This is a genomic window from Pseudomonas sp. MF09150 (assembly GCF_059862355.1).
In genome coordinates this window covers 56,637-113,512 of sequence record NZ_JCBCUS010000012.1, presented here as the reverse complement: position 1 = coordinate 113,512, position 56,876 = coordinate 56,637, and the positions used below count along the sequence as shown (strand labels likewise).

Sequence of the window (56,876 nt, the reverse complement as noted above, 5' to 3'; positions counted from 1 at the left end):
TCTTGCTGATTGCGCTTGAATGAACTGTGACCCATGCCCCAAAGCCCTATAAAAAGGCACTTGGCCAGTATTTCCGGCAGTGCCATCGCCCGCATAAACTCCCCGCTCTCAAGGACTCTCGGATGACAAGGAATGTGGAATAAACAAGCCGCTATCAATCACTTGAACTCGCATGCTCACGCCGGCAGTACGGGGCGCTGTGCGGCCTATACCCGCCAGGCGATCGAAGCCGGCGGCGGTGGCGTGATTTTGCACAGGAAGCACTCGGCCAAGGACTTTGGCTCATCCCTGACCTCCGCCGGTTTTGTCGAGCAGCCGGCCGGCCAGGCTCCTGAAGCAGGCGACGTGGTGATCATCCAGCCCATTCCCGGCCATCCCCATGGGCATATGGCGATGTTCAACGGCAAACTCTGGGTGTCAGACTTCAAGCAGTTGCATGGTTTCTACCCGGGGCATTCCTATCGGGTGCAGAAACCCGACTACAAAATCTATCGCCATCCATAAGGGGTCATCCATGAGAATGCTTTTCTGCTCGCTGCTGGCTGCCGTCGCCTTGCATCAGCCACTGGCCCTGGCGGACTGCGCCAGTTCGCCCAAGCCGGTCACCGAGGCGTTTTACAACTGGTATCTGCAAACCTACAGCCAGGACAAGGATCCGCTGACCGACAGCGTCCCGGAGATGAAGAAGTATGTCTCGGACGCGCTGATCACTAAGATCAAGAAGCAGATGGCCAGCCCCGATGGCCTGGAAGAGGACTACTTCCTCAAGGCCCAGGACTACATGGATGAATGGCTGACCCAGATCAAGGTCAGCGAGCCGCAAATCCAGGGCTCCAGCGCCAAGGAGCAGGTCACCCTGGGCAGCACCCCGGACACCACCCAGATCCTTGATGTGCAGATGATCAAGGATAAGGGCTGCTGGAAGATCGACGACGTGCTGTCCACCGCCGACCAGAGCGACTGACCGGCCGCCGCCGTCAAAAGAAGCACCGATTGCGGCTGAGCGCAGGTCGTCGAAGCGACCGACCTGCGCTGCCGATGTGCGCTGGCAGCAGCCGCGCAGCCTCCACTCAACCTACGGTTTGACCGGTGCTATCGGCCCCGGGGCTTTTACCTGGGTCATCAGGTCATCGTCCCACTGCCCCTCGACCTTGACCTGGGCCAGGGCACCCAGCTCCATGGCTTCGATCAGGTTGTGGTTGAGGTACACGTAAGTGCCCGGTTGCTTGAAGGTGTAGAGCGCGGCCAGGGCCGAACCGCCGGGAAGGAACCAGGTCTCCAGGTTGCGCTGCGGGGCATTGGCGAATTTGCCGGTGGTCCAGACCCAGTCACCATGGCCGCCGATCAGGTGTGGACGGCTGTCGCGATTGGCCTGGGAATGGATAAACAGCACGCTTTCGCCGACTTTGGCGGTCAGCGCGTTGGCGCCGGTCAGCGCACCGACCCGACCGTTGAACACGATATGGCTCGGGGTCAGGGTGCGCATCACTTCGCGGGTGTCCTGGTAGCTTGAGGCCAGGTCCGGGTAGTCCTTGTAGTGCCCGTCCTTATCCTTGGGGATATACAGGTCGAACTCACCGATGGTGTAGGCACGGTCATAGTGCAGGGGCTTGCCGCCTGGGTCTTTCAACCCGTCACGGGGCAGCACCATCAGGGTCCCGCTCATGCCCGAGACCACATGCCAGGGGACCATCCCCGCCGGTGCGCAGTGGTAGACAAAGGTGCCGCTGCGGTCGGCCTTGAAGCGCAGGACCACTTCCTGGCCCGGCAGCACCTGGGTCAGCGCCGCGCCGCCCAGGGCCCCGGTGGCGGCATGAAAATCGATGTTGTGCGGCATGGTGTTGGTGGCCGGGTTGCTCAGGGTCAGCTCGACGTAGTCGCCCTCATGCACCACCAGGGTCGGACCGGGCATGGACCCGTTGAAGGTCATGGCTTGCAGCGTGGTGCCCTGGTCGTCGATGACCATCTTTTTCTCTTCGACACGCATGTGAAACTGCATGACTTTCGGCGGCCCGCTGACCACCTGGTCATGGGGATGCACCTGGGGCGGTGTCACCAACTCCACCTTGACCCGTTGCAACCCGTCGGCGCCGCCGGCCAGTACCGAGGTGGCGGCACAACCGCAGGCCACCACACACACCTTCAACCACGACTGAAAAGCCCCCATGTGCATCTCCTTGCCAATGAACGGTGATTCATTGCAAAGCAAGCCCGGGCGAGTCGTATTGTCTTGCGGCAATAAATCACGCTGGCGCCCTGCCAGCGCACGCACTGATTCAGGGAAAGGTGATCGAGGACACGATAGCGGTGATCTCGGCCAAGGTCCGCGGGCTCAGTTCCAGGGGCTGTGGATCGTTTTCCGCGGCGCCCAGCAGCACGTTATCGCCGTGCACCAGGCAAAAGCTGACACGGCCGAAGCTGTCCCGGCCCGGGTTGCGAAAACCGAAGATAAAGCCACTCCAGTTGGCCCCTTGCAGGGGCTTGAACACATAGCTGTTGGCCGGGCCGGCCTGGGGGCTCGGGACCCAGCCGTGCCCGGTGAGGGTGGCCGGGCATTTGTGTTCACTGTCCTGGCGCAGGGACTCGATGGCCGGGTTGTATTCTTGCGCCGGGTCCGGCGTGTACGGCCCCTGGAAGCTGAAATACTCCGGACTGTCGCACATCAGGCCGAACCATTTGTCCTGGCGTGCACCGGGTTTCCTGAAGCTCCAGGCATAGCCGGAATTGGTTTGTGCCTGCCACAGATAGGGTCGGTTGCGCGCCCGATCGCCGCGCTTTGCCTCAATAAACAAGGCATGGGGAGTGACGAAGGTCAGGGACTGCTGCTCAGCCAGTGGCAGGCTGAATTGGCAGCCGTCCAGGTGCATCACGGCCACCGCAGGCCCCGAAGCCGAGGCGGACCACCCGTTCTGATTGCCCACTTCCACCGTCGCCGCCATGGCCGGCACACAGATCAGGGCCAGGACCGCGCACCAGCCGCGTGCCTTGCACGGCGCCGTCACGGGTAGCTGAAGCGCTTGACCAGCGTCAGCTCACCCGGAGCGCGCATGGGCACGATAAACGACTCGGTCTTTTCATTCGGCGTGCCTTCCTCGGTGATCAGCGTGACCTGGGCGGTGGTCAGCGGCTGCACCGCGTCAGACTGGCTTTCGTCGTCATCGTCGGTGCTGCGATAACCGCCGCCGTAGTAGTTCACGTACACCAGGTACTGGCCTTTGAGCGGCGCCGGCATGGCGAAGATTTCCGGACCGTAGCCGGTGGTCACGTCCACATCCAGGGCCGCACCGTTGGGCGCCACGCGGTCGCCGTACCAGACGTGAGCGCCGTCTGGGGTGATCAGGTGCAGGTCGAGGTCGGTGTTGTCGCTGTCCCAGGACAGCAGCACCCGCAACTTCGGTGGCGTGGCGCCGCCGCCACTGTTGAGAAACTGCACGCGTTTGCGTTGCTGGCCATCGGCGCTGCGCACTTCCACGCTGTTGCTGCCGTTGGTAAAGGAAAACGGCCGATCGAAGCGCCCTTCGCCATCCAGTTTGAGGGGCATGGCTACGCCGTTGACGATCAGTTTGCCCGGCTCGCCGCTGGCCTTGGGCGCGCCTTTGATCTGGCCGCTGATGCGCGCGGTGTCGGACTGGCCGGCCGGGGTGTTGACCGATGAGGCCGGGTAATTGACGGTCTGCTCGAACAGTTCGCCATCGGCCGCGCCGGTGCGCCAGCCGCCGCGTGGGGTGTCGAGGTGAATGCTGCTGTCGGCCAGGGCCGGCGCCAGGGTGAACAGCCCACAGAGCAGCAGAATGACCGGGGGATAAGGAAGTTTCATGGCCTATTCCAGTAAAAGGTGGCGGGCAAGCCCTTCGATGTAGGTTTCATCCTGGCCATTGGGATGAGCTTCAAAGGCCAGGTGCAGGTATTCATGGGTCAGGTCCAGGCGGTCCTGGAGCGACAGCACGCCGCGCACGTAAATGCGCTGGCGCTCGCGATCGACATACGGCCGGCCAAAGGCCAGGCGGCACACCGCAAAATGGTTGACTTCGTTGTAGCCAATCTCCCGATCCAGGGGCTGGCGCCAACGGCGGCGCTGGTTTTGCAGCCAGTCCTGGGCCGCCGGCAAGGGTTCGCAGGAGGCCACCGGGTTGTCCCAGCGGCTCAAGCTGGCCCTGGGGTAGGCATGCAGCAGGATGGCGTCGTAGCGCTGGCCGGACCGGGCCTGCTGCACCGCCTGTTGCCAGGACAGTTTGTCTTCGCCGGTCTGATCCGAATGGTAGGTAACCTGGGTCCCGGCCAGGATCAGGTCGCTGGTCCAGGCCGCAACGGCCCGCGCCTCGCGAGTGGCCGGACGCGGCGCCACGCGTTGGCGGTCGCTGCTGTCGTCGATGCTCAGGCACTCGCCGCTACGTCCGGCGTTTTGCAGCAGGTAGGTGCGGATCGCCACCGCCAGGGCCTTGGCCGCCTCGACCGGTTGCGCGCTGGCTTCGCGCTGCAACACCCGCGCGACGTATTCCTCACGGTCCAGGCGGGCCACCAGGCGCGGTTGGCCGGCGTCCTGCTGCAAGAACAATTCGCCGCCGCTGTGGATGTCCAATTGATTGCCGTTGACGAACTCGACCCGGTAATCGCCCTGCAAGGCTCCGGTCTTGATTGCCTGGCCGTTCTGGCTGAGCCGTTGTATCGGGTAGCGGGAAAACAGATTGACCGCCACGCAGCGACCTTTATCCAGCGGCTCGTTGACCGGCAGCACGGTGGCCAGGGCCTCGGCATAGTCCTTCAGCACCCGCTGGCTGGTGCCACGGCCCCCGACCCAAAGCGGCGTGCCATCCGCCAGCCAACCGGCAAAACCACCCTGGCGCGATTGCACGTCCTGCTCGCCGAGCCAACTCCAGGTCTTGACCCGCAAGCGCCCGCCGAGGGCACCGACCACCAGGCCGTCACCCGCGTGCAGCACCACATCGAGCAGTACCCGACGCGCCTGGTCCTGGGCCGGCAGCACGGCCAGCATCTGCAACAGTTCGGCCACCGGCACCCGGGTCTGCGGCTGCAACTGGTTCAGGTCCAGCAACCACGGCGGCGCCTGGCGCGCCTGCCAGTAGCTGCGCCAGGTATCGGCCTGCACCTGCAAACGCTGGGGCTCGAAATACAAACCGCAGGAACGCACCAGCGCCTGGTCGCGACCAATGCTGCCGCCGGCGGTGCAGCAATAGACTTCCTCCTTGGACTGGCCCTGGCAGGCATAAGCCGGCTCCTGGGCACCGGTGTCCGCCAGCCAGGCATAGACGAACAGCTTCCACAGGCTGCCCAACGGGGCCTGCAGGCTGGCCGGCAAAGGCTCGCGCGCCAGCACCTGAGCCTGACTCAGGTGCAGCAGCTCATCGCCCTGGGCGGTTTTCCAGGCCAGGCGCAGCGGCTCGTCCTGGGCTGTTGCCAGCACCGGGATCAAGCACAACCACAGCCAGGCCAAACGCCGTGTCATGTTATTTGACCGTGACCTGACCCAGCGCCGGCTTCTGCTCCGCCGCCTGATGCTCGGGCGCATAAACCTGGAAGTAACGCGCCGCCGGCAGATTGAACTGGCCCTTTTGCGAGAAGCGGATCAGGTGCCGCAGGCGCACTTCGCTTTTTTCGCCCAGCACTTCCAGCGGCACGGCATAGGCCATCTGCCCCGGTTCGAAACGAGCCTTCTCCAGGGACGACGCCTCGGCACCGGCCAGCCCCGCCAGCTTGATGCCCCAGGTGGTGCGCTCGACATCGGCGCCCGGTGGCAGCGGCACTTCGAGCATGCCGTAAGGCAGCGGCTTGCCACCCTGGTTGGCGATGATCACCTCGTCCAGGTACAGGCCATCACTGGCAATCGGCTTGTTGCCCACCGCTTCCAGCTTGAAGGTGAAGCTCTCCTCACCCGGCACCAGACGCAGCAGGCGGCGGCTAATGGTCACCGGCAGCGCGGCGGCAGCCGGCTGCTTGCTCAGGTAGCTCAGGGAGGCCCGCAGCGGACGCTCCTCGGCCCCGGTCAGCGACAGCACGCCAGGCACTTGCGGGCCTTGCCACTGCCAGAAGGTTTCACCGCTGGCGCCCTGCTGCTGTTGCCAGCCCGGTCCAGGTTTCAGCGCCACTGCCGGGGTGGCCTGCTCGACGCTGCGTTGCAGCCAGGTCAGGGCCAGAGCGCGCTCCAGGGTCGATTGCGGCAAGCGCAGGCGTTGCAGCAAGGCCTGGGCGCGAGCGGCATCGAAGGGTTGCAGCGACAGGTTCAAGGCTTCGGTGAACGGCGCCGAGCTGACTTCCAGGCGTTGCCGCGCATCTTCAAGCTGCGCGGCGAAAGCCGGCGGCGGGGTGACCTTGAGATCACGGGCCAGACCGGCGGCCAGCACCCGGGCGCTGGCCAGGCCAAGGGCCGAGTCCGGATCGTTCATCACCAGGCTGTCGTCGCCGTCGCGCTCTTCGTCGGCATAACCGGCACCGGCCTTGGCCAGGTCATCCATCAGGCCGCTGACCAGGGTGTTGACCGGCAACTGCATCTGCCGGGCGAACGACAGGATCAGCGCCCGTTGCAGCAGCGGGGTGTTGCCGGCCTCTTTGGAGTAGACCTCCAGCACCCGCTGCCAATGCTCCGGCGGCAGGTTCAGTTGCAGCACCTTGCTTGCGTGCCAGTCGGCGTAATAGGCGTAGGCGGTGAGGAAGGCGTCGGCATCGGCGTCGCCACCCCACCAGGTGAAGGTGGCTTCGGGACCGGCCATCTGCACCAGGCGCAAGCGGCTGTTTTGCAGCATCAGGCGCAAGCGATCGCGGACCTGCGGGTTGGCGGACAACGCCGGGTACGCCACGCTCAGGGGCAGCAGTTGGCTGGCGGTCTGCTCGACACCGCCGTAGGGGTAACCCAGCAGGTCGTCCAGCACCGAGCGGAACAAGGCTTGCGGGCTGTCGTCCAGGTGCAGGCGCAGGTTGCTGGCGTCAGCCGGCAGGTTCAGCGGCGTATCGCCGTTGGTCACGTCCAGGCTCTGGGTCTGCGCCACTTGCCAGCCGGCAGCGTCGCTGCTCAGGCGCACCGCCAGTGTGTCCACGGCTTTGCCGCCCTGCACCAGCTCAGCGGTCCAATCGCCATTACCCACGGCGATGGCCGGCAGGGCCACGTAGTTGATGCCCTTGTTCAGGGTCAGGGGCAGGCGCTGGGTTTCCCCGGCGTAATGGATCACCAGTTCGGCCTTGACCGGTTGCTCGGCCTGGCTGAAGGCAAAGACCCCAAGCTCCGGATGATCACCGCTGCGGAAACGGGTCGGCCCGCTCCACTTCAGGTACAGCGCCTTGTCGGAACGCACGAACTGCTTCTTCTGCCCGACCTGGCCGTCATCGGCAATGGCGCGCGCGGTGATGCGCCAGCGGGTCAGGGAATCCGGCATGCGGAAGGTGAAACGGACCTTGCCGCTGGCATCGGTCAGCAGCTCCGGCTGCCAGGCGGCGGTGTCGACATCTTCGCGCCGCGGCCGCTCCAGGACCTTGACCCCACGCTCGCTGCGGTTGGCCTTGCCCGGTGCCGCCGGGGTGCCCGGCAACGCCACGTCATAACTGATAAACGACAGGCTGGCGCTGGTGCGCACGTTGTTGCGGCGCGGGTGGTAGAAGAACTGGTCGATGGTCGGGGCCACTTCCGGTTGCAGCGCGTAGACCATTTCGTCGACCACGCTCACCGTCAGGTGCGCCGGGATCGGCTTGCCGGCGAACTGGGTGCTGAGGTCCACGGTTACGGTTTCGCCGGGCTGGTAGCTGTCTTTGTCCGTCGCCACCGCCACGTCGATCTGCGGCGTGATGACCTTGATCCCGGCGTTCTGGAAGCTGTATTCGCCACCCTTGGTGTAGAGCACGGAAAAGGTCAGGTTCGGCGCAAAGTTGCCTTTGACCGGGACCCGCGCGCGGTACTGGGTTGGGCTGAGTTTTTCCACCTTGAGCCAGTCGCCGCCCTTGGACAGCAGCGCGGTGGACTCGACCTTGTCCCGCTCCAGCGACAGCAGTGCGTCGTTGACCGGCTCGGGGAAAGTGATCAGCGCCAGCGCTTCATCGCCGGCCTTGTACTCCGGCTTGTCGAGGACGATTTCCACAGTGCCCGGCACCGATTTGACGCCGTCGCCGGTAACCGCATGGCCGGTACCGCCCAGGATGCGATCGTGCTCGTCTTTCAGGGTCAGGTTGTAGGTGCCCGGACGCTCGAAGCTCAGGGCAAAGCCCTTGTCCGCCGCGGCCAGCTTGCCTTCGCCGGTGCTCTGGTCTTCCAGGCGCACCCAGCTATAGCGGTTGGGCTTGAGGTTCTTGCCTTGTTCGGTGCTGCTTTCGCTGGCGTAGCTGAACTGCACCTTCTCGCCCACCGCGCTGAAACGCTGGGGCGCACTCAGGCTGAAGCTGGCCGCGCCACGCTCGATGAGGATTTCCTTGGTGGTCTTGACCCGGTACGCCGCACCATCGCTGGCAAACACCGTGAGCATGTAGCGGCTCGGCTTGGTGGCGGCCGGCAGGTCGAGGGTCGCGGTGCCTTTGGCGTCAGTGGTCAGTTCGGTGCTGGTCAGCTCGATCGGGAACTGGCCCATGTACTGCAATTCGTTGTCCACCATCGACAGCTGCTGGGAGCGCAGGCCCAGTTCCACCTTGGCATTGGCCACTGGCTTGCCGTCCGGGTACAGCAGCACCAGGCTGCCCTTGATCGGCTCGTTGGTCTTGAAGTCCTGCTTGGCCAGGGCCAGGGAGATTTCAAAGTGCGGCTTGATGTATTCGGCCACGCGGAAGGCGCTGCTGTAGACCTGATCCTTGTAGCTGAAACGCAGTTCATAACCGCCGGCCACGGCATTGTCCGGCAGCTGGAAGCGGCCTTGGGTGCCGGCCTTGGAGTCCAGGTTCAAACTCAGGGACTGCAGGGCGGTGCCCATGGCATCGAGCACCGTGACATTGACCGGCGAGGCACCGGGCTGCACCGAATCACGGGCGTTCTTGAATTCACGGCCGACGATTTTCAGCGACACCCAATCCCCCGGCCGGTACAGCGGCCGATCGGTAAAGGCATAGAGCTTGGTGTCGTAGATTTCGCTGTCGTAGTAGAAGTTTTCCGAGACAAACACCCCGCCCTCTTCGTCCTCGCCAATCACGTAGGAGCGTTCCGGGCTGACGTGCTTCAGGCGCAGCAGGCCATCGGCATCGGTGGCACCACTGCTCATCACGCCCAGGCCGTCGGTCCACAGCACATTGACCTTGGGCACCGAGCTGCCTTCATGCTTGCGCGCGGCCCAGACCAGCAGCTCGTCACCGGCGATCTTGCTCACGGCCACGGTGTTGGAAACAAAGACCATGGTGGTCGCCCGGTACTTGCCCACCAGCGCTTCCACCAGGTACAGGCCCGGCTTGAGATTGCCCAAAGGGATATAGACGTTACCCGGCGCGACGCTGACGAACTCGCTGGAGGAACCCGCCAGGTTGACCCCGGCCGGTGGCTGGATCGGCTTGGCTTCCCACAGCGGGTAGCGGAACTGAGTCACCAGCGGCAGGCCCTTGATCAAGGCGAATTGCGGCGGCGCATCAAATTTGGTCGGCACCAGCATCGAGTTGCCCATGCGCAGTTCCGGCACTTCGTCGATCACCTGCTTGCGCGACTCGTAGGAGAACGCACGCTGCATCACCCGGCGTGACTTGCGGTACCAGTTGTCCCACAGGTAGGCGGTGGTGTTGGACAGGCCTTCGCCCTTGAACTGGCCATCACTGACCACCCGGTGCAGGTTTTTCTGGCGCTTGAGAAAGTCCAGCGGCTGGTTGATCCGGTACACCCGGATGTCCGCGCCGCCGTACGGCTCCATGCGGTAGCGCCGGTAATCGCGGCCCGGTGCTTCGAGGCGCACCATGGCCTGCTCGTCGCTGGCAAAGCTGCTGTCGGCCAGCAGGAAGAAGCTCTCGCCGGACACCGGCGCGTAGTTGCTGGACAACACCGAGTCTTCAGCATTGGCCAGGGACACCGGCACGCAAAGGGCCAGCAACAGGCTCAGGCGAAACAGAAAACGGGGCATACGCGATTCGCTCATTGGGTGAGGAAGTTCAGTCGATAGACGCCGATGAAGTTGGGGTTGGCTGAGTCGGGTATCCATCGGGTGTCCTTCCATGTCATCAGTTGCTGCACGCTAGCCGAGCGCATGCCGTTGTCGGTGGGGGTGGTGGTGCCGGTGTGATAGGCGATGTTGCGGCCCATCCAGATCATCAGGTGCTGGTCGTCGCCCTGATCGAAAAACATCAGGTCGCCGGGACGCGCCTGGGCCAGGTCGCGGCCAACCAAATGGCTGTTGAACTGGATCAGCTTGATCGCATTGACGTAAGGGCCGACCTTGCCGCCGCCCTGCTGCCATTGCTGGGCCAGGCTGCGTTGCGCCGCGCTCAATTCCAGCTCGGGCGGCAGGTAGCGGTTGGAGATGCCATTGCTGCGCAACCATTTGCCGTCATGCACCTTGAGCGCTTCGTTTGCGGCAAAACGCACCAGCCCGGCACAGTCCTGCTGATACCAGCGGGGGCTCGGGCCCTGGGTCAGCTGTTCCTGGGCAATGCGCACGAACCAGGCGCGAAACACCTGGGACTGCTGGGCGTCCAGGGCCGGCGCCGGTGCCGAGGCCGCCTGGGCCGCATTGCCCAGCAGCCATAGCGCCAGCCAGCAACCGCCCAGGCTCCTGCGCAACGCGATCACAGCGCACGCCATTGCAGGGGCAGCCATTGCCAATGGCCATCCGGCTCGCTGCCTTCGGGCAGGGTCAGGGCGTACTTGCCGTAGCTGCCGAGCTTGCGCAGCTTGGGCACCAGGTAGGTTTGCGCGGCGTTGTTGAACACCGGTTCCATGTCTTGCGGCAGGCTGTCGAAGGTTTCCTGCTGCATCAGTTGCGCCAGGGAATCCGGGCCGAGGTAGACCGGCACCAGCGCGTCCTTGGGCACAATGTCAGCCAGGGGCGGGAAGCGTTTGTCGAGGGTGCCCAGGGCCTTGTCCACCAGCTTGTCGTCAAGGGAGAACAGCAGGGTCGAACCGTGCCGCGCCAGGCTGACCTGGAGGAAGGCCCTGCCGGAAATGGCCTGGGGGTCCTTGGCGTCCCGGGCCGAGTACTGCCCGAAGTTGGAACTGACCTGGCGCTGCCACTGGTGGCTGTCGCCCTTCTGCTGCTCGGTCACCGGGAAAATCCGCTCCGGCACATTGGGTTCGTTGGCGCCGACCATCGAGCCGAACAACGTACCCAGTTCAGCGTCGAGCTTGGCACTGTCCTGGTCCTTGAGACTGGCCACCAGCAGCGGCGTGTACAACCGCGAATCGGCATACCAGCACAACCCGGCCGCACCGGCCATGTGCTCGGTCAGGGCCTTGGCCACCGAGGCCTCGGCGCCCAGCTTCACCAGCAATGGTTGCTGCTGCTCGGCCGCGAGCGGCAAGGCCACGCAGGCACTGGCGCCCATGGGCATGGCTTGCCAGATCGGCTTGAAGTCGAAGTCCGGCTGGTTTTCCTGCTCTTCCATGGCCAGGAAGCTGTGCCAGCCCTGCTCATCCATATCAAAGCGCAGGCCGGCGAAGTTCGGAATGAACCGCTGGTACCCCATGGCCAGCACGCTGGCATTGACCGTCAGCCGCTGTTTGATCTCGGGCGTGCGCGCTTGCAGGCCGAAGGCTTCGGGGAACAGCTTGTCACCCTTGAGCAGGGCCTCCAGGGATGTGGTCGAAACATGCCCCGGCTCGTCGCTCGGGCCGCTGCCCGGGTCGTAGAGTTTGCTGGGGTTGGACAGCACCACCAGCTTGTCGCCATGGGAGGCGAACACCAGGGACCTGCCGGCATTGAACGTCAGTTGATAGAGCGCCACGTCGTCGCCGGCCACTTTCAGGTCGCCGATCTTGCTCAGTTGAGTGTCATCCAGCGCCACCTTGGCCAGGGGTTCCAGCAGTTTGGCCAGGCCACCACGGTCCATCACCAGCAGGAAGTCCTTGAGCCGGCCATCGGGGGTGCGCCACAGGGCCACATCCGCCGGCTGGTCGAAGAGTTCCTCGATCAGGCTGTCCTGCAGCTTCAAGTCATGTTCGTAGACGATCCGCCGCAGGCTGCCGATCAGGCCGAGCCGGTCGGCATGGGACTCGTAATAGAAGACGAAATCCTCGGTCAGGGTTTCGCGCAGGAACGGCACCGCCAGCAAGTCCTTGGGCAGTTGGCTCAGGGAGTGGGTTTCGAGCAGGCCATCGGGCCGGCTGAGGCCGAGTTTTTCCCCGGCCAGTTCCGCCACCGGGGCTTTGGATTTATGGAAAAACCAGCCCATGCCACCGGCTGCGGCGGCCACCAGGCACAGGCCAAGCGCCAGGGCCGGCCAGCGCCGTTTGCTGGAGAGTTGTTGCGTGCCTGGCACGCCAGCAGCCGGGGAAGCAGTGTTTTCGCTCATGATTCGCAAAGCCCAATTCATCCGTGGAGCGGGATGTTCAGTAGTTGAAAGTCTTGACCAGCAACAGGTCGCCAATCGCGCGCATGGGCACGATAAAGGTTTCGCGTTTCTCGTTGACGGTGTTTTCGTTGAGCACCAGGTTGATCTGCGAGGTGATCACTTCGTTCTGATTGCTGCCCGCGTCGAAGTTATAGCCGCCACTGCCGAAGTTGCCCCAGTAGTTGACGTAAATCAGATAAGTGCCACGCAGCGGCGCGGTCATGGTGAACATTTCCGGGCCGGGGCCGTCGACGCCATCCGGGTCGAGGCCTCCGCCATTGGTCAGGCCCGGGTGGCCGAAGAACGCATGCTGGCCGTCGGGGGTGACGATGTGCATGTCCAGCTCGGCCTTGGGGTCGTCCCACCCCAGCACCACGCGGATCCGCGCCGGCGTCTTGCTGGTGTTGGCCTCGTAGAACTGCACGCGCTTGAGGGATTTGCCCTCGGAGCTGCGCACCTCGACGCTGTTGGAGCCCGCGCCAAAGGCATAGGGCCGGCCGAAACGGCCCTGCTCGTCGGTGTACAGGTTCAGTGGGTTGCCGTTGACCGACAGGCTATGGGGTTGCCGCAGGTGCCCCATGGCCTTGATCTGGCCCTCGATCATCGTCCGATTGCGCTGGATGCCGCGATCGATGGGGGGCGTGGGGTAAGCGACCTGAGGGTTTTCGCTGCGGTCGAGCAAGCCGGAATAACGCCAGCCGGCAAGCGGTTCCTGGAGTTCGGCAGAGGGTTCGGACCACGCGCATGACGCCCAGAGCAGGACGCTCAGCAGTGACCAGAACCGGCGCATGTTGTGCTTCCTGCCATGCATGGGAAAACCCTGGCGCCAGATCCGCGGCGCAGCAAAGAATCGTCAGAGAGGGCCCTTTAAAAAGGGCGCCGGAAAGGCCCGCAGATTATCGACTCACAGGCTGTTACACAATTGGGGAAAAGGGTTTTTGCGAGGTAATCGTCAATGAGCGGGAGCAATGATTTCAAGGTGATATCACCGATTCAGCCGGCAGTCGCGATACCTCACGCTTATTCGGCCATTTGCCCGCTTGCGCATGGGTTGTCATGCCATACCGCTAACGCGTAGCATTGAGAACAATTCCCATTCCCTTCTTTTGCCTGCCCAGCACCTGCCGACGGAGCGCGCCCCATGCCCCTGCCCCCTTCTCAGCTCGATGTCGGCTGGCTTTATCAGGAGCACCATGGCTGGATTCGCGCCTGGCTGAATAAAAAGCTCGGCAACAGCAGCGATGCCGCCGAGTTGGCCCACGACGTATTTCTGCGCTTGCTGAGCAAACCCAGGGAGTTCTCCAGCGACAGCCACGCCCGGGCCTACCTGAGCGCCATGTCGCGGCACGTGTGCGTGGATTACTGGCGGCGGCAGAAAGTCGAACGCGCCTGGATGGAGGTGCTGGCCAGCCGCCCGGAAGCCTGCGCGCCCTCAGAAGAGCACCGGGCCATGGTGCTTGAAGCCCTGCATCAGGTGCAGGCCATGCTCGAACGCTTGCCGGCCAAGGTCGCCGAGGCCTTCCTGCTGGCGCAATTGCACGGCCTGGGCTATCGGGCGATTGCCGCCCGGCTGGGGGTCAGCGAACGCACGGTCACCAGTTACATGTCCCAGGCCATGTTCCAGTGCCTGTTGCTGGAAGTGGAACTCAACGGGGCGCTGGACTGAGGGATGGACAACCGACCTGACCACGCCACCCTGCAACAGGCCGCCGACTGGTTTGCGCGCCTGGCCAGCCAGCCCGAGGACCCGGCGCTGCGGGAAGCCTGGCGCCATTGGCACGAGCAACAGGAAAGCCATCGCCAGGCCTGGGTGTTTGTCGAGCGGGTCAGCCAGCGCTTCAACCCGCTGCAACAGGACGCCGACAGGGCCGGGCGCACCCTGGACAGCCTGCGCCACGGCCAGCAGTCACGGCGGCAGATGCTGCGTAACCTGACGATCTTCGGCGGTGCCAGCCTGCTCGGCTGGATCGGCTGGCGCCAGGCCGACCTGGGCTCCCAGCTCATGGCCTGGCAAGCCGACTACCGTACCGCCGGCGGCGAAGTGCGCGAACAACTGCTGGCCGACGGCACGCGCCTGTGGCTCAACAGCGCCACGGCAGTGGATGTGGACTTCAGCCGCAACCAGCGCCGCCTGCGCCTGTACCGCGGCGAAATCCTCATCAGCACCGCCAGCGACCCGCGCCCACTGCGGGTGGAAACGGCCCAGGGCAGCCTGCGACCACTGGGCACGCGCTTCAGCGTGCGCCAGGAAGCGCAACGCACCCGCCTCAACGTCTACCAGGGCGCCGTCCAGGTGCAGTGCCAGGCCAGCGGCGCCGAGCGGATCGTCGACAGCGGCCTGGGCCTGACCTTCGACAGCCGTGACATCGCGCCCGACAGCCCCGTGCAGCAGGAGCGCCAGGCCTGGAGCCAGGGCCTGCTACTGGCCAACGACATCAGCCTCGGGCAGTTCATCGAGGAACTCGCGGTCTACCGCAGCGGCCACCTGGGTGTCGACCCGCGCATTGCCGGCCTGCGGGTGATGGGGGCCTACCCCTTGCATGACACCGAGCAGGTCCTGGCCATGCTCGAAGGCACGCTGCCGATCCGCATCCAGCGCACGCTGCCGTGGTGGGTGACGCTGGAGCCGCGTTGAAACTTTTTTTGAATTATTCGCATTTGCAGCTTCCGGTTTTGCCGTCTCATTCGATTTAGCTGGTGACAACGGCTTTGCGCCCCTATCAGCAAGGAACACAACATGTCACCACGCACCCCTTATTCCCTGCGCTTCAGCGCGCGGCCACTGACGCTGGCCATCTCCCTGGCCCTGGGCGCAACCGCCACGCTGTCCTTCGCCGCCCCCGAGCAGAGCGCCGAGCGCACGCAGGGCCAGGCGTTCGATATCCCCGCCGGTCCACTGACACCGCAATTGAACCTGCTGGCATCCCAGGCCGGGATCTACCTGGCCGGCGATGCCAGCCTGAGTGCCGGCAAGACCGGGCCGGCGCTCAAGGGGCGTTACCAGGTGAACCAGGCACTGCAACTGTTGCTCGCCAGCAGCGGCCTGGAAGCGGTGCCCACGGGACAAAACCGTTACCAACTGCAAGTTCGCCCGCAAGTAGAAGGTGCGCTGGAGCTGGGTGCCACCACCATCGGCGGCTTCAGTGGGCTGGGGGTCAATACCGAAGCGACCCGCTCCTACACCACGGGCGCCGTAACCCTGGGGAAAAGCGAACGCAGCCTCAAGGAAATCCCCCAGACCATCACAGTGCTCACCGCCCAACGGCTGAAGGACCAGAACATCAACACTCTGGACGACGTTTACAACGCCAGCCCAGGCATCATCACCTACGGCGCGACCCTGGGTGATAACACGCCCTATTCCCGCGGCTTCCCGATCGACAATTTCCAGATCAACGGGATTCCGGTTCCCACCAGTAACAGCATGAGCGCGCTGTACTGGACCGATCTGGTGGCCTACGAACGGGTAGAAATCCTCAAAGGGTCGGCCGGGCTGTTCCAGGGGGCGGGATCACCCGGCGGCGCGATCAACATGGTGCGCAAGCGTGCAGGCGCTGATTTCAAGCTCAACACAACGACCCAGGCCGGCACCTGGGATAACTATCGTCAGGAAGTGGATGTCCAGGGCGCCCTGAATGAGGCCCGGACCGTTCGTGGGCGCCTGGCCACCTCCTATGGCAACCGGCACTTCTTCTACGATCGGGGTCAAAGCGAACGGGCTACCACCTACGGCGTGCTGGAGTTCGATCTGTCGCCCCGGACGACACTCAGCACCGGCTTCACCTACAACAATGTGGACAACAGCGCGACCATGGACTGGGGCATGCCCAGCTACAAGGACGGTTCCAAGATCGACTTCAAGCGCTCGGCCAACCTCAGCTCTCCCGGGGACTACAACAACGTCGAGTCGACGCAGTACTTCATCGAAGCCAAGCATCAGCTCAACGATGACTGGAAGCTCAGCGTCACCACCAACTACACACGCATGGATCTGGACTCGCTATATGGCCAGACCGGCGGCCTGATCGACCCAATCACCCGCAGTGGCGGCTACAACTGGGGCGAGGCGCGCCAGGAAAACAACTATCAGTACAACAGCGACCTGTTCATCAATGGCCAGTTCGACCTGTTCCAAAGACGTCACGAGGTCATTCTCGGGGGCAACATCAACCATGCCCGTCGCGATGCCAGCCGTTTCGAGACCGAGTACTACCCACAGTTCGACAATATCCCTGACATCCTCGACTTCAAGGCGCCGACCTATACCCGTCAAAAACTCTATCGCAGCATTCAGTCGACCCTCGACCAGCAAGGGCTCTACGGCTCGTTACGGATGAACCTGAGCGACCCGCTGGATCTGATCGTCGGCGCCCGGGCCGGTTGGTGGAAATATGACCAGAACCAGACCAATGAACTCAACGGCCGGGTCGCGCGTACCGGGCAGGAAACCAATGCCAAAGTCGTGCCCTTTGCCGGGCTGGTCTACAAGCTGACTCCGGAATGGTCCGCCTATGGCAGCTACGCCGAGATTTTCACGCCGCAGACCGACACCCTGACCGCCGCCGGAACGCCCCTGGCGCCGCGAACCGGCGAAACCTATGAGCTGGGACTCAAGGGCGAGCATTACGATGGCGCGCTCAACAGCACCCTGGCCATCTACCGCACCAATTACAGCGGCCGCGCCCAGGAAGACCAATCCCGCCCGCAACCGTGCAGCGACATCGTCGCCATCTGTTATGTCGCCTCCGGCAAGGTCCAGGCCGAAGGCTTCGAAGCCGAACTGACCGGTAAGCTGCTCACCGGCCTCGAACTGTCGGCAGGCTATACCTACAACCGCAGCCGCTACATCAGCAATCCTGACGACCCGAGCCTTGAAGGTCGCTCCTTCCTGCCGAGCATGCCGGAGCACATGTTCAAGCTTTTCGCCAATTACCAACTGCCGGGGGAATTCTCCAAATGGCAGGTCGGCGGCGGCACCAGTATCCAGAGCGGGGTCTATAACCTCGGTTCCGGCGTCAAGAATGAAAGCCCCGGCTACGCCCTGTTCAGCGCCCGCCTCGGCTACGATCTGAACCGCAACATGAACCTGGCCCTCAACATAGAGAACCTGTTGGACAAGGTGTACTACGTGCAGACCGGGCCGGTGACCGGCTCGAGCTACTACGGAACACCGCGCAACATGATGGTGACGCTGCGCACCAGCTATTGAGCAGGCTAAAACCCTGACCGTCGCTGCAAAGGCCAACCTTTGCAGCTCGGGTGAAACAAGGACCAGCAAGCGTTCGTCGAGGGTTCCTCTGATTTGCCCGAAACCCCTCTGTCTGCTAGTGTCGCGCCGGTTTAACGTCAACCGAGATAGCCGCCATGGCCCGCAAAAAAGCTGCCCTAGATTTCGAACAATCCCTCGCTGACCTGCAAACGCTGGTCGAGCGGCTGGAGAACGGCGAGCTGTCGCTGGAAGACTCGTTGACCGCCTTTGAACAAGGCATCGGCCTGACCCGTGACTGCCAGGCCGCCCTGGCCCAGGCCGAACAAAAAGTCCAGATCCTGCTGGAGCGCGATGGCGAACTGGCGGAACAACCTTTCGATGCGGAACAACCCGAATGATTGCCGCCTATCAGGCCAGCAGTCAGGCCCGGGTCAATGAAGCCCTGCAAACCCTGTTCGTCGCACCGAGCCCGGAGTTGTCGCGGCTCTACGAAGCCATGTGCTACAGCGTGATGAATGGCGGCAAACGCGTGCGCCCGCTGCTGGCCTACGCGGCCTGTGAAGCCCTGGGCGGCCAGCCTGGACAAGCCAACGGCGCGGCCTGCGCGGTGGAACTGATTCACGCCTATTCCCTGGTGCACGACGATTTGCCGGCGATGGACGACGACGACCTGCGTCGCGGCCAGCCCACCACGCACAAGGCCTTCGACGAAGCCTGCGCGATTCTTGCTGGCGACGGCTTGCAGAGCCTGGCCTTCAGCGCCCTGCTCGACCCGCGCCTGAGCGATTCGAGCGCCGAGATCCGCTTGCAGATGGTCAGCGCCCTGGCCCTGGCGGCAGGCCCGGCGGGCATGGTCGGCGGTCAGGCGATCGACCTCGGTTCGGTCGGCCTCAAGCTGGACCAGAAAGCCCTGGAATACATGCACCGGCACAAGACCGGCGCGCTGATCGAGGCCAGCGTCAAGCTCGGCGCCCTGGCCAGCGGCAAGGCTGAGAAAGACGAACTCAAATCCCTGCAGAACTACGCCCAGGCCATCGGCCTGGCGTTCCAGGTGCAGGACGACATCCTCGACGTCGAAAGCGATACCGCCACCCTGGGCAAACGCCAGGGCGCCGATATTGCCCGCGACAAGCCGACTTACCCGTCGCTGCTGGGTCTGGAGGCGGCCAAGGAGTACGCCCTGGAACTGCGCGACCAGGCGCTGCACGCGCTGCGACCCTTTGACGCGGCAGCCGAGCCCCTGCGGGAGTTGGCCCGGTATATCGTCGAACGGCGCAGCTGATCGACCTCAGACAGTTCCGAGTGCATATCAGCCAAGTTCCGCGCTCTGCGTGGGCAGCATGCGATGCATCAGGTAAACTGCCGCCTCTTCTATACCTATAACGATTCGCCTGATGCCCACGACGTTTCATGAGATTCCCCGCAAACGCCCGACCACGCCTTTGCTCGACCGTGCCGACACGCCGGCGGGCCTTCGTCGGTTAGGCGAAGCCGAGCTGGAAACCCTGGCCGATGAGTTGCGCCTGGAATTGCTCTACACGGTCGGCCAGACCGGTGGGCACTTCGGCGCCGGCCTGGGCGTGATCGAACTGACCATCGCGCTGCATTACGTGTTCGACACCCCGGACGACCGGCTGGTGTGGGACGTGGGTCACCAGGCTTATCCACACAAGATCCTGACCGGTCGTCGCGAGCGCATGGCCAGCCTGCGCCAGAAAGACGGCCTGGCCGCCTTCCCGCGGCGCTCCGAGAGCGAGTACGACACCTTTGGCGTCGGTCACTCCAGCACCTCGATCAGCGCCGCGCTGGGCATGGCCATCGCCGCCCGCCTGCAGAACAGCGAGCGCAAGGCCATCGCAGTAATCGGCGACGGTGCCCTGACCGCGGGCATGGCTTTCGAGGCGCTGAACCACGCGCCGGAAGTCGACGCCAACATGCTGGTGATCCTCAACGACAACGACATGTCGATCTCGCGCAATGTCGGCGGACTGTCCAATTACCTGGCCAAGATCCTCTCCAGCCGCACCTACGCCAGCATGCGCGAGGGCAGCAAGAAGGTCCTGTCGCGCCTGCCCGGGGCCTGGGAAATCGCCCGCCGCACCGAAGAATATGCCAAGGGCATGCTGGTTCCCGGGACGCTGTTTGAAGAACTGGGCTGGAACTACATCGGCCCCATCGACGGCCATGACCTGCCGACCCTGATTGCCACTCTGCGTAACATGCGCGACCTCAAGGGTCCGCAGTTCCTGCACGTGGTGACCAAGAAGGGCAAGGGCTTCGCTCCGGCGGAAGTCGACCCGATCGGCTACCACGCCATCACCAAGCTCGAACCCCTGGATGCCCCGGCCGCTACGCCGAAGAAATCCAGCGGCCCGAAATACTCCGGCGTATTCGGCGAATGGCTGTGCGACATGGCGGCCGCCGATCCGCGCCTGGTGGGCATTACCCCGGCGATGAAGGAAGGCTCCGACCTGGTGGCTTTCAGCGAGCGTTTCCCGCTGCGCTACTTCGACGTGGCGATTGCCGAGCAACACGCTGTGACCCTGGCAGCGGGCATGGCCTGCGAAGGCGCCAAGCCGGTGGTGGCGATTTATTCGACCTTCCTCCAGCGCGGCTATGACCAGTTGATCCACGACGTGGCGGTGCAGAACCTCGATGTACTGTTCGCCATCGACCGTGCCGGCCTGGTAGGCGAAGACGGCCCGACCCACGCCGGCAGCTTCGACCTGTCGTTCCTGCGCTGCATCCCCGGCATGCTGGTGATGACCCCGAGTGACGAAAACGAGCTGCGCAAGATGCTCAGCACCGGCCACCTGTACAACGGCCCGGCAGCCGTGCGCTACCCACGGGGCAACGGCCCGAACACACCGATCGACAAAGACCTGGAACCGATCGAGATCGGCAAGGGCGTGATTCGCCGCCAAGGCAGCAAGGTGGCCTTGCTGGTGTTCGGCGTGCAATTGGCCGAAGCCTTGCAAGTTGCCGAAACCCTGGACGCCACCGTGGTCGACATGCGTTTCGTCAAACCCCTGGATGAAGCCCTGGTCCGCGAGATCGCCGGCAGCCACGAGCTGCTGGTGACCATCGAGGAGAACGCCATTATGGGCGGCGCCGGTGGTGCGGTCAGCGAATTCCTGGCCCGGGAAAACATCCTCAAGTCGATGCTGCACCTGGGCCTGCCCGACGCCTATGTCGAACACGCCAAACCGGCGCAGATGCTGGCCGAATGTGGCCTGGACCAAGCGGGCATCGAAGCCTCGGTGCGCCAGCGCCTGCAGTTGATGGGGCTGTGACTCGGCACTGATGAGTGCTCCGCTCTCGTGGCGGGGAGCTTGCTCCCTCGCCACAAGAGCAGACTGCTCCACCCTCTGTTCAAGGAGCCATCGGCGCAACGCCATGAAATTCTCGCCCCTCGCCCTGCCCCTGCTGCTACTGCCCGGCGCCGACATACTGGCCGCCACCCCTGATCGTGACCAGGCCCTGAAACTGCCGGACATGCTGATCAGCGCCAACCGTCAGGTCCAGGCGCGCAACGATAGCAGCGCCGCGAATACGGTGTTTACCCGCGATGACATCGAACGCCTGCAACCCACCAGCCTGACCGACTTGCTGCAACGGGTGCCTGGGGTCCAGGTGGCGCCCGGCGGCGGTCGGGCCAGCCTGCCCAATATCCTGATTCGCGGCACCAATTCCGCGCAGAGCCTGGTGCTGGTCGACGGCCAGCGCATCAGCAGCTCCAGCTCCGGCGACAGCAACCTGCAATTTCTCAACGTCGAGCAGATCGAACGGGTGGAAGTGCTGCGCGGCTCACGCTCGGTGATCTATGGCAGCGACGCGATTGGCGGGGTGATCCAGATTTTTACCCGGCGCGGCACCGAGGCTGGGCTGCAACCGCGCCTGCGCCTGGGGTTTGGCAGCAATCAAAGCTGGGAGCGCAGCCTGGGCCTGTCCGGCGGCGACCAGCAAACGCGCTTCAGCCTCGGTGCCAGCCTGGATGAGACCGCCGGCATCGACTCGACCGGCCCCTCGTTCCCGGCCGACGCCGACCACGATGCCTACCGCAACAAATCCCTGAGCCTGACCCTCAGCCACGCCTTGAGCGATGAGACTGAAGTGGGCCTGAACCTCCTGGATAGCCGCGGCAAAAGCGAGTACGACAACCCCTTCGGCCCGCAACAGCAGCCCTACACCGACTTCAACCTGAGCAGCATCGGCAGCTACCTCGACAGCGACGTCACTGAAAACTGGCACTCGCGAGTCGAGTTTGGGCATGTCGAAAACCGTGATTTCAAAGGCGACAAGCTGAGTGACGAACGCAGCACGTTCAACACCTACCGCAACTCGCTCAACTGGCAGAACGACCTGAGCCTGGACCAGCAGAACAGCCTGATCCTAGGCGCGGACTGGTACGAGGATCATCTCAACACCAGCACCGCCTTCGCCGAGGACAGCCGCTGGAACCGCGCGGCCTTTATCCAGCACCGTTTCCAGGGCGAGGGCTTCTCGACGGAGCTGGGCCTGCGCCGGGACCAGAATCAGCAGTACGGCAGCCAGAACACTTGGAGCGCCACTTTTACCCTGCCGCTGAACCCGGACAACGAGCTGCTGCTGTCCTACAGCGAAGGCTTTCGCGCGCCGAACTTCAGCGACCTCTATTACCCGGGCTACGACAACCCCGAGCTCAAGCCCGAACATTCGAAAACTTATGAGCTGCAATGGCGCAGCCAACTGAGCGACAGCAGCAGCCTGGAAGCCTCGCTGTACCGCACCGATATCCGGGACGCGATCACCCCTGACAGCCAATATCGCCCGCAGAATATCGGCGCCGCGCGGATCAACGGGTTCGAGGCCGCCTTCAAGCAGGAGCTGTTCGGCTGGCAGGGCAACCTCGGGCTGGCGGTGATCGATCCTCGGGACCGTGACAGCGGCCACACCCTGAACCGCCGCGCCCGGCGCACCTTGAGCCTGGACCTGGATCGACAATTCGACCGCCTGGGGCTCGGCGCCAGCTGGCAAGCCGTCAGTGGCAGTTACAACGACATGGCGAACAACGATCCGATCCCAGGCTACGGCCTGCTCGGCCTGCGCAGCAGTTGGGCCCTGAGCCGCGAGATCAAGCTCGACCTGAAACTCGACAACCTGCTGGACAAGACCTACAGCCGCTCGCTCTACAGCTATTCAGGCAGCCAATACGGCTACCGCGAAGAAGGCCGGACCTGGATGTTTGGCGTGACCTGGACGCCCGAACTCTAGAACGGCTCAAGCGGCCTCCTGCACGGCAGACGTGGCGAGGGAGCTTGCTCCCGCTGGAGTGCGCAGCACTCCCAAGCCGGACACATCACAGTGCCAGGTTTGGGGCCGCTTCGCGCCGGAACGCCAGCCCGGCCCGGCGGCAGCAAACTCCCTCGCCACAACAAAAAGCCCTCAACGTTCCGGAGCGATCAGCTCGCATAGCCTGCCGGTCGCCGCCAGCATCTGCCCACTTGGCCGCTCCAGGCCCTTGTCCAGCACCAACAACAGACGGCCCTGGGCCACGGCGGCGATCTGCGGCCAGGCCTTCCAGCTGTCTAGCTGGCTCTGCGTGGTGGCCAGGATCGCCTGCGGATTGCGCTGCAACACCGATTCGATGCTGACTTGCGGTGCCGGCAGCGGCAGGTCGGCAAACACATTGCGCGCCCCGCACACGCTCAAGGCGTCGCTGATGATCTGCTGGCCGCCCACGGTGTACAGCGGCTGGTCCCAGACCTGATAGAACACCGGCAGCGGCTGCTCCCGGTGATAACGCCGACGCATCCCGGTCAGTTGCGCACTCAACTGCGCCGCCCGCTCGCGCCCGGCCTGGGGGCGGCCGAGGCGCTCGCCGATATCGGCGATCTGCGCAATCATCTGTTGGAAATCATGGGGTTCGGCAACATACGTGGGAATGCCTAGGCGCGCCAGCTGGTCGCGCTGCGCCGGGCCGACACTGCCGGGCCAGAGCAGCAGCAAGTCCGGCTTGAGGCTGAGCAGGCGCTCCATGTCGAGCTGGCCATAACGGCCCACCGACGGCAGGTGCTGCAACGCCGGTGGCCGCTCGCCGGCATCCAGCACCCCCACCAGCAAATCGGCGGCGCCCAGCTCGACGACAATTTCCGAGAGCGATGGCGCCAGGCTGACGACCCGCTCCACCGCCAGCGTCGAGCCGCTGGCCAGCAGCCACAGGACAGCCAGCCAGCAGCGCATCAGCCGAGCTGGCGAGGAATACGGTAGAGGTAGAACAGCACTGCCGTGGACAGGGCCAGCAGCATCAGCGGCACGGCCTCCAGGCCGACAAAGACCGCCAGGGCACCGATCCAGGCCGGCAACGCCGCCACCAGGAAGGCCACGCGGCGGCGGGCTGCCAGGGTGAGCCAGGCAGCCGGTTCTTCAGGGGTATCGAGGGCTTTCTGGGTGGCGATCAAGGCGTGCTTGTAGCCATTGAAGAAGCGCAGGCTGACAAACATCGAGGCCACGCCGGCGATAAAGAACGGCATCGCCAGCACCGGCAAAATCGCCTCGCTCTGGCCAAACACCGCGTTGATCACAAACAACGGCAACAGGGCCAGGGCCAGGTATTGCCACCAACTGACCGCCAGGCGCCGCCGAACTTGGCCCCGGGTCACGCCGGATCCGCCTCGCTCTGGTGCTCGTTGCCCATCATGTGGTCGAGCTTGCTGGCCTTGGTCGCCAGGTACAGTTTGTTGTGCGGGTTATGCCCGGTGTGCAGCGGCACGCGCTCGGCCACCTGGATGCCCATCTCGGTCAAGGCCTTGACCTTGCGTGGGTTGTTGGTCATCAGGCGCAGAGACTTGACCCCCAGGTGCTCGAGCATCGGCAGGCAAATGGCGTAGTCACGCTGATCAGCGGCAAAACCCAGCCGCTCGTTGGCTTCAACGGTGTCGGCGCCGCCGTCTTGCAGCTCGTAGGCGCGGATCTTGTTCAGCAAGCCAATGCCACGGCCTTCCTGACGCAGGTACAACAGGACGCCACGGCCTTCGCGAGCGATCGCCTGCAACGCGGCTTCCAATTGCGAGCCGCAGTCACAGCGCTGGCTGAACAGGGCATCACCGGTCAGGCATTCGGAGTGCAGGCGTCCGAGGACCGGGGCGCCATCGGCAATGTCGCCCAGGCTGAGCACGACGTGCTCGCGACCGGTGGCTTCATCGAGAAAACCGTGCATGGTGAATTGCGCAAACGGGGTTGGCAGCTTGGAAGCGGCGACAAAAACGACGGGCACCGTTGTGCTCCTGATCTGGATGGGGACTGGAGATTCGCAGAGGCGGCATTGTAACAGCAGCTTTCGGCAGACGCTTAGGCTGAATTATCGGTGATAAAGATCAAGAAGTTTGATCAGCGGGCAATCGCATCGAGGTTCGCGTCGAACGGATACGGTTGCTTCCAGCGCTCGAAAATCGCGCGCAGGCGGCCGTTCTTGACCAATTCTTCCATGCGCCGATCGAACATCTCACTCAAGGCACGGCCCCGCTCGCTGTTGGCGAACCCCAGGTACAAAGGCAGTTCGGCCAGGTGCGAACGTTTGAACAACGACGGGTCCTTGGCCTGGCTGAGGACATAATCGACCTCGGTCAGGGCATCGATGTAGTAGTCGGCGCGGCTGTAGCTGAGCATGGGCAGGATGCCGATACGGCGGCGAATCTCGTTGAAACGCTGCACATTCGGCAAGTACTCCTGGTACTTGTAGCCACGGACCCAGACCAGCCGATAGCTGCCCAGGGTCGCCAGGGTCGGTTCCGGATTGGCGGCCAGCCCCAAGGCATAGATGTGATCGGTGTCGTAATGCCAGCGGGGGTAGATCACCCCCGGCGCCTCGCCTTTGTAGGAGCCGACCTGGGCGTCCACCTCGGCCCGCTGCACCAGCCCCACCGAGCGCATGTACGGCACGCTGTGGATCTCGAGCTTGACCCCTTCGGCCTGGAACACCTCCCGCAGGATATCCCAGGCCATGCCCCGGCCATCGGCTTCGGTGTAATCGTTCCACTCTTCGCTGGCCAGATGGATCTCGGTGAGAACCGGCGACGGCTCCACGGCCCGAACCCCGCAGGTCCAGAGACAGAGTAAAACCACCAGCCAGCGGCTAGAAGCCATGCCTTAATCCCTCAAGTGAAGCACCACACCAGTCCTTGCATCGCCAGCCAGGCGAAGACCCCAGCCAACACGTCATCGAGCATGATGCCGACGCCGCCGTGCACATGCCGGTCGATCCAGCGAATCGGCCAGGGCTTGAGGATGTCAAAGAAGCGGAACATCAGGAACCCCGCCAGCAGCCAGTACCAGCCTTCGGGTACCAGCCACAGGGTGATCCACATGCCGACCATTTCGTCCCAGACGATGCCTTCGTGGTCGTGTACCCGCAGATCGTCGGCCACTTTGCCACACAGCCAGAAGCCGAACAGCATGGTGATGCCGAGCATCAGCCAGTAGCCCCAGTCCGGCAGCATCTGCCACAACGGGATAAACGGTAGCGCAACCAGCGAGCCCCAGGTGCCGGGAGCCTTGGGCAAGGTTCCCGAACCAAAGCCGAAAGCCAGGAAGTGCCAAGGATTGCGCCATACCGATGGCGGCACGAACTCGGCCGGAACCTGCTTGGGATGATCTGTCACGGTGTCTCCCGAAAATGTTGATAACCCCGGACGCCCGGGGTGATGTCTTGGCCGGCGGCATCCAGCAGGGTCACGCCCTGCCCGGCCACGACCCGGCCGACCACGTGCACCGGCCAGCCGTCCGCCAGCAACGGCGGCAGCTCGGCAGGGGGCAGAGTGAACGCCAGCACATAATCGTCACCGCCACTGAGGGCGGCAACCCGGGCGGCATTCTCACCGAGAAAGCCCAGCAATGCCCGGGACATCGGCAGCTTTTCACTTTCGATCAGCAAGCCGACAGCTGAAGCCAGGGCGATGTGCCCGCAATCGGCCAACAGCCCATCGGAAATATCCAACGCCGCGCTGGCCTTGCCCCGCAATGCCTGGCCCAGGGCCAACTGCGGTTGCGGCGACCAGTAGTGAGCCAGCAGTGGCTCGGCGATGGCCGGTTCGGCGCTGCGCTGGCCCAGCACCAGGGGCAAGGCCCCGGCGGCATTCCCCAACTCGCCGCCGACGCACAACAGATCGCCGGGTTGCGCGCCGCTGCGGGTCAGGGCCTGGCCGACCGGCACGCGGCCGAAGACGGTCAGGGTCAGTGCCAGCGGACCACGGGTGGTGTCGCCGCCCACCAACTGCACCCCACAGCTCTGCGCCATGGCATTCAAGCCACGGGCATAGCGTTGCAGCCAATCGGCTTCGACCGTCGGCAGTGTCAGGGCAAGGGTAAATGCGAGGGGACTGGCGCCCATGGCTGCCAGGTCGCTGACTGCCACCGCCAGCGAACGCTGGCCGAGCAGAAAGGGATCACAGGGGTCGGCAAAATGCACGCCGGCCACCAGGGTATCGGTGGACACTGCCAACTGCTCGCCAAACGGCACGGCCAGCAAGGCGCAGTCGTCGCCGATCCCCAGTGCAACGCCCTCGCCGCCCTGCGCACAAGGCGCGGCAGCGAAGAAGTTACGGATCAGCTCAAACTCGCCCATGGCAGCTGCAAGCGCGAATCAGCGCTTGAACGCCTTCACTTCAGCTTCACGCAAGCGTGGGGCCAGTTTGTCGAGTACGCCGTTGACGAACTTGTGGCCGTCGGTAGAACCGAAAACCTTGGCCAGCTCGATACCTTCGTTGATCACAACGCGGTATGGCACGTCGACGCGCTTGAGCAGTTCCCAGGTGGAGAGGCGCAGGACCGCCAGCTCGACCGGGTCCAACTCGTCGATGGTGATGTCCAGGCAAGGCACGAGAGCGCTGTCGATCTCACCCTTGTGGGCTGGAACTCCGTGAAGGATCTCGCGGAAGTAGGCACCGTCGATGTCGGTGAAATCGTTGTCGACCCGAAACTGCGCTTCGATCTCGTTCAGCGAGTGCTTGGCCATGTGCCATTGGTACAGCGCCTGAGTCGCGAGCTGACGGGCTTCGCGGCGCTTGGCGCTCTTGGATGGCTTGCCAGCGTCCGCAGGCTTGGGATCGCGCGGGTTGAAACGATCGCTTTCGTCGCTAATCACTTGGCCTCCAACTGCGCCAGCAGGCTGACCATTTCCAGGGCGGACAGGGCAGCTTCAGCACCTTTGTTGCCGGCCTTGGTGCCGGAACGCTCGATGGCTTGTTCGATGGAGTCAACGGTCAGCACGCCGAACGCAACCGGTACGCCGAATTCCATGGACACCTGGGCCAGGCCCTTGGTGCATTCGCCAGCCACGTATTCGAAGTGCGGGGTGCCGCCACGAATGACCGCGCCCAGGGCGATGATTGCCGCGTATTCGCTTTGCTGCGCGACTTTCTGCGCAACCAGCGGAATCTCGAAGGCGCCAGGTGCGCGGATGATGGTGATGTCGCTTTCGCTCACACCGTGGCGAACCAGGGCGTCAACGGCACCGCTGACCAGGCTTTCAACGACGAAGCTGTTGAAGCGGCCGACCACCAGGGCGTAGCGGCCTTTAGGGGCGATGAAGGTACCTTCGATGGTCTTCAGGGTCATTCGACAAATCTCTTAAAGAGCCAGAGCGCGCTCGGTGCGCGCCCTTCAGTGATATTTGAACCGCGAATTTCAAGCCGGAAACGACCAGCCTTTATTCGGAGGGCACGTATTCTACAACTTCCAGGTCGAAACCGGATATCGCATTAAACTTCATGGGTGCACTCATCAGGCGCATTTTGCGTACGCCCAGGTCCCGCAGGATCTGCGAACCGGCACCAACGATGCTGTAGGTGGTCGGTTTTTTCGCCGGAATGTGCTCGGCGGTTTCGCGGATGTGCGCCAGCAGCACGTCGCCATCCAGCGGGTGACCCAGCAGCAGCACGACGCCGCTGCCGGCCTCGGCCACCGTGGCCATGGCCGCGCGCAGGCTCCAGCGGCCGGGCTGCTTGACCATCAGCAGGTCGCGCAGCGGGTCCATGTTGTGCACCCGGACCAGGGTCGGTTGTTCGGCGCAGATCTCGCCCAGGGTCAGTGCCATGTGCACGTCGCCTTCCACTGAATCACGATAGGTCACCAGGTTGAACTGGCCCAGTTCGCTGTCCAGCGGCTGCTCGGCAATCCGCTGAACGGTACGTTCGTGGATCATCCGGTAGTGAATCAGGTCGGCGATGGTGCCGATCTTGATGTTGTGCTCGGCGGCGAAGGCTTCCAGTTCGGTGCGACGGGACATGGTGCCGTCGTCATTCATCACTTCGCAGATCACCCCGCTTGGCTCGAAACCGGCCATGCGCGCCAAGTCGCAGGCGGCTTCGGTGTGGCCGGCGCGAGCCAGGGTGCCGCCCGGCTGGGCCATCAGCGGGAAGATGTGGCCGGGGCTGACGATGTCTTCAGCCTTGGCATCCTTGGCGGCAGCGGCCTGCACGGTACGCGCGCGGTCGGCGGCGGAGATGCCGGTGGTCACGCCTTCGGTGGCCTCGATGGAAACGGTGAACTTGGTGCCGAACCCGGAGCCGTTGCGCGGCGCCATCAACGGCAGCTTGAGCAGTTCGCAGCGCTCGCGGCTCATGGGCATGCAGATCAGGCCACGGGCGTGCTTGGCCATGAAGTTGATGTGTTCGGCCTTGCAGCACTCGGCAGCCATGATCAGGTCGCCTTCGTTCTCGCGGTCTTCGTCATCCATGAGGATGACCATCTTGCCTTGGCGGATGTCTTCAACCAGTTCTTCGATGCTGTTGAGCGCCACGCGGCACCCCCTTGGGTCAGGATTTGAGGTAGCCGTTGGCGGCCAGAAAGCTTTCGGTAATGTTGCCCTGGCCTTGAGCAAGGCTCGACTCCGCGGCCTTGTCGCCCAGCAGCAGACGCTCCAGGTAACGGGCCAGCAGGTCGACTTCCAGGTTCACCCGACGCCCAGGCTGGTACGAAGCCATGATGGTCTCGCTCAGGGTGTGGGGGATGATCGTCAGCAGGAACTCGGCGCCGTCCACGGCGTTCACGGTCAGGCTGGTGCCGTCGACGGTGATCGAGCCCTTGTGCGCGATGTACTTGGCCAATTCCTTGGGAGCGCGGATGCGAAACTCCACGGCCCGGGCGTTTTCAGTGCGGGCAACCACTTCGCCGACACCGTCGACGTGGCCGCTGACCAAGTGTCCGCCGAGACGGGTGGTCGGAGTCAGGGCTTTTTCCAGGTTGACCGGGCTGCCGGTCTTGAGGTCGTTCATGGCGGTGCAGTCGAGGGTTTCGCGACTGACATCGGCCAGGAACCCATTGCCGGGCAATTCCACGGCGGTCAGGCAGACGCCGTTCACCGCGATGCTGTCGCCCAGTTTGACGTCGGCCAGGTCAAGCTTGCCGGTTTCTACGTAGACCCGCACATCTCCGCCTTTTGGGGTCAATGCACGGATGCTGCCGATGGATTCGATGATGCCTGTAAACATGGAGTCCTCCTCGAGAACGGGTCCGCCGCTCGGCGAAAGCCGGCGATTATACGCTCGTCGCCGGCCGAGGAATGGCAGTGACTCGCCAGTCATCGCCGACAGCGCGCATGTCAATGATCTGCAGCAAAGGCGCCTCGCTCATCTGCGCCAGGGGCCAGTCGAGCAGCGGCCGGGCCGTGGAGCCGAGAAACTTGCCGGCGACGAAGATCTGGTACTCATCCACCAGGCCCTGCTGGGCAAAGGCGCCGGCCAGGCTCGGGCCGGCTTCCACCAGCACCTCGTTGACGCCGCGGGCGGCCAGCTGGCGCAGCAACTGGTGCAGGTCGACCTGGCCGTCGACGCCGGGCACGATCAGGCATTCCGGACCGTTGGCGTACTGTTCTTCCACGGCGACACAGGTGGCGACCAGCGCCGGGCCGGCCTTGAAGAACGGCGCATCCAGCGGCACCCGCAGGCGGCCATCGATCAATACCCGCAGCGGTGGGCGGCTCATGGCCAGGGCCGTCTGCTCCGGGTCCAGCCCCAGTTCGGCGGCGCGCACGGTCAGCCGCGCGCCGTCGGCCAGCACGGTGTCGGCGCCGGTCAGGACCACGCTGGCCTGGGCCCGCAAACGCTGGACCGCGGAACGCGCCGCCGGGCCGGTGATCCACTGGCTCTCGCCACTGGCCATGGCGGTACGCCCGTCCAGGCTCATGGCCAGCTTGACCCGCACAAACGGCAAACCCTGTTCCATGCGTTTCAGAAAGCCCTGGTTGAGGGCCCGCGCCTCGCCTTCCAGCACGCCGCTGGCAATGGCGATGCCGGCCTGGGCCAGGCGCTGCATGCCGCGCCCGGCCACTTCCGGGTTGGGGTCCTGCATCGCCGCGACCACCCGCGCCACGCCGGCACCGACCAGGGCATCGGCGCACGGCGGGGTACGGCCGTAATGGCTGCAGGGTTCGAGGGTGACGTAGGCCGTGCCCCCCCGGGCGTTGACGCCGGCGGCGCGCAAGGCATGCACTTCGGCATGGGGCTCGCCGGCCCGCTCGTGCCAGCCTTCACCGACGATCTGCCCGTCACGCACGATGACGCAACCGACACGGGGGTTGGGGTGGGTGCTGTAGTGGCCTTTGCGGGCCAGTTCCAGGGCGCGCGCCATGTAATGGGCGTCGAGTACGGCCTGCTCGGAGGAGGTGTTCATTCCTTGACCGGCTCGCGGGCCAGGCGGTCGATTTCTTCGCGGAACTCGTTGAGGTCCTGGAAGCGTCGGTAGACCGAAGCGAAACGGATATAGGCGACTTCATCGAGCTTCTGCAACTCGGCCATCACCAGTTCACCCACCACCAGCGACTTGACCTCGCGCTCGCCCGTGGCCCGCAGCTTGTGCTTGATGTGCACCAGCGCGGCTTCGAGGCGTTCGACACTGACCGGGCGTTTTTCCAGGGCGCGCTGCATTCCGGCGCGCAGTTTTTCTTCGTCGAACGGCTGGCGGCTGCCATCGGTCTTGATCAGGCGCGGCAACACCAGTTCGGCGGTTTCGAAGGTGGTGAAACGCTCACCACAGGCCAGGCATTCACGCCGGCGGCGGACCTGCTCGCCTTCGGCGACCAGTCGCGAGTCGATGACCTTGGTGTCGTTGGCACCGCAGAAGGGACAGTGCATGGTGGCAGGCAACAAAAAATGGGAGGGCCATGGTAGCGCATCCCACTGGCAAGACAAGCCATAGCCTTTACGGTATACAGACCGACTATTATGTTTCGCACATGGAATTTCGCCCTGTTGGAGCTTCACATGCCGCTACGACCGCTCGTTTTGCTCAGCCTTTTCAGCCTGCTGGTCGCCTGCAGCAGCGATACCCCAAAGCCCGCGGCCCCCGCCCCCAGCTCGCAGCAAACGGTAAAAAAAGCCCAGGAAGCCACCGACCTCGGCCCTTTGCCGGCCTATCAGCGTGAACTGAGCGGCACCCTGGATGGGGTGCCGGCCGGCGCGGAAGTCGAACTGGCGCTGCTGGTGATCGACGAGCGCGGGCGGCCGCAGCGCCTGCTGGCCAACAGCAACCTGATCGGCACCGGCAAGATCCTGCCGTTTCGCCTGCGTTTCAACCCGGAAGCCTTCCCCGCCGGTGCGCGGGTCGAGTTGCGTGGCCGCGCCAGCCAATCCGGGCAACTGATCCTGCACCTGCCGGCGCAACGGGTCGAGCAGGCCACCACCCAGGCCCTGGGCCAGCTGCAATTCGTCAAAGCACCATGACCCCACCGCTCGACCTGCAACAGGCCCTGAGCGAGCTGCTCGGCGATGCGCAACTGGTGGCCTGCGGGCTGCCGCAGACCGAGCTGCGACTCTGGCTGATCGACGCCGACAATATGGACCGCGCCTTCACCCCGGAAGAAACCCGCCGCATTCTCCACGAGCCGCCGTACTGGAGCTTCTGCTGGGCCAGCGGCCTGGCCCTGGCGCGCTACCTGGCCGAGCACCCGCAGTGGGTGCGAGGCAAGCGGGTCCTGGACTTTGGCGCCGGCTCGGGAGTCGCGGGGATTGCCGCCGCCAAGGCTGGCGCGCTGGAAGTGGTGGCCTGCGACCTCGACCCGCTGGCCATCGCTGCCTGCCAGGCCAATGCCGAGCTCAATGACGTGCAACTGAGCTACTCCACGGATTTTTTTGCCGAGGCCGATCGTTTCGACCTGATCCTGGTGGCCGACGTGCTCTATGACCGGGCCAACCTGCCGCTGCTGGACCAGTTCCTCAGCCGTGGCCGCCAGGCGCTGGTGGCCGACTCACGGGTCAAGGATTTCCAGCATCCGCTCTATCAGCGCCTGGGCATGCTGCACGCCCTGACCCTGCCGGACCTGGCCGAACCCTGGGAGTTTCGCGATGTGAGCCTGTATCACGCACAGCGCCCCGGCGAGCCGTAGCGGCTGACGCTTCCGGCTACCCCCCGGCACCCTTTATAGTTGCCCCATTCCCGCTTTTCGAGATTCCCCATGAGCCAGGACACGCCGTACATCTTCGACGCCAGCACTGCCGACTTCGACCAGTCGGTGATCGAGAACTCGTTCCACAAGCCGGTGCTGGTGGATTTCTGGGCCGAATGGTGCGCGCCCTGCAAGGCGCTGATGCCCATGCTGCAGCAAATTGCCGAGAGCTATCAGGGCGAACTGCTGCTGGCCAAGGTCAACTGCGATATCGAGCCGGACATCGTCGCCCGCTTCGGCATTCGCAGCCTGCCGACGGTGGTGCTGTTCAAGGACGGCCAGCCGGTCGACGGTTTTGCCGGCGCACAGCCTGAGTCCGCGGTCCGCGCCATGCTCGAACCCCATGTGCAGATGCCACCACCGGCCGCCGCCGACCCGCTGGAGCAGGCCGAGGCGCTGTTCGCCGAAGGCCGGATCGCCGATGCCGAAGCCGTCCTCACGGCCCTGCTTGGTGAAGACAACAGCAACGCCAAGGCGCTGATTCTCTATGCCCGCTGCCTGGCCGAGCGCGGCGAACTGGACGAAGCCCAGACCGTGCTCGACGCGGTCAAAAGCGATGAGCATAAAGCCGCGCTGGCCGGGGCCAAGGCCCAGATCACCTTCCTCAAGCAAGCCGCTGATCTGCCGGACGCCGCCGACCTCAAGGCGCGCCTGGCGCAAAACCCGCAGGACGATGAGGCCATCTACCAACTGGCGATCCAGCAACTGGCACGCCAGCAGTACGACGCCGCGCTGGACGCCCTGCTCAAGCTGTTTATCCGTAACCGCAGCTACAACGAAGGTCTGCCGCACAAGACCTTGCTGCAAGTGTTCGAACTGCTGGGCAACGATCACCCGCTGGTGACCACCTACCGCCGCAAGCTGTTCGCCGCCCTCTACTGAGCCTGCTGCACCCAGCTGTAGAGCGGCGTATCGGCGCCGCTCACCACCTTGACCTCGGCCCAATGGCGCAGGCGCACCAACAGGCGCTTGCCCGCCGCGGCGCTGCCGGTCAGGCCTTCGAGTTGCTCCAGCAGGTCCGGGCCACTGAGCTGCCCGGCCTTGCGCAGCAGATCCTTGGCGATCAGCCACAGCGCGTCATCCTGATTCACCGGCTTGGCCGGCGTGGCTGCGGTTTCAGGCTTGCTCGCCTGCAACTGCGCGCCCAGCTGCGCCCAGTCGCCGGCGTCCAGCTCCAGGGTCAAATCCACCGGCCAGTCGCCGATGCTTCCACGAATTCGCAACATTGCTCTGCTCCGGAATATTTCTGACGAGCATGCTCCCACGCGTCTTGCGCAACGCCAAGCGGGCGGGCAAACTCTGCGGCCAATCGTTATAAGATTACATAACATTTATTTCATCTTCGCCCGGAGTCTTGCCATGCGCCGTCTGCTTCTCGCCTTGCCGTTCGCCCTGTTGCCGCTGGCCATCGCCCAGGCCGCCGAGGTCCATGACCACGACCATGAACACGAGCACGGCAGCCTCGGAGCCCATGAGCATGGGGTCGGGCGCCTGAACGCCGCCCTTGACGGCAAGACCCTGGAGCTGGAGCTGGAAAGCCCGGCGATGAATCTGGTGGGCTTCGAACATGTGGCCAGCAGCGACGCCGACAAGGCCAAGGTCGCCGCCGCCCGCGCCCAGCTGGAACAGCCGCTGGTGCTGTTCAGCCTGCCCAAGGCCGTCGGCTGCGTCGTGGCCAAGCAGGAGCTGGAAAGCCCGCTGTTCGGCGACAAGCCGGATGCCGATGACCACGACGAAGATGAAGACCACGACGAAGACGCCAAGGACGCCGATGGTCACGAGCACCACCACGAGCACAGCGAGATCCACGCCCATTACCAGTTCACCTGTGCCAAGCCCGAAGCCTTGAAAAATCTTGATTTGACTCAGGTGTTCAAGACCTTCCCCGCCACCCTGAAAATTCAGGTACAACTCATCTCGCCCGCGGGCCAGCAAGGTGTCGAAGCCACTGCCAAGGCCGCCAGCCTGAAGTTCTGACGGTTGCCGCCGCTGCCGCGCAGGTCGTCACCTGCGGCGGCGGCCATGCACCATTACTCATTTTCTTGACCGGCCCACCATGACCCAAGCACTTATCGAACTGTCCGACCTGAGCTTCAGCTGGCCCGGGCATCCGCAGTTGCTGGACATCCCGGCGTTTCGCCTGGAAGCCGGCGCAACCCTGTTCCTCAAGGGCCCCAGCGGCAGCGGCAAGACCACCCTGCTCGGCCTGCTGGGCGGCGTGCAGAAACCCGACCACGGCAGCATCCGCCTGCTGGGCCAGGAACTGACCGAACTCTCGGCCGGCGCCCGCGACCGTTTTAGGGTCGATCACACCGGCTACATCTTCCAGCAGTTCAACCTGCTGCCGTTCCTCTCGGTACGGGAAAACGTCGAGCTGCCCTGCCACTTTTCCAAACTGCGCGCCAGCCGCGCCGCACAGCGCCATGGCAGCGTCGACCAGGCTGCCGCCACCCTGCTGGCGCACCTGGGCCTGAAGGACCCGGAGTTGCTCAATCGCCGCGCCGACTCGCTGTCCATCGGCCAGCAGCAACGGGTGGCCGCGGCGCGCGCGCTGATCGGCCAGCCGGAACTGGTGATCGCCGATGAGCCGACTTCGGCCCTCGACTACGATGCCCGCGAAGCCTTTATCCGCCTGCTGTTCGCCGAATGCCGCGAGGCCGGGGCCAGCCTGCTGTTTGTCAGCCATGACCAGAGCCTGGCACCCCTGTTCGATCGCAACCTGTCGCTGGCCGAACTCAATCGCGCCGCCACGCCCGCAGAGGTCTGAGATGTATTTGTTCCGTCTAGCCATGGCCAGCCTGGCTAACCGCCGCTTTACCGCGATCCTCACCGCCTTCGCCATCGCCCTCTCGGTGTGCCTGCTGCTGGCGGTGGAGCGGGTGCGCACCGAAGCCCGTAGCAGTTTTGCCAGCACCATCAGCGGCACCGACCTGATCGTCGGCGCCCGCTCCGGCTCGGTGAACCTGTTGCTGTATTCGGTGTTCCGCATCGGCAACGCCACCAACAACATCCGCTGGGACAGCTTCGAGCACTTCGCCAACAGCCCGAAAGTGAAGTGGGCAATCCCGATTTCCCTGGGCGACTCCCACCGCGGCTATCGGGTGATGGGCACCACCGAGGCCTACTTCGAGCATTACCAGTACGGGCATCAGCAGCGGTTGCAACTGGCCAGCGGCCGCGCCTTCGCCAGCGACCCGTTCGAAGTGGTGCTGGGGGCTGAAGTCGCCGACGCCCTGCATTACAAACTGGGGGACAAACTGGTGCTGGCCCACGGTGTGGCGGCCATCAGCCTGGTCAAGCACGACGACAAGCCGTTCAGCGTGGTCGGCATCCTCAAGCGCACCGGCACCCCGGTGGACCGCACGCTGCACATCAGCCTGGGTGGCATGGAAGCGATTCACATCGACTGGCACAACGGCGTGCCGGCTCAGGGCGCCGGGCGCATCAGCGCCGACCAGGCCCGCAACATGGACCTCACGCCGCAAGCCATCACCGCCTTTATGCTCGGGCTCAACAGCAAGATCGCGACCTTTGCCGTGCAGCGCGAGATCAATGAATTTCGCGGCGAGCCGATGCTGGCGATCCTCCCCGGCGTGGCGCTGCAAGAGCTGTGGAGCCTGATGGGCACCGCTGAAAAAGCACTGTTCGTGGTCTCGCTGTTTGTGGTCCTGACCGGCTTGATCGGCATGCTTACCGCGATTCTCACCAGCCTCAACGAGCGCCGGCGGGAGATGGCGATCCTGCGTTCGGTGGGCGCCCGCCCTTGGCATATCGCCACCTTGCTGGTGCTGGAGGCCTTCGCCCTGGCGCTGTTCGGGGTGCTCGCCGGGCTCGGCCTGCTGTACCTGTGCATTGCCGTGGCCCAGGGCTACGTGCAGTCGACCTACGGCCTGTACCTGCCGCTGGCCTGGCCCAGCGAGTATGAGTGGACGCTGCTCGGGGGTATCCTGATCGCCGCGCTGCTGATGGGCAGCGTGCCGGCCTGGCGTGCCTACCGGCAGTCCCTGGCCGATGGCCTGTCCATTCGTTTATGAGGAATCGATTCATGCCCCGCGCCTTGCTTGCGCTGTTGCTGCTGGTGGCCATGCCCCTGTGGGCAGCGGCGCCCAGAGAACTGACCTGGTCGGAGATGATCCCGCCGGACGCGCCAGCGGAAGTACCGAACATGCAGCCGCTGCATGACCTGTCGCAAATGAGCGATGCCCTGGCTGCCGAGTCCGCTCCGGCAGCCAAACAGGACATGCCCAACGCGCCGGTGGTCAACAGCCTCGACGGCCAGTCGATCCGCCTGCCGGGTTATATCGTGCCGCTGGAAGTCAGCGAGGAAGGGCGCACCACCGAGTTTTTGCTGGTGCCCTACTTCGGCGCCTGCATCCACGTGCCGCCGCCACCGTCGAACCAGATCGTGCATGTCAAAAGCGAGGTCGGGGTCAAGCTCGAAGAGCTGTACCAGCCTTACTGGATCGAAGGTGCCATGCAGGTCAAGGCCTCCACCAGCGAGCTGGCAGACGCCGGGTATCAGATGGATGCACAGAAGATCTACGTCTACGAATTGCCCGAGTGAGGCATCCGCACGAACAACCGGACACAGAGTAAGGGCAAACAGAATAGTTCATGGCTTTGGCCAGCCATGACGATTTCATTGAGCTGAGTCAACGCCTGGGCGCGGACGATCTTTACCATTGGACACAGCCAACTTGAACCGTCCTTTGGAGCCCTCCATGCACAAGTCCTTGCTCAGCGCCTCCCTGATTGCGCTCGCACTCGCCGCCCCCGCTGCCCACGCCCACGAAGCGGGCGAAATTCTGGTCCGCGCCGGTGCCATCACCGTCAACCCGAAAGCCGACAGCGGCAACGTCAGGGTCGATCGCGGTTCGCTGGCAGGTACCAACCTGAACGGCAAGGCGACCATGAGCAGCGACACCCAGCTGGGCTTGAACTTTGCCTACATGATCACCAACAACATTGGTATCGAGCTGCTGGCCGCCACGCCGTTCGAACACGATGTGAAACTCAAGAACACCGACCTGGGCCCAGCCAATGGCAAGCTCGGTACCCTCAAGCACCTGCCGCCGACCCTGAGCGTGGTCTACTACCCGCTGGACTCCAAGTCGGTGTTCCAGCCCTATGTCGGCGCCGGTATCAACTACACCTGGATCTACGACGAGCACGTCGGCAGCCGCGCCAGCGAAGCCGGTTTCGACAACTTCCGCGCCAAGAACTCCTGGGGCCTGGCCTGGCAGGTGGGTGCGGACTACATGCTGACCGACAAGCTGATGGTCAACGCCCAAGTGCGTTACATCGACATCAACACCACCGCTTATGTCGACAACGTCGCCGTGGGTTCGGGCACTCGGGCCAAGGTCAATGTCGACGTGGACCCGATGGTCTACATGGTCGGCCTGGGCTACAAGTTCTAAGCCCGACAGACAAAAAAGGCGCCTCTCGGGGCGCCTTTTTCATGCCTGGAATAAACCTCAACGCCCCAGAAGTCGCGCCAGGCCAACGCTCATCGGCGTCTGCTCGGCCAGTGTGAAGCGCTCCAGCAGACGCTGGTTGTTGGCCCGGGAATGGCGGATATCGCCCGAGCGCGGCGGGCCATAGCTGATCGGCGGCAACTGACCCAGCACCTGCTCCAGGGCTTCAAGCATCTGCTTGAGGGTCATCGACTGATTCAGGCCGACGTTGACCGCCCCGACTTCCAGCTGCGGCGCTTCGATGGCTTGCACCAGCAGGCTCACCAGGTCTTCGACATACATGAAATCGCGGGTCTGCTCGCCGTCGCCGAACACGGTGATCGGCAGGCCCTGCTGCGCGCGCGCGCAGAAAATGCTGATCACCCCGGAGTAAGGCGAAGACGGATCCTGGCGTGGGCCGAAGATGTTGAAGAAACGGAAGATCGCCGGCTCCAGCCCATGTTGGCGCCGGTAGAAATCCAGGTAGTACTCGCTGGCCAGCTTGTCCGAAGCGTAGGGCGTCAACGGTGCCTTGGGCGTGTCTTCGTCGATCGAATGGCCTTCGCCATTGTTGCCGTAGATGGCCGCGCTGGAGGCGAACAGCACGCGCTTGACTCCGGCCTCGCGCATCGCTTCGCAGACGTTCAAGGTGCCGATGAAGTTGCTCTGGTGGGTGCGCACCGGGTCGTCCACCGAAGCTTGTACCGAGGCCACGGCCGCCAGATGGGCCACGGCCTGGCAACCGACCATGGCCCGGTTCACCAGGGCCGCATCGGCGACATCGCCTTCGAGCAATTCCAGGCGCGGGTTATCCAGTGCCAGGTTGCTGCGCTTGCCGGTCGACAGATTATCGAGGATACGCACCGCGTACCCCTTGGCGAGCAGCGCATCGCTCAGGTGCGAGCCGATGAAACCGGCGCCGCCGGTGATCAGTACAGGGCGATCATCAGCCATGTCGGTAATACCTATCCAGTAATGCCGGGAGCCCGGCGCGCCAGGCGCGGGGCTTGATCCCGAAGGTGTGCAGAATTTTCTTGCAGGCCAGCACCGCGTGCTGCGGCTCGTCGGCGGCGTCCGGCCGCGCGGCGTGGGCCTGGGCGGTGGGCGACTCGATGGCCAGGGGGTGTTGCTGGCGGGCTTCGGTGAGCACCGCCTGGCCCAGGGCCAATGTGGTGGTCGCCTCGTGGCCGGCGTAGTGATAAGTGCCCCACAGCGGCGCGGCGCAATCGAGCTGCTTGAGCACCGAGATGATCACCCGTGCCGCATCGTCCACCGGCGTCGGATTGCCGCGCCGGTCATCGGCCATAAACAGTTCTTCAGCGGTTTCGGCGCAGGCCAGGAAGCGCCCGAGGGTGCCATCGGCGCTGTCGTCGAGCAGCCAGCCAAAACGCAGCAGCACATGCTGCGGGCAGGTGGCGCGTACGCTTTGCTCGATCCGCCACAAGGCCTGGCCGCGCAGCCCCAGAGGGACGGGTTCGTCTTTTTCGCTGTAGGCGGTGGCCCGCGAACCGTCGAAGACCCGGTAGCTGGAAGGCTGCACTAGAATGATGTTGTGATGCTGGCACAGCTCGGACAGCCGCTCGACAGCACGCTCCTGGCCGGCCAGGCGTGCCTCGGGCACGGCCTCCGCCTGAAACCAGTCGAAGTAGTACGCAAGGTTGATCAAGGCATCCGGGCGGGTGTCGTCGAGCAGTTGCGTGAGGCTCGCGGCATCCCAGCCGTCTTGCGGCGGACGGGGGGCGAGGAAGCCGATGTCTTCCTCCGCACCCAGGCGAATCAGCGCCTGCCCAAGGGCATTTCCGCCGCCCAGTAACATAAGGCGCATTCGCATAGAGTCAGCAAGCCCAGTCTGTTCGGAACGATGGTTTGAGTCGGCCAAACCCGCGGGTTCAGCCATCGAGAATTGCCGGAATCGTTGCATTTTGCGGGTTTGTGGCGCAACCGTCACGGATAAAGTAAACACGCGCCAAGCCGTTGGCACCTTACCCGAAAAAATCACCCTTGTAGCCGCAGCCATGCCCGGTGTGACGCCCAGGCCGCCCGGCGGGCCTTGCAAGTGACTTGAGACGACCGCATAACTCAGTCCATGAATCTTCCCCACTCCGCGGACAACGCCCTGACCGGCTTCCACCCCGCCGTCAGCGCCTGGTTCAACGCCACCTTCCCCGCGGTCACCGCCGCGCAGGCTAAAGCCTGGCCGTTGATTCGCCAGCGCCAGTCGACCCTGATCGCCGCGCCCACCGGCTCCGGCAAAACCCTAACCGCGTTTCTCGCGGTGCTCGACGACCTGGTCTGGCGTGGCCTGGAACAAGGCGGCGAGCTGCCGGACGCGACCCTGGTGGTGTACGTCTCGCCGCTCAAGGCGCTGAGTAACGATATCCAGATCAACCTGCAGAACCCCCTGGCCGGCATCACCGAGCAATTGCGCGCCATGGGCCTGCCCGAGCTGCGCATCAGCACCGCCGTGCGCACCGGCGACACCCCGCAGAAAGAACGCAGCGCCATGCGCAAGCATGCGCCGCACATCCTGGTCACCACCCCGGAGTCGCTGTACGTGCTGCTGGGTTCCGACTCCGGGCGGCGAATGCTCGCCAGCACGCGCACGGTGATCGTCGATGAAATCCATGCCATCGCCGCAGGCAAGCGCGGCAGCCACCTGGCCCTGAGCCTGGAGCGCCTGCAAGCGTTGTGCGCCGAACCGCTGATGCGCATCGGCCTGTCGGCCACGCAAAAGCCGATCGACGCCGTATCGCGCTTCCTGGTCGGCACCCAGCGGCCCTGCACCATTGTCGATATCGGCCATGCGCGCCCCCGGGACCTGGGCATCGAGGTGCCGCCGGTGCCGCTGTCGGCGGTGATGGCCAACGATGTCTGGGAGCTGGTGTATGAGCGCCTGGCCCAACTGGCGCGGGAACACCGCACCACGCTGATTTTCGTCAATACCCGGCGCCTGGCCGAACGCCTGGCGCGGCATTTGAGCGAGCGCCTGGGCAAGCAGGCGGTAGCGGCGCACCACGGCAGCCTGGCCAAGGAGCAGCGCCTGGATGCCGAACAGCGGCTCAAGCGCGGCGAATTGCAGGTACTGATCGCCACCGCCTCCCTGGAACTGGGGATCGATATCGGCGAGGTCGACCTGGTGTGCCAGATCGGCTCGCCGCGCTCCATCTCCGCGTTCCTGCAACGGGTCGGGCGCTCCGGGCACCAGGTCGGCGGCACTCCCAAAGGCCGGCTGTTCGCCCTGTCCCGCGACGACTTGATCGAATGCACGGCCCTGCTCGACTGTGTGCGCCGCGGCGAACTGGACACCCTGCACATCCCCGTGGCGCCGCTGGATGTGCTGGCGCAGCAGATCATTGCCGAAGTCAGTTGCCAGGAATGGCAGGAGCAGGCGCTGTTGCAGATGATTCGCCGGGCCACGCCCTATGCCGCCCTCGACGAGGCGCATTACCAAGCCCTGCTGAAAATGCTCGCCGAAGGCTACAACGGGCGCCAGGGCATCCGCAGCGCCTACCTGCATCGCGACGCCGTGGGCGGCGCCTTGCGCGGGCGCCGGGGCAGCAGGCTGACGGCGGTGACCAGCGGCGGGACCATCCCCGACAACGCCGACTACAGCGTGCTGCTTGAACCCCAGGCGCTGAACATCGGCAGCGTCAACGAAGACTTCGCGGTCGAGAGCATCGCCGGCGATGTGTTCCAGCTGGGCAATACCTCGTACCGCATCCTGCGGGTCGAACCGGGCCGGGTGCGGGTCGAGGATGCCCAGGGCCAGCCGCCGACCATCCCTTTCTGGCTGGGCGAGGCGCCCGGGCGCAGTGCCGAACTGTCCCAGGCCGTGGCGCGCCTGCTGGGGCAACTCGACGCATTGCTGGCCGCCAGCCCGGGCAATGTGCAACCGAGCCTCGACTGGCTGACCGAACACCTTGGCCTGAACCTCGCCAGCGCCGAGCAACTGGTGGAATACCTGGCCCGGGCGCGGCTGGCCCTCGGCGCGTTGCCGTCCCAGGACACCCTGGTCATGGAGCGCTTTTTCGATGAGTCCGGCGGCACCCAACTGATTATCCATACGCCCTACGGCAGTCGGATCAATCGCGCCTGGGGCCTGGCCCTGCGCAAGCGCTTCTGCCGCACCTTCAACTTCGAATTGCAGGCGGCGGCCAGCGAGGACGCGATCGTGCTGTCGCTGTCCACCAGCCACAGCTTCGAGCTGGACGAGGTGTGGCGTTACCTGCACAGCAACAGCGCCGAGCACATCCTGATCCAGGCGGTGCTCGATGCGCCGCTGTTCGGGGTGCGCTGGCGCTGGAACGCCGGGGTGGCCATGGCGTTGCCGCGTTTTACCGGCGGACGCAAAGTGGCGCCGCAGATCCAGCGCATGAAAAGCGAAGACCTGATCGCCAGCGTATTTCCCGACCAGATCGCCTGCCTGGAAAACCTCGCCGGCGAGCGGGAAATCCCCGACCACCCGCTGGTGGAGCAGACCCTCGACGATTGCCTGCACGAAGCCATGGACAGCGAAGGCTGGCTGGCGCTGCTGCGGCGCATCGAGCAGGGTCAGGTGCGCCTGATCAGCCGCGATCTGCCGGCGCCCTCGCCCCTGGCCGCAGAAATTCTCAACGCCAAGCCCTACACCTTTCTCGACGATGCGCCGCTTGAAGAACGCCGTACCCAGGCCGTGCTCAACCGGCGCTGGAGCGACCCGCAAGCCAGCGACGACCTCGGCGCCCTGGACCCCGAAGCGATCCAGAGCGTGCGCGACGAGGCCTGGCCGCTACCGGCCAATGCCGATGAAATGCACGAAGCGCTGATGAGCCTGGGCACGATCAGCGCCGGCGAAGCCCAGGCCCAACCGCAGTGGCCGCTGTGGTTGCAGGAGCTGGCCGAGCATGGCCGCGCCAGTTGCCTGCCGATCGGCCAGGGCCACGCCCTGTGGGTCGCCCGGGAACGCCTGGTGTGCCTGCAAGCGCTGTACCCCGAGGCCCGCGCGCAGCCGGCGCTGGCCCCGCTGCCGGGTTTTGACCAGCCCTGGGACGCCGACGCGGCACGGGTGGAAATCCTCCGCGCGCGCCTGGGTGGCTTTGGCCCGCTGACCATGGAGCAGATCGCCGCGCCCCTGCAATTGCCGCCCTCGACCATCGCCCAGGCCCTGGCCCAACTGGAAAGCGAGGGCTATGTGTTGCGCGGGCATTTCAGCCCCGGCACCGAGGAGGCGCAATGGTGCGAGCGGCACCTGCTGGCGCGTATCCATCGCTACACGGTCAAGCGCCTGCGCCGGGAAATCGAGCCGGTGGCGTTGCAGGATTTCATGCGTTTTCTATTCGACTGGCAGCACCTGTCTGCCGGCACCCGGGGCCAGGGCAGCGCCATGCTGGCGCAAGTGGTCGGCCAGCTGGAAGGCTACCCGGCAGCGGCTTCGGCCTGGGACAGCGACCTGTTGCCGGCGCGGCTCAAGGATTATTCCGCCACCTGGCTCGATGAGCTGTGCCGCAGCGGCAAGCTGGTGTGGAGCCGCCTCAGTGCCCAGCACAGCCTCAGCGGCAGCGCGCTGCGCAGCACGCCGGTGGTCCTGCTGCCACGGGCCCAGGTGCCGCTCTGGAGCTCGCTCACAGCACCGCCCGAAAGCCATGAATTGTCGCCCAAGGCGCAAAAGGTGCACGCCGCCCTGAGCCAGCACGGGGCACTGTTTTTCGACGAGCTGGTGCACGAGGCCCATCTGCTGCGCAGCGAACTGGAGATTGCCCTGCAGGAGCTGGTGGGAGCCGGCCTGGTCAATGCCGACAGCTTTGCCGGGCTGCGGGCGCTGATCACCCCGGCCAGCAAACGCCAGGCCCGCAGCAGCCGACGTGGCCGTGGCGCGTTTGTCGGCGGCATGGACGATGCCGGGCGCTGGGCGCTGCTACGACGAGCGCCCGCCGACCCGGCGCCCCTGTCCAACCGTCCCGCCGCCACTGCACCGGCCACCCTGGAGCACGTAGCCATGACCCTGCTGCGCCGCTACGGCGTGGTGTTCTGGCGCTTGCTGGAGCGTGAAGCCGACTGGTTGCCAAGCTGGCGCGAACTGCTGCGCACCTTTCATCGCCTGGAAGCCCGGGGCGAGATTCGCGGCGGCCGTTTTGTCAGCGGCCTTGCCGGTGAGCAATTCGCCCTGCCCGAAGCCATCCCGCTGCTGCGCGAAGTGCGGCGCCGGCCCCACGACGGCAGCCTGGTCGCAGTGTGCGGGGTCGATCCGTTGAACCTCGTCGGCACCTTGTTGCCCGGCAGCAAGGTGCCGGCGCTGGCCGGCAACCGCCTGGTGTACCGCGACGGTGTGCCGGCGGCGGCGCACATTGCCGGCAAACCTCACTTCTGGCTGGAGCTGGACGAACACGCCACCCTGTTGCTGCGCACCGCCCTCACCCGCCACTGAGCACCACGCCGGCTACTGCGGGCGTGGCTGGTCAGGCAAGAGCACGCCCGGGGTGTCGTGGTGCTCCGGCTCATCCTCCTGGGCGTTGCGCTTGGGCAGCAGCACCTGCTGTGGATAAGTCTGGGCGAAGTGCACCCAGGGGCTGTTATCCACAAGCTTTTTCAGGCGCTGGTTGAAGGCACGGTTGACCGCGTACTGGCCGCCGGAGACGGTGCGGAACTGCGCGGTCAGGACCACGCCGTTGAGGTCCATCTTGTCCACCCCGAACACATCCAGCGAACCTTGCAGGTTGTATTTGAGGAACGGGTCTTCGCTGATGGAGCGGCCGGCTTCGCGGATCAATTCCACCGCCTTGTCGACATCGGTGTCGTAGGTGAACTGCACCGAGAAAAACGCATAGGCGAACTGCCGGGACTGGTTGGTGACCGCCTTGATCTGGCCGAACGGCACCGAATGCACGAAGCCCTTGCCGTCGCGCAGGCGCAAGGTGCGAATGGTCAGGCCCTCGACGGTGCCGGCGTGGCCGGAGTCGAGCACCACCCAGTCGCCCACCGACAGCGTGTCTTCGATGATGATGAACAGCCCGGTGATCACGTCCTGCACCAGTTGCTGCGAACCGAAACCAATCGCCAGGCCGACCACCCCGGCACCCGCCAGCAGCGGGCCGACGTTGATCCCCAGGTTGGCCATGGTGGTGATCGCGCAGATCACCACCAGCACGATTTTGATCGCATTGCGCAGCAGCGGCAGGATGGTCTTGACCCGGGTACTGGGCTGGCGTGCGCCGCGTTTGCTGACCGGCGGTTTCAAGGCCTCCTGGATCGCCGTGTCCAGCACCACCCACAGCAGCCAGGTGACGAGGAAGATCAGGCCGATGCTGCTCAGGGAATCGCTGATGGCCCGGCCCACGGTATTGCGCTGGGCGAATTCGAACAGTGACAGGCCCCAGATCCGCCCGAGGATTTCAATGAAGGCGATGGCCATGACAATGCGCAGCAAGGCGTGCAGCAAGCTCAAAAAGCGTTCCTTGTAGGCGCTGCTGCGTTGCAGGGCCTGGGCACTGCGGGACTTGAACAGGTGCTGGAACACGGTGCTGAGAAACACCGTGGCGATCAGCAATACCGTGGTCAGCAAGGCGCAACGCAGGGCTTTCTGGTTATCTTCGCCGACACCGATCAGGTTGATCGCCGAGACCAGCACCATCAGCAGGATCGGCCAGTACCAGAGCCCGGAGAAAATCCGCAGCGACTCTTGCAGCGCCGGTTGCTTGAGGCGCTGGGCCAGGGGGCGGTTGCGAATCAGGTGCGCCACCGGCCGGCGCAGGCGGATCACCAGCAGGCCGAAAATCACCGAAGCGAACAGACCGGTGAACACCGCAATGCTGCTGGTGATATTGCCGCCCAACTGCCGGGCGATCTGCGGGCTGGTCAGGGCATCACTGAGGGCCGCGAGAAAACCGATCAGGAACAACGGCCGGGGGCAATGACGGCGAATGATCTGCACCGCCGGGCGTTTGTGGCCGACATTGAACATCACCACCAGGCACAGCAGCACCGAGGTGGAAACGATGCCGCTGCTGGTGGCGTAGGCAAAGCACAGGGCCAGGGCCCGGCCCACCGACGCCTGCAGAAAGTGGCTGGCGTACAGGGTCAGCGGCAGGCAGATCAGCGCCGGCAAGGTGTAGGGCAGCAAATATCCGAGCAGGGACTGGCTGCGCTGGCGGGTCACCAACAGGCGGTGCCGGTTCAGGCGCTTGGCGAACAGGCCGGCGGCCAGGGTGAGCACGATGAAGGCGCCGATCCACACCCCCGACAGCATCAGGAAGTCGCCGACGACGCTCCAGGTCGAGCGATCCGAGGGCTGGTTGACCAGGCGGCCCACCTCGTCCGCCGCCCGGTCGGCGCGCAGGCGCCAGGCGTCCACCAGGTTTTCATTCAGGTCGAGTTTTTGCTGGACGTCATCGATGCTCGAACTGATGGCCCCGAGCAGGCCGCCTTGCACCAGCAATTCGGGTTTGGCCGGCGCCTCGGCGGCGTCGGTGCTGGTGCTGGCCGCAGGTGCCGGTGCTGCGGCGGCTTGCAGCTCGCTGCTGCCGAACACCAGTACGATCCCCAGCAATAGCGCGATCTTGAAATTGAACAAAACGCGGAGCTCCTTGAGAAGGGTCTGTAAGGAACTGATCGGCAAATGCCCGGCAAGTTCGGTTTGCCGCGCAATCAGTCCGGCGGCGCAGTGCCATCCGCAGTGCCATCTGTAGCCCCGTCGAAACTTTCCCGCACTCGCCACAGTCAGCAAAACATCGGGGCAATGCACGGCGGCGCACGGGAGGACACATGGCGGCGATTCATATCGGTATCTCGGGCTGGCGCTACACGCCCTGGCGCGGGGGCTTCTACCCCAAGGGTCTGACCCAGAAGCGCGAGCTGCAATTCGCCTCGCGGGCGGTCAACAGTATCGAGATCAACGGTTCGTTCTACGCCCTGCAAACGCCCGAGCGTTATGCCCAGTGGTACGCCGAAACGCCCGAGCACTTCGTGTTCAGCGTCAAGGCCCCGCGCTACATCACCCATATCCGGCGCTTGCGGGACATTCACGGGCCCCTGGCCAACTTTTTCGCCTCCGGAGTCCTGGAGCTCAAGGACAAACTCGGGGCGATCCTCTGGCAGTTTCCGCCAAGTTTCAAATTTGACCCTGAACTGTTCGAGCACTTTCTCGCCCAACTGCCGGCCAACACCCAGCAGGCCGCCGCCCTGGCCCGCCAGCACGATCCGCGCCTGGACGGCAAGGCCAGCTCCAAGGCCTACCGCAAGCGATCGTTGCGCCATGCCGTGGAGATTCGTCACCCAAGCTTTGCCGTGCCCGCCTTCACCGACCTGCTGCGGCGTTATGGCGTGGCCCTGGTGATCGCCGATGCGGCGGGCAAGTGGCCTTACTGCGAAGACCTGACCTGCGGCTTCGTCTACCTGCGCCTGCATGGCCAGGAGCAGTTGTATGCCAGCGGCTACACCGCCGCCGCCCTGAAACACTGGGGCGACCGGATCGATACCTGGAGCCACGGCCGGCAACCCTCGGACGCGCATCTGATCGACCCCCGTCGCCGACCCCGGGCGCGCAAGAGCCGCGAAGTGTTCTGCTACTTCGACAACGACCTCAAAGTGCGCGCGCCCTTCGATGCGCGCCAGTTGCTGCAACGCTTCGGCCTGGACCGCGACCTGGCCACCGAACCCGGCCAGCCAGCCGCACCGGGAGCCCTGCCATGAGCAGCCAGCAGACAGCGGTGCTCAGTGATCCTGCGACGCCCGTCGAAGCCCGGGTGCAGCGCTTCAGTATCCTCACGGTCAATACCCACAAGGGCTTCACGGCGCTGAACCGGCGTTTCATTCTTCCCGAATTGCGCGAAGCGGTGCGCAGCGTCGGCGCCGACCTGGTGTTCCTGCAAGAGGTGCACGGCACCCACGAGCAGCACCCGCAGCGCTACAGCAACTGGCCGAGCATGCCGCAATACGAGTTTCTCGCCGACAGCATCTGGCCGCAGTTCGCCTACGGGCGCAACGCGGTGTACCCGGAGGGCGACCATGGCAATGCAGTGCTGTCGAAATTCCCGATCATCCGCCACGACAACCTCGACATCTCCCTCAACGGCCATGAAAACCGTGGCCTGCTGCACTGTGTCATGCAGCTGCCCGGTCAGGAGCAGGAGCTGCACGGGATCTGCGTGCACCTCGGACTGCGGGAGGACCACCGCGTGCAGCAGTTGAACCTGTTGCTGCAACGCCTGGAGCAGATCCCGCCCGGGGCCCCGGTGATCGTCGCCGGCGACTTCAATGACTGGCGCCAGCGGGCCGATCGGGTGCTGGCCGGCAGCGGCTTGCGCGAAGCCTTTGTCGATGCCCATGGCAAGCCGGCCCGCAGCTTTCCGGCGCGCTGGCCGCTGCTGCGGCTGGACCGCATTTACCTGCGCAATCTGCGCATCCATCGGCCCCAGGTACTGGCGGCTCACCCCTGGTCCCATCTTTCCGACCACGCGCCGCTGTCGGTGGAGGTCGAATTATGAGCAGCACGCCCCTGGAAAAAACCACCCTGGAGCCCCTCGCCAACCCCGTGGCACCTAGTGAAACGCCGGCCTCGGACCTGGAATACGGCTGGCACAGCAACAACCGGGTCGAACTGCTGGAGAACGGCGAGGCCTACTTCCCACGGGTGTTCGCCGCACTGCGCCAGGCCCGGAGCGAGATCCTCCTGGAAACCTTCATCCTCTTCGAAGACAAGGTGGGCAATGAGCTGCATGCCATCCTGATCGAGGCTGCGCGACGCGGGGTACGGGTCACGGTGAGCCTCGACGGTTTTGGCTGCGGCGAGCTGAGTCGGGATTTCCTCGGCGCCCTGAGCGAGGCCGGGGTGCACCTGCAACTGTTCGACCCGGCACGGCCGCTGCTGGGGGTGCGCACCAACTGGTTTCGTCGGCTGCACCGCAAGATCGTAGTGGTCGACGGGCGCCTGGCGTTTATCGGCGGGATCAATTTCTCCGCCGATCACCTGGCGGATTTCGGCCCCGAAGCCAAGCAGGATTACGCGGTCGAGATCGAAGGCCCGGCGGTGGTGGATATTCACCATTTCGCCCTGGTGCAAAGCGGTCGCCCGGCCCGGGCCAAATACTGGTGGCAACGGCGCCGTCGACGCCGCTCCGAACTGGCGCTGAGCGACCATGACGGCCAGGTGCGGCTGGTGTATCGGGACAACCGCGAGCATCGCTCGGACATCGAAGAGGTATACCTGCATGTGCTGCGCGGCGCCCGGCAACGGGTGGTGATCGCCAATGCCTACTTCTTCCCCGGTTACCGCCTGCTGCGGGAAATCCGCAACGCGGCCCGGCGTGGGGTGGATGTGCGTCTGATCCTGCAGGGCGAGCCGGACATGCCCATCGTCAAATTCGCCGCGCGCATGCTCTACGACTACCTGCTCAAGGACGGCGTGACCATCTACGAATACTGCCAGCGCCCGCTGCACGGCAAGGTGGCCCTGGTGGATGAAGACTGGAGCACGGTCGGTTCGAGCAACCTCGACCCCCTGAGCCTGTCGCTGAACCTGGAAGCCAACGTGCTGATCCGCGACCGGGCGTTCAACCGCCTGCTGTTCGAGCGGCTGGAACGGCTGAGCCAGGACCACTGCCAGGCCATGCCGGAAAACCGCCAGCCCCGGGGCCGCCTGTGGCGCCTGACCGTCGGCTTCATGGTGTTTCACTTCCTGCGCCATTTTCCGGCCTGGGCCGGCTGGTTGCCGGCGCACAAACCGCAGCTCAAGCCTTTTGTGCAGCACAAGGCGCCACCGGAGCAGCCGTCATGAGCCAGCCCAGCGCCCACGCAGCGCCCTCCGACAGCAAGGGTTCCAAGACCCTTTGGCAGCGCCTGAAAAAGCCGCTGACGGTGCTGTTTTTCCTGCTGTTGATCGTGCTGTTCACCCTGCTCGCGCGGCGCATCGACTGGAGCGAAGTGTTCAGCACCCTGGCGGATTTCAAGGTGCGCACCCTGATCATCGCCGCCGGCCTGACCCTGGCCAGTTTTCTGGTGTACGCCTGCTTCGACCTGATCGGCCGCACCTACATCCGCCAGGACCTGGGCTGGCGGCAGATTTTGCCGGTGGGCATCATCAGCTACGCCTTCAACCTCAACCTCAGCGCCTGGGTCGGCGGGATCGCCATGCGCTACCGTCTGTATTCCCGGCTGGGGGTAAGCACCGGCAATATCGCCAAGATCCTCGGCCTGAGCCTGGCCACCAACTGGTTCGGCTACATGGTCCTGGCCGGGGGGGTGTTTGCCAGTGGCGTGGTGCAGATGCCTCCCGGCTGGAAACTCAGCAGCAGCGCGTTGCAGGCCGTGGGCGTGCTGTTGCTGCTGCTGAGCATCGGCTACCTGGCCGCATGCCAGTTCTCCCGACGTCGGGAGTGGGCGATCCGTGGCGTGGAAATCAACCTGCCGTCACTGCGCATGGCGCTGCTGCAACTGGCGCTGGGGGCACTCAACTGGTCGTTGATGGCGGCGGTGATTTTCACCCTGCTGCCGGGCAAGCTGGATTACCCGGTGGTGCTCGGGGTGCTGCTGATCAGCAGCATCGCCGGGGTCATCACCCATATCCCGGCCGGGCTCGGGGTGCTGGAGGCGGTCTTTATCGCCCTGCTGCAACACGAGGTGTCCCGGGGCAGCCTGCTGGCCGGGTTGATCGCCTACCGGGCGATTTACTTCATCCTGCCGCTGCTGGTGGCCCTGCTGATGTACCTGGTGGTGGAGGCCAAGGCCAAGGCACTTCGGATAGCGAAGAAACCGGCCTGATAAAGCGCCGGAGTCCTGGCGACGGAGCCGTCGATCAGCGTTCCTGAATGATGCTCAGGCGCTCGCCGACCACCATCTCGGTGATCCAGCTGACGAGGATCGAGGTGTAGGCCTGCTGCGACACCGGATCGCTCAAGGAATGGTCGGCGCCGTCGATGATGCGGTGGGTCAGGGAATGGGTCTGCTGGCACGCCGCGCGGTAACTCATGATGGTGGCGTGGGGCACGTGGTCATCGGTCTCGGACTCCACCAACAGCACATCCCCGGTAAAGGCGGCGCAGGCATGCAGCGCCCGATTGCTGTCGGCGCGCACCAGGCTGCTGCGGTAGTGCATCAGGTCGGCCTTGTCCAGGTCACGCTTGGGCGTATGCCATTGCTCGTCGCGGTACAGCGCGGGCACCCGCAGCGCCAGCCAGCGCACCGGGCGCAGGGAGGTGAGGATGCTCGCCAGGTAGCCGCCGTAGCTGGTGCCGACCACGGCAATCGCCGAGGTGTCCAGGGCCGGGTGCGAGAGCAGCCGGTCATAGGCGGCCAGCAGGTCGCGCAGGTTGTCTTCGCGGGTGACCCGCGACAATGGAATGCCGGTGCCGGCATGCCCCCGCAGATCGAAGGTCAGGCACACGCAGCCCAAGCCGGCGATGCCCTTGGCGCGCTCCAGGTCGCGCTCCTGGCTACCGCCCCAGCCGTGGACGAATAACACCCCCGGTACTTTCGATTTGGGACTGAGAAAATTCCCGCTCATCTGTTCATCATCGATGTCGATTTGAATGCTCTCGCTTCTAGCCGTCATAGGATTGGACCGTTACGTATTTGAGAAGAAAATCGCTGTTGTCCGCCGGCCCGCGATACACCTCGATGGCGTCCGCAGGCAGTGCCTGATCACTGTAGGTTTCCACCGAGGCGACGTTGATCGCGCGCATCCCGGGGTTATTGATAAAGGCCTGCAAGGCCGCCACCTCGGCACTGCTGGCGCCCCCCATGCGCCAGGACTGTTCGAGCACGCCGCTGCGCACCTGGCCGTCGGCGGCCCGGCCCTGGGCGATGTCGTAATTGCGCCGCGAGGCAAAGAAGCCTGGGTAAACCTCATCCGCGGCGCTGTCGAACACCTGGGCCTGCTGCACCGCCAGGCGCACGTCCTGGGGCAGGTCGAGGGCCAGCAGCGTTTCGTAGCCACCCTGCACCACCAGCAAGCGCGAGCCACCATAGACCTGTTCGCCATGGGCGTCCTCGGTCAGGAATTGCTCGCCGCAATAGCTGATGACGTGGCCGGCGATAAACGACTGGCCAACGCTGTGGGTAATCACCCCTTGCAGGTCCTGTTCAAGCACCACGCCCTCCTCGAACAGGGCGGCGGTCTGCGGCTGGGCCAGGGCCTGGTCGAAATGCTCGAGGCTGTCGATCACCTGTTGCCCGCGGCCGGCACAGGCGTGAATCGGCTTGATGCGGATCGGCCCGCACTCCAGCAAACGGCTGGCGGCGGACCGCGCATCCTGTTCGGAAAACACACTGAAGCCGTCCAGCACCGAATCCCCGACCCGCTGCGCAAACAGCGGCGACCAGCCCGGCGGCGCTACGGCCTCGGCACTGAACAAACCGTGGGCGATGGCTTTGGTGGCGATAAAGTCGTGCTCGACATAACCGCCCCATAAATCGTCCGCATTGGTCACCCCCAACGCGCGCGCCGCTTCGGCCCCGACCAGGGTCTGGGTCGGCAACCAGTACAAGTCACGCCCGGCATGCTGCGCCGGGTCGTAGCTGCCGCCGTATTTAAGGCCGAGAATCTGCGCCAGCCAGCGGGCCAGCGCGCGGTTGGTCTCGACTTCATGCAGGGGTGCCTGGGGACGGGTGGAATGCGCGACCACCAGCTTCTTGCGGTTTGTCGAGGTCATGGGGCCACCTTGGCCAACCGGCCGATGAGTGTGCCCTTTGGGCTGCACGGATCAGGCCAGCTCCCCGCCCGGGCAAAACCCCTTGCAAATCAGTCAGCTGGAAAAACGTAGCGGCACTGTGCCCGTTGCAAACTGCACGATCGTTGCCAACGCCTGCGGATATTGCACGACGGGCCTAGCGCCCCTGATCGCCCCGCGCCGCAGTTGGAGGCGTTACGCCGAAGCGACTGCGATAGTCGCTGGGGGTCAGGCCGGTGATTTTCCTGAAGATCGCGCGAAAGGCGCTCGGGTCCTGATAACCCACGGTCCAGGCGATACGGTCGATGGTACCGTTGCTGAACTCGAGCATCTCCCGGGCCTTGCCGACTCGCAGGTGCTGGCAGTATTCGGTCGGTTTGAGGCCGGTGGCGGCACGAAAACGTCGAAGCAAGGTGCGCTCCTCCAGCCCCGCCTGCAGCGCCATGGCCCCCAGGGACACCTCCACCGCGCCATTGCCCTGCAACCAGTGCTGGACCTTGAGGATCGCCGGGTCGCCATGGTTGAGGATCGGCGCGAAATTGCTCCCGCACTGGCTGGCGCTGTCGCTGTGCTCGACCACCAGAAAGCGCGCAGTGCCGGTGGCGATGCTCGGGCCCAGCAGGCGATCCACCAGGCGCAGGCCCAGCTCGGACCAGGCCATCAGCCCGGCCGTGGTGATCAGGTCGCCATCGTCGACGATGGGCTTTTCGGCACTCAGGCGGATCTGCGGGTAACGCTGGGCAAAACTCTTGGCCGAGGTCCAGTGGGTGGTGGCGCTGCGCCCGTCCAGCAGGCCGCTTTCAGCCATCAGGATCGAGCCCACGCAAACGCCGCCGAGGGTGGCACCGGCGGCATGCTGCTCACGCAGCCAGTGAGTCAGCGCGGTGGTCGCCTGGCCTTCGGAAAACCCCGCCAGGGAGGGCGGAATCAATACCGCCACCAGCGCTGAATCAGGGCCCGGGTGGCTGTCATAGACCCGCACCGGCGTCTCATCGAACGAGGCCTGCCAATGGCTGATACGCAGCAACGGCAACTGCTCGCTCTGGTGTTCGGCGGCAATCCGATTGGCCACCCCGAACAGGTCGGTCAAGCCGTGGACCGCGGCCATCTGCGCACCGGGATAGATCAGCACGCCCAGTTCGGCGACCGCACGTTGCATGGCCATTGTCAGTTTTCCCCCTGCTATTGTCGGTGCGGCCAATCCTCGAAAGACCCGCCGGCGCCAATACTGGACGCCATACCCACCTCTGTTCAAGGAAACCCTTATGGCCAAGCAAGCACTGATCCTGATCGATATCCAGAACGACTACTTTCCCCAGGGCAAGTGGCCGTTGGCCGAGGTCGAGGCCGCTGCCGACAATGCCGCCAGGCTGCTGGGCGCCTTTCGCGCAAGCGGCAAACCGGTGATCCATGTGCGCCATGAATTCACCTCGAGCGACGCGCCGTTCTTTGCCCCGGGCTCCGAAGGCGCGCGCCTGCATGCCAAGGTCGCCAGCCAGGGCGACGAACCGGTGGTGCTCAAGCATTTCGTCAATGCGTTCCGCGACACCGAGCTGGAGTCGATTCTCAAGCAACAGGCCATCGAGGAACTGGTGATAGTCGGCAGCATGAGCCACATGTGCATCGATGGCGTTACCCGAGCTGCCGCCGACCTGGGGTACGCCGTCACGGTGATTCACGACGCCTGCGCCACCCGTGACCTGGAGTTCAACGGCCAGGTGATCCCTGCCGCCCAGGTGCATGGGGCGTACATGGCCTCCCTGGCGTTCGCCTATGCCAGCGTGGTCGCGACCGATGAGTACCTGACCGCCAGCCGCTGAAACCCGGCGCGGCTCTGCGCTGAGCCTGCACCACCCCCAAAAAGCCCCGTGGCGTTATGAAGCTGCGGGGTTGGGTGGTTCATAAAAAACAAGAGCTTTATGACTGGCCAAAGAGAGTATTGATTATTATTCTCAACAAGCTAACGAAGCAACTTCCCGTACAACTTCCCCACCCGACAGACAAACCCGTTAAGCGTAGACCTCCGCCGATCAAATATCTTTTAGAGCGGCAACTTCCACTCCTTCCGCATTACCACCCTCACTCGCAACTAAACTCCATATAGCCAAGCATAATAAGGCCTATAACAAACAATAATGACAAATAGCCATTATTGGTTGTTTACCTTGCTATTGATTCATTGACCGGTCTTTTTTCAAAGAGGTTCAAACAGGTTCAACTTTATTTAAAAGCCGGGATAATCGGCGCAAATACCAGTAAATACACAGCAATCGCGCAAAACCTTCGCCCATCCCCAATGCCCCGAAGTCGCTGTTACAAACCATTGAAAAACTCTTGCTCCGGCCTTGCTTGCAAAAGCGCAAGTCGCGTCTAAGTTCATAACTATTATTCAGCCGCATCGCCGACCGATGAAACAGCACAACACCCGACGAGGGCACTCGGTTATTTAAACCACGCTTCAAATACTGCGTTAACTGCTGACACGGAATTCAGTCATAACAATCAAGAGGGACGCTTGATGAAGCGCAGCCATTGGTATCGTGCGTGCTCGCAAAGAGGGTCGGCCGGACTTTTCTGGTTGTCGCTGCTTTGCTTCTGCGGTTTGGTCATCGCCAGCTTCCTGTTGTTCGAACAGCAGATCCAGGAGGCCCTGGCCCATCTGAACCTGTACCTGCCCTCCACCCCCGCGCAGAAATTCAACCTGGCCTTGCTGCTGATCGCCCTGCTGGCGTTCGACGTCGTGCTGCCGGTGCCTTCAAGCATGGTGGCGCTGCTGGCGATTGCCATGCTCGGCAGCCTGGGGGGTTACCTGGTGATTTTCATTGGCCTGTGCCTGGGCGCCGGGCTCGGCTACGCCCTGGGGGCCGGCTATTTTCGGCTGTTGTCCGGCCGCCTGGGCCTGCACCAGCGCCAACCGGGGCAACTGGGCTATCGCCTGGGCACCTTGTCGCTGATCTGCTTGCGCGGCGTGCCGGTACTGGCCGAAACCTCGGTGGTGGCCGCCGGCATGCAAGGTTACCCGCTGCGCTCGTTCCTGCTGGTCACCACCCTGGCCAACGCCGGCCTGGCATTGGCCTACAGCGCCATTGGCAGTTTTCTGGTGGAGCAAAATGCGCTGCTGCTGACCCTGCTCGCCGGCATGCTCCTGCCCGCCCTGTTTATCGCTGCGCGCAGCCTGCTCAAGCCACGCCACGCGGTGGACGCCAACCAGCCACTGCGCGGGCGCTTCGAGGTCAGCTACGACTACCCGGTGCTGTTCACCGACCACCTGTTCGACCCGACCAACCCTTGCCTGCACCAGCAGCTTTGCGCCCAGCATCGCGGGCCGGTGACCGCTCTGGTGTTCGCCGATGAGCAACTGCTGCAAAGCGCCCCCCAGTTGCTGCAACAGATCGACCAGTACTTTGCCGCCCACCCGGACCTGCGCCTGCTGGCCGCGCCGATCGCGGTGCCGGCCGGCGAACTAAGCAAAGACCCACAGGTGCTGCAACAGCTGTACAGCGACATGCTGCAACTGAGCCTGGACCGCCACTGCTACGTGCTGGCCCTGGGCGGTGGCGCAGTGCTGGACGCGGTGGGCTACGCCAGCGCCACCTTTCACCGGGGGATTCGCCTGATCCGCATCCCGACGACGGTGCTGGCGCAGAACGACGCCGGCATCGGGGTCAAGAACGGCATCAATGCCTTCGGCCAGAAAAACCTGCTGGGGG

Annotated in this window: 51 protein-coding genes (1 of these 51 only partly in view); 24 read left to right on the top strand and 27 right to left on the bottom strand. The window is 64.5% G+C overall.

Annotated elements, in window-relative coordinates; all coding sequences use genetic code 11:
* The first annotated feature begins 132 nt into the window (after positions 1-132).
* Positions 133-504, top strand: coding sequence for a cytoplasmic protein (locus tag AC19YX_RS30935; protein ID WP_078471619.1), 372 nt, complete (start codon positions 133-135; stop codon positions 502-504).
* Between the two features lie 10 nt (positions 505-514).
* Complete coding sequence (locus AC19YX_RS30930; RefSeq protein WP_078471618.1) at positions 515-964, top strand: DUF3828 domain-containing protein; 450 nt, start codon at positions 515-517, stop codon at positions 962-964.
* A 111-nt stretch (positions 965-1,075) separates the two neighbouring features.
* Here AC19YX_RS30930 and nirK read toward each other — a convergent pair whose 3' ends face one another.
* The 8 genes from nirK to AC19YX_RS30890 all read right to left on the bottom strand — a co-directional run bounded on the left by nirK (position 1,076) and on the right by AC19YX_RS30890 (position 13,237).
* Positions 1,076-2,167 carry a copper-containing nitrite reductase gene (gene nirK / locus AC19YX_RS30925; RefSeq protein ID WP_500607746.1) on the bottom strand — a complete coding sequence of 364 codons (1,092 nt, stop codon included), beginning with the start codon at positions 2,165-2,167 and terminating at the stop codon, positions 1,076-1,078.
* A 109-nt stretch (positions 2,168-2,276) separates the two neighbouring features.
* Positions 2,277-3,002, bottom strand: a complete 726-nt coding sequence (locus tag AC19YX_RS30920) for a hypothetical protein (RefSeq protein WP_201128196.1) — start codon at positions 3,000-3,002, stop codon at positions 2,277-2,279.
* Complete coding sequence (locus AC19YX_RS30915) at positions 2,999-3,817, bottom strand: YfaP family protein (protein ID WP_421548959.1); 819 nt, start codon at positions 3,815-3,817, stop codon at positions 2,999-3,001. Before AC19YX_RS30915 ends, AC19YX_RS30920 begins: the two co-directional genes overlap by 4 nt.
* Before the next feature lie 3 nt (positions 3,818-3,820).
* Positions 3,821-5,464 carry a DUF2300 domain-containing protein gene (locus tag AC19YX_RS30910; protein ID WP_421548958.1) on the bottom strand — a complete coding sequence of 548 codons (1,644 nt, stop codon included), beginning with the start codon at positions 5,462-5,464 and terminating at the stop codon, positions 3,821-3,823.
* 1 nt (position 5,465) lies between these two features.
* On the bottom strand, positions 5,466-10,040 hold the full coding sequence (locus AC19YX_RS30905) for an alpha-2-macroglobulin family protein (protein ID WP_500607745.1): 4,575 nt from the start codon (positions 10,038-10,040) through the stop codon (positions 5,466-5,468).
* Positions 10,037-10,702, bottom strand: a complete 666-nt coding sequence (locus tag AC19YX_RS30900; protein WP_078471612.1) for a DUF1175 domain-containing protein — start codon at positions 10,700-10,702, stop codon at positions 10,037-10,039. The genes AC19YX_RS30905 and AC19YX_RS30900 overlap by 4 nt, the downstream gene beginning before the upstream one ends.
* Complete coding sequence (locus AC19YX_RS30895; protein ID WP_500607744.1) at positions 10,687-12,408, bottom strand: DUF2138 domain-containing protein; 1,722 nt, start codon at positions 12,406-12,408, stop codon at positions 10,687-10,689. The genes AC19YX_RS30900 and AC19YX_RS30895 overlap by 16 nt, the downstream gene beginning before the upstream one ends.
* Positions 12,409-12,445: 37 nt before the next feature.
* Positions 12,446-13,237, bottom strand: coding sequence for a YfaP family protein (locus AC19YX_RS30890; RefSeq protein ID WP_201128202.1), 792 nt, complete (start codon positions 13,235-13,237; stop codon positions 12,446-12,448).
* A gap of 351 nt (positions 13,238-13,588) precedes the next feature.
* Here AC19YX_RS30890 and AC19YX_RS30885 point away from each other — a divergent pair, with 351 nt between their 5' ends.
* The 7 genes from AC19YX_RS30885 to AC19YX_RS30855 all read left to right on the top strand — a co-directional run bounded on the left by AC19YX_RS30885 (position 13,589) and on the right by AC19YX_RS30855 (position 22,909).
* Positions 13,589-14,113, top strand: coding sequence for a sigma-70 family RNA polymerase sigma factor (locus AC19YX_RS30885; RefSeq protein ID WP_078471609.1), 525 nt, complete (start codon positions 13,589-13,591; stop codon positions 14,111-14,113).
* A gap of 3 nt (positions 14,114-14,116) precedes the next feature.
* Positions 14,117-15,082 carry a FecR domain-containing protein gene (locus tag AC19YX_RS30880; RefSeq protein ID WP_500607743.1) on the top strand — a complete coding sequence of 322 codons (966 nt, stop codon included), beginning with the start codon at positions 14,117-14,119 and terminating at the stop codon, positions 15,080-15,082.
* Positions 15,083-15,184: 102 nt separating this feature from the next.
* Positions 15,185-17,656 (top strand): TonB-dependent siderophore receptor, encoded by a 2,472-nt coding sequence (locus AC19YX_RS30875; protein ID WP_500607742.1) that lies wholly within the window; start codon positions 15,185-15,187, stop codon positions 17,654-17,656.
* Positions 17,657-17,811: 155 nt separating this feature from the next.
* A complete protein-coding gene (locus tag AC19YX_RS30870; RefSeq protein WP_011063724.1) occupies positions 17,812-18,054 on the top strand; it encodes an exodeoxyribonuclease VII small subunit in 243 nt (80 codons plus the stop codon).
* Positions 18,051-18,938: a (2E,6E)-farnesyl diphosphate synthase gene (ispA, locus tag AC19YX_RS30865; protein ID WP_500607741.1), complete on the top strand. Its 888-nt coding sequence runs from the start codon at positions 18,051-18,053 to the stop codon at positions 18,936-18,938. The genes AC19YX_RS30870 and ispA overlap by 4 nt, the downstream gene beginning before the upstream one ends.
* A 112-nt stretch (positions 18,939-19,050) precedes the next feature.
* Positions 19,051-20,949, top strand: a complete 1,899-nt coding sequence (gene dxs, locus AC19YX_RS30860) for a 1-deoxy-D-xylulose-5-phosphate synthase (protein WP_078471607.1) — start codon at positions 19,051-19,053, stop codon at positions 20,947-20,949.
* Positions 20,950-21,052: 103 nt separating this feature from the next.
* Positions 21,053-22,909, top strand: a complete 1,857-nt coding sequence (locus AC19YX_RS30855) for a TonB-dependent receptor plug domain-containing protein (RefSeq protein WP_500607740.1) — start codon at positions 21,053-21,055, stop codon at positions 22,907-22,909.
* A 171-nt stretch (positions 22,910-23,080) separates the two neighbouring features.
* On the opposite strand, the gene AC19YX_RS30850 is transcribed toward AC19YX_RS30855, so the two are convergent.
* The 12 genes from AC19YX_RS30850 to nrdR form a co-directional block, all read right to left on the bottom strand.
* Positions 23,081-23,878 (bottom strand): cobalamin-binding protein, encoded by a 798-nt coding sequence (locus AC19YX_RS30850; RefSeq protein WP_500607739.1) that lies wholly within the window; start codon positions 23,876-23,878, stop codon positions 23,081-23,083.
* Positions 23,878-24,297, bottom strand: coding sequence for an MFS transporter (locus AC19YX_RS30845; protein ID WP_201128211.1), 420 nt, complete (start codon positions 24,295-24,297; stop codon positions 23,878-23,880). The genes AC19YX_RS30850 and AC19YX_RS30845 overlap by 1 nt, the downstream gene beginning before the upstream one ends.
* Positions 24,294-24,911: a GTP cyclohydrolase II gene (gene ribA, locus AC19YX_RS30840; RefSeq protein ID WP_020295220.1), complete on the bottom strand. Its 618-nt coding sequence runs from the start codon at positions 24,909-24,911 to the stop codon at positions 24,294-24,296. The genes AC19YX_RS30845 and ribA overlap by 4 nt, the downstream gene beginning before the upstream one ends.
* A 113-nt stretch (positions 24,912-25,024) precedes the next feature.
* Positions 25,025-25,780 (bottom strand): substrate-binding periplasmic protein, encoded by a 756-nt coding sequence (locus AC19YX_RS30835; RefSeq protein ID WP_078471603.1) that lies wholly within the window; start codon positions 25,778-25,780, stop codon positions 25,025-25,027.
* A gap of 11 nt (positions 25,781-25,791) precedes the next feature.
* A complete protein-coding gene (locus AC19YX_RS30830; protein ID WP_078471602.1) occupies positions 25,792-26,295 on the bottom strand; it encodes a phosphatidylglycerophosphatase A family protein in 504 nt (167 codons plus the stop codon).
* A complete protein-coding gene (gene thiL, locus AC19YX_RS30825) occupies positions 26,292-27,257 on the bottom strand; it encodes a thiamine-phosphate kinase (protein ID WP_078471601.1) in 966 nt (321 codons plus the stop codon). The genes AC19YX_RS30830 and thiL overlap by 4 nt, the downstream gene beginning before the upstream one ends.
* A gap of 18 nt (positions 27,258-27,275) precedes the next feature.
* Entirely contained in the window at positions 27,276-27,776 is a 501-nt protein-coding gene (gene nusB / locus AC19YX_RS30820) for a transcription antitermination factor NusB (RefSeq protein WP_020295216.1), read from the bottom strand.
* Positions 27,773-28,249: a 6,7-dimethyl-8-ribityllumazine synthase gene (gene ribH, locus AC19YX_RS30815; protein WP_028944446.1), complete on the bottom strand. Its 477-nt coding sequence runs from the start codon at positions 28,247-28,249 to the stop codon at positions 27,773-27,775. Before ribH ends, nusB begins: the two co-directional genes overlap by 4 nt.
* 91 nt (positions 28,250-28,340) lie before the next feature.
* The gene (gene ribBA / locus AC19YX_RS30810) at positions 28,341-29,432 is read right to left on the bottom strand and encodes a bifunctional 3,4-dihydroxy-2-butanone-4-phosphate synthase/GTP cyclohydrolase II (protein ID WP_020295214.1); all 1,092 of its coding nucleotides are present in this window, start codon (positions 29,430-29,432) and stop codon (positions 28,341-28,343) included.
* A 16-nt stretch (positions 29,433-29,448) separates the two neighbouring features.
* Positions 29,449-30,123, bottom strand: coding sequence for a riboflavin synthase (locus AC19YX_RS30805; protein WP_020295213.1), 675 nt, complete (start codon positions 30,121-30,123; stop codon positions 29,449-29,451).
* A 46-nt stretch (positions 30,124-30,169) separates the two neighbouring features.
* Positions 30,170-31,303, bottom strand: a complete 1,134-nt coding sequence (gene ribD / locus AC19YX_RS30800) for a bifunctional diaminohydroxyphosphoribosylaminopyrimidine deaminase/5-amino-6-(5-phosphoribosylamino)uracil reductase RibD (RefSeq protein ID WP_500607738.1) — start codon at positions 31,301-31,303, stop codon at positions 30,170-30,172.
* Positions 31,300-31,764, bottom strand: a complete 465-nt coding sequence (nrdR, locus tag AC19YX_RS30795; RefSeq protein WP_013694316.1) for a transcriptional regulator NrdR — start codon at positions 31,762-31,764, stop codon at positions 31,300-31,302. The genes ribD and nrdR overlap by 4 nt, the downstream gene beginning before the upstream one ends.
* A gap of 129 nt (positions 31,765-31,893) precedes the next feature.
* On the opposite strand from nrdR, the gene AC19YX_RS30790 reads away from it, so the two are divergent.
* The 3 genes from AC19YX_RS30790 to trxA all read left to right on the top strand — a co-directional run bounded on the left by AC19YX_RS30790 (position 31,894) and on the right by trxA (position 33,956).
* Complete coding sequence (locus AC19YX_RS30790; protein WP_421548944.1) at positions 31,894-32,352, top strand: hypothetical protein; 459 nt, start codon at positions 31,894-31,896, stop codon at positions 32,350-32,352.
* Positions 32,349-33,014: a class I SAM-dependent methyltransferase gene (locus AC19YX_RS30785; protein WP_078471598.1), complete on the top strand. Its 666-nt coding sequence runs from the start codon at positions 32,349-32,351 to the stop codon at positions 33,012-33,014. The genes AC19YX_RS30790 and AC19YX_RS30785 overlap by 4 nt, the downstream gene beginning before the upstream one ends.
* 69 nt (positions 33,015-33,083) lie before the next feature.
* Positions 33,084-33,956, top strand: a complete 873-nt coding sequence (gene trxA, locus AC19YX_RS30780; protein WP_078471597.1) for a thioredoxin — start codon at positions 33,084-33,086, stop codon at positions 33,954-33,956.
* Here the strand turns inward: trxA and AC19YX_RS30775 are convergent.
* Positions 33,950-34,300, bottom strand: a complete 351-nt coding sequence (locus AC19YX_RS30775) for a hypothetical protein (RefSeq protein ID WP_500607737.1) — start codon at positions 34,298-34,300, stop codon at positions 33,950-33,952. The two genes, trxA and AC19YX_RS30775, sit on opposite strands and share 7 nt — an antisense overlap.
* A 133-nt stretch (positions 34,301-34,433) precedes the next feature.
* On the opposite strand from AC19YX_RS30775, the gene AC19YX_RS30770 reads away from it, so the two are divergent.
* The 5 genes from AC19YX_RS30770 (at position 34,434) to AC19YX_RS30750 (ending at position 38,494) form a co-directional block, all read left to right on the top strand.
* Complete coding sequence (locus AC19YX_RS30770; protein ID WP_500607736.1) at positions 34,434-35,051, top strand: DUF2796 domain-containing protein; 618 nt, start codon at positions 34,434-34,436, stop codon at positions 35,049-35,051.
* Positions 35,052-35,130: 79 nt separating this feature from the next.
* The gene (locus AC19YX_RS30765; RefSeq protein ID WP_078471594.1) at positions 35,131-35,841 is read left to right on the top strand and encodes an ABC transporter ATP-binding protein; all 711 of its coding nucleotides are present in this window, start codon (positions 35,131-35,133) and stop codon (positions 35,839-35,841) included.
* A 1-nt stretch (position 35,842) separates the two neighbouring features.
* Positions 35,843-37,108, top strand: coding sequence for an ABC transporter permease (locus tag AC19YX_RS30760; protein WP_201128218.1), 1,266 nt, complete (start codon positions 35,843-35,845; stop codon positions 37,106-37,108).
* An 11-nt stretch (positions 37,109-37,119) separates the two neighbouring features.
* Positions 37,120-37,638 (top strand): DUF3299 domain-containing protein, encoded by a 519-nt coding sequence (locus AC19YX_RS30755; RefSeq protein ID WP_078471592.1) that lies wholly within the window; start codon positions 37,120-37,122, stop codon positions 37,636-37,638.
* 157 nt (positions 37,639-37,795) lie between these two features.
* Positions 37,796-38,494 (top strand): OmpW/AlkL family protein, encoded by a 699-nt coding sequence (locus AC19YX_RS30750; protein WP_078471591.1) that lies wholly within the window; start codon positions 37,796-37,798, stop codon positions 38,492-38,494.
* Between the two features lie 57 nt (positions 38,495-38,551).
* Here the strand turns inward: AC19YX_RS30750 and pgnE are convergent, their stop codons facing one another.
* Together pgnE and AC19YX_RS30740 are read right to left on the bottom strand one after the other, a co-directional pair.
* Positions 38,552-39,484, bottom strand: a complete 933-nt coding sequence (pgnE, locus tag AC19YX_RS30745; protein WP_201128219.1) for a UDP-N-acetylglucosamine epimerase PgnE — start codon at positions 39,482-39,484, stop codon at positions 38,552-38,554.
* Positions 39,477-40,361: a sugar nucleotide-binding protein gene (locus tag AC19YX_RS30740; protein ID WP_078471589.1), complete on the bottom strand. Its 885-nt coding sequence runs from the start codon at positions 40,359-40,361 to the stop codon at positions 39,477-39,479. The genes pgnE and AC19YX_RS30740 overlap by 8 nt, the downstream gene beginning before the upstream one ends.
* 255 nt (positions 40,362-40,616) lie before the next feature.
* On the opposite strand from AC19YX_RS30740, the gene AC19YX_RS30735 reads away from it, so the two are divergent.
* Entirely contained in the window at positions 40,617-44,933 is a 4,317-nt protein-coding gene (locus AC19YX_RS30735) for a DEAD/DEAH box helicase (RefSeq protein WP_500607735.1), read from the top strand.
* Between the two features lie 12 nt (positions 44,934-44,945).
* Here the strand turns inward: AC19YX_RS30735 and AC19YX_RS30730 are convergent, their stop codons facing one another.
* Positions 44,946-47,075, bottom strand: a complete 2,130-nt coding sequence (locus tag AC19YX_RS30730) for a mechanosensitive ion channel family protein (protein ID WP_078471587.1) — start codon at positions 47,073-47,075, stop codon at positions 44,946-44,948.
* 191 nt (positions 47,076-47,266) lie between these two features.
* Between AC19YX_RS30730 and AC19YX_RS30725 the strand changes: the two genes are divergently transcribed.
* The 4 genes from AC19YX_RS30725 to AC19YX_RS30710 are packed head-to-tail and all read left to right on the top strand — an operon-like array spanning position 47,267 to position 51,259.
* Complete coding sequence (locus tag AC19YX_RS30725) at positions 47,267-48,193, top strand: DUF72 domain-containing protein (protein WP_500607734.1); 927 nt, start codon at positions 47,267-47,269, stop codon at positions 48,191-48,193.
* The gene (locus tag AC19YX_RS30720) at positions 48,190-48,987 is read left to right on the top strand and encodes an endonuclease/exonuclease/phosphatase family protein (RefSeq protein ID WP_500607733.1); all 798 of its coding nucleotides are present in this window, start codon (positions 48,190-48,192) and stop codon (positions 48,985-48,987) included. Before AC19YX_RS30725 ends, AC19YX_RS30720 begins: the two co-directional genes overlap by 4 nt.
* A complete protein-coding gene (gene clsB, locus AC19YX_RS30715; protein WP_421548937.1) occupies positions 48,984-50,276 on the top strand; it encodes a cardiolipin synthase ClsB in 1,293 nt (430 codons plus the stop codon). The genes AC19YX_RS30720 and clsB overlap by 4 nt, the downstream gene beginning before the upstream one ends.
* Complete coding sequence (locus AC19YX_RS30710; protein WP_201128225.1) at positions 50,273-51,259, top strand: lysylphosphatidylglycerol synthase domain-containing protein; 987 nt, start codon at positions 50,273-50,275, stop codon at positions 51,257-51,259. The genes clsB and AC19YX_RS30710 overlap by 4 nt, the downstream gene beginning before the upstream one ends.
* Positions 51,260-51,293: 34 nt before the next feature.
* Here the strand turns inward: AC19YX_RS30710 and AC19YX_RS30705 are convergent, their stop codons facing one another.
* The 3 genes from AC19YX_RS30705 to AC19YX_RS30695 all read right to left on the bottom strand — a co-directional run bounded on the left by AC19YX_RS30705 (position 51,294) and on the right by AC19YX_RS30695 (position 54,331).
* A complete protein-coding gene (locus tag AC19YX_RS30705; RefSeq protein ID WP_020297876.1) occupies positions 51,294-52,049 on the bottom strand; it encodes an alpha/beta hydrolase family protein in 756 nt (251 codons plus the stop codon).
* Positions 52,039-53,148 (bottom strand): DUF3182 family protein, encoded by a 1,110-nt coding sequence (locus tag AC19YX_RS30700; RefSeq protein WP_201128226.1) that lies wholly within the window; start codon positions 53,146-53,148, stop codon positions 52,039-52,041. Before AC19YX_RS30700 ends, AC19YX_RS30705 begins: the two co-directional genes overlap by 11 nt.
* A 175-nt stretch (positions 53,149-53,323) precedes the next feature.
* On the bottom strand, positions 53,324-54,331 hold the full coding sequence (locus tag AC19YX_RS30695) for a GlxA family transcriptional regulator (RefSeq protein ID WP_500607732.1): 1,008 nt from the start codon (positions 54,329-54,331) through the stop codon (positions 53,324-53,326).
* A gap of 100 nt (positions 54,332-54,431) precedes the next feature.
* On the opposite strand from AC19YX_RS30695, the gene AC19YX_RS30690 reads away from it, so the two are divergent.
* Positions 54,432-54,986 (top strand): cysteine hydrolase family protein, encoded by a 555-nt coding sequence (locus tag AC19YX_RS30690; RefSeq protein WP_500607731.1) that lies wholly within the window; start codon positions 54,432-54,434, stop codon positions 54,984-54,986.
* Positions 54,987-55,684: 698 nt separating this feature from the next.
* Positions 55,685-56,876, top strand: partial view of a 3-dehydroquinate synthase gene (locus AC19YX_RS30685; protein WP_500607730.1) — the 5' portion only. It continues 680 nt past the right edge of the window; the window shows 1,192 of its 1,872 coding nt (coding positions 1-1,192); it begins with the start codon at positions 55,685-55,687; the stop codon falls past the right edge of the window.

Excerpts from the sequence above, each read along its gene's own strand:
- AC19YX_RS30905 (WP_500607745.1), bottom strand. The coding sequence starts at position 10,040 with ATGAGCGAATCGCGTATGCCCCGTTTTCTGTTTCGCCTGAGCCTGTTG.
- AC19YX_RS30875 (WP_500607742.1), top strand. The coding sequence starts at position 15,185 with ATGTCACCACGCACCCCTTATTCCCTGCGCTTCAGCGCGCGGCCACTG.
- AC19YX_RS30785 (WP_078471598.1), top strand. The coding sequence starts at position 32,349 with ATGACCCCACCGCTCGACCTGCAACAGGCCCTGAGCGAGCTGCTCGGC.
- AC19YX_RS30930 (WP_078471618.1), top strand. The coding sequence starts at position 515 with ATGAGAATGCTTTTCTGCTCGCTGCTGGCTGCCGTCGCCTTGCATCAG.
- AC19YX_RS30935 (WP_078471619.1), top strand. The coding sequence starts at position 133 with ATGTGGAATAAACAAGCCGCTATCAATCACTTGAACTCGCATGCTCAC.
- AC19YX_RS30720 (WP_500607733.1), top strand. The coding sequence starts at position 48,190 with ATGAGCAGCCAGCAGACAGCGGTGCTCAGTGATCCTGCGACGCCCGTC.
- AC19YX_RS30910 (WP_421548958.1), bottom strand. The coding sequence starts at position 5,464 with ATGACACGGCGTTTGGCCTGGCTGTGGTTGTGCTTGATCCCGGTGCTG.
- ribD (WP_500607738.1), bottom strand. The coding sequence starts at position 31,303 with ATGAACACCTCCTCCGAGCAGGCCGTACTCGACGCCCATTACATGGCG.
- nrdR (WP_013694316.1), bottom strand. The coding sequence starts at position 31,764 with ATGCACTGTCCCTTCTGCGGTGCCAACGACACCAAGGTCATCGACTCG.
- trxA (WP_078471597.1), top strand. The coding sequence starts at position 33,084 with ATGAGCCAGGACACGCCGTACATCTTCGACGCCAGCACTGCCGACTTC.
- dxs (WP_078471607.1), top strand. The coding sequence starts at position 19,051 with ATGCCCACGACGTTTCATGAGATTCCCCGCAAACGCCCGACCACGCCT.
- ribH (WP_028944446.1), bottom strand. The coding sequence starts at position 28,249 with ATGACCCTGAAGACCATCGAAGGTACCTTCATCGCCCCTAAAGGCCGC.
- AC19YX_RS30735 (WP_500607735.1), top strand. The coding sequence starts at position 40,617 with ATGAATCTTCCCCACTCCGCGGACAACGCCCTGACCGGCTTCCACCCC.
- AC19YX_RS30885 (WP_078471609.1), top strand. The coding sequence starts at position 13,589 with ATGCCCCTGCCCCCTTCTCAGCTCGATGTCGGCTGGCTTTATCAGGAG.
- AC19YX_RS30690 (WP_500607731.1), top strand. The coding sequence starts at position 54,432 with ATGGCCAAGCAAGCACTGATCCTGATCGATATCCAGAACGACTACTTT.
- AC19YX_RS30850 (WP_500607739.1), bottom strand. The coding sequence starts at position 23,878 with ATGCGCTGCTGGCTGGCTGTCCTGTGGCTGCTGGCCAGCGGCTCGACG.
- AC19YX_RS30790 (WP_421548944.1), top strand. The coding sequence starts at position 31,894 with ATGCCGCTACGACCGCTCGTTTTGCTCAGCCTTTTCAGCCTGCTGGTC.
- AC19YX_RS30805 (WP_020295213.1), bottom strand. The coding sequence starts at position 30,123 with ATGTTTACAGGCATCATCGAATCCATCGGCAGCATCCGTGCATTGACC.
- thiL (WP_078471601.1), bottom strand. The coding sequence starts at position 27,257 with ATGGGCGAGTTTGAGCTGATCCGTAACTTCTTCGCTGCCGCGCCTTGT.
- AC19YX_RS30710 (WP_201128225.1), top strand. The coding sequence starts at position 50,273 with ATGAGCCAGCCCAGCGCCCACGCAGCGCCCTCCGACAGCAAGGGTTCC.
- AC19YX_RS30880 (WP_500607743.1), top strand. The coding sequence starts at position 14,117 with ATGGACAACCGACCTGACCACGCCACCCTGCAACAGGCCGCCGACTGG.
- AC19YX_RS30855 (WP_500607740.1), top strand. The coding sequence starts at position 21,053 with ATGAAATTCTCGCCCCTCGCCCTGCCCCTGCTGCTACTGCCCGGCGCC.
- AC19YX_RS30890 (WP_201128202.1), bottom strand. The coding sequence starts at position 13,237 with ATGCGCCGGTTCTGGTCACTGCTGAGCGTCCTGCTCTGGGCGTCATGC.
- AC19YX_RS30870 (WP_011063724.1), top strand. The coding sequence starts at position 17,812 with ATGGCCCGCAAAAAAGCTGCCCTAGATTTCGAACAATCCCTCGCTGAC.
- pgnE (WP_201128219.1), bottom strand. The coding sequence starts at position 39,484 with ATGGCTGATGATCGCCCTGTACTGATCACCGGCGGCGCCGGTTTCATC.
- AC19YX_RS30695 (WP_500607732.1), bottom strand. The coding sequence starts at position 54,331 with ATGGCCATGCAACGTGCGGTCGCCGAACTGGGCGTGCTGATCTATCCC.
- AC19YX_RS30700 (WP_201128226.1), bottom strand. The coding sequence starts at position 53,148 with ATGACCTCGACAAACCGCAAGAAGCTGGTGGTCGCGCATTCCACCCGT.
- AC19YX_RS30760 (WP_201128218.1), top strand. The coding sequence starts at position 35,843 with ATGTATTTGTTCCGTCTAGCCATGGCCAGCCTGGCTAACCGCCGCTTT.
- AC19YX_RS30765 (WP_078471594.1), top strand. The coding sequence starts at position 35,131 with ATGACCCAAGCACTTATCGAACTGTCCGACCTGAGCTTCAGCTGGCCC.
- AC19YX_RS30755 (WP_078471592.1), top strand. The coding sequence starts at position 37,120 with ATGCCCCGCGCCTTGCTTGCGCTGTTGCTGCTGGTGGCCATGCCCCTG.
- AC19YX_RS30775 (WP_500607737.1), bottom strand. The coding sequence starts at position 34,300 with ATGTTGCGAATTCGTGGAAGCATCGGCGACTGGCCGGTGGATTTGACC.
- clsB (WP_421548937.1), top strand. The coding sequence starts at position 48,984 with ATGAGCAGCACGCCCCTGGAAAAAACCACCCTGGAGCCCCTCGCCAAC.
- AC19YX_RS30725 (WP_500607734.1), top strand. The coding sequence starts at position 47,267 with ATGGCGGCGATTCATATCGGTATCTCGGGCTGGCGCTACACGCCCTGG.
- nirK (WP_500607746.1), bottom strand. The coding sequence starts at position 2,167 with ATGGGGGCTTTTCAGTCGTGGTTGAAGGTGTGTGTGGTGGCCTGCGGT.
- ispA (WP_500607741.1), top strand. The coding sequence starts at position 18,051 with ATGATTGCCGCCTATCAGGCCAGCAGTCAGGCCCGGGTCAATGAAGCC.
- AC19YX_RS30750 (WP_078471591.1), top strand. The coding sequence starts at position 37,796 with ATGCACAAGTCCTTGCTCAGCGCCTCCCTGATTGCGCTCGCACTCGCC.
- AC19YX_RS30915 (WP_421548959.1), bottom strand. The coding sequence starts at position 3,817 with ATGAAACTTCCTTATCCCCCGGTCATTCTGCTGCTCTGTGGGCTGTTC.
- AC19YX_RS30705 (WP_020297876.1), bottom strand. The coding sequence starts at position 52,049 with ATGACGGCTAGAAGCGAGAGCATTCAAATCGACATCGATGATGAACAG.
- AC19YX_RS30770 (WP_500607736.1), top strand. The coding sequence starts at position 34,434 with ATGCGCCGTCTGCTTCTCGCCTTGCCGTTCGCCCTGTTGCCGCTGGCC.
- AC19YX_RS30895 (WP_500607744.1), bottom strand. The coding sequence starts at position 12,408 with ATGAGCGAAAACACTGCTTCCCCGGCTGCTGGCGTGCCAGGCACGCAA.
- AC19YX_RS30835 (WP_078471603.1), bottom strand. The coding sequence starts at position 25,780 with ATGGCTTCTAGCCGCTGGCTGGTGGTTTTACTCTGTCTCTGGACCTGC.
- AC19YX_RS30740 (WP_078471589.1), bottom strand. The coding sequence starts at position 40,361 with ATGCGAATGCGCCTTATGTTACTGGGCGGCGGAAATGCCCTTGGGCAG.
- AC19YX_RS30900 (WP_078471612.1), bottom strand. The coding sequence starts at position 10,702 with ATGGCGTGCGCTGTGATCGCGTTGCGCAGGAGCCTGGGCGGTTGCTGG.